Here is a 55,963-nt window from a genome sequence, read left to right on the forward strand (position 1 = left end):
GCTACCACCCGGCGCTGGCGTTGCTGGGCCGCGCCGACCCGCTCGGCCTGCCGCCCTGGGCGGGCTGGGCCGCGCCGGGCGTCGCGGTGGTCGCGGCGGCGCTGGCCGCCCTGGCCTGGCGCGTCGGGGTCCGTCACTACCGGAGTACGGGGTCATGAGCGTCATCGAGATGGACGGGCTGCGCAAGGAGTTCACGGTCCGGGTCCGGGCCGGGCGGTTGCGCCGCGAGAAGCGGACGGTGACCGCCGTCGACGGGGTCGACCTGCGGGTGGAGCGCGGCGAGATGCTCGGCTACATCGGCCCGAACGGCGCCGGGAAGTCGACCACGTTGAAGATGCTCACCGGCGTGCTGACGCCGTCGGCGGGGCGGGCCCGGGTGTGCGGGCTGCGCCCGGTGGCCGACCGGACCCGGCTGGCGCTGCGCATCGGCGTGGTGTTCGGGCAGCGCTCGCAGCTGTGGTGGGACCTGCCGCTGCGGGACTCGTTCGACCTGCTGCGGCACGTCTACCGGGTGCCGGCCGGCGAGCACGCGGCCCGGCTGGCCCGCTGCCGGGACCTGCTCGACCTGGACGGGTTCCTGGACACGCCGGTCCGGCAGCTCTCGCTGGGTCAGCGGATGCGCGGTGAGCTGACCGCGGCGCTGCTGCACGGCCCGGAGGTGCTGTTCCTGGACGAGCCGACGATCGGCCTGGACGTGGTGAGCAAGCAGGCGGTGCGCGGTTTCCTGGCCGAGCTGGGCCGGGCCGGCGACACCACGCTGGTGCTCACCACGCACGACCTGGCCGACATCGAGCGGCTGTGCCGGCGGCTCGTGGTGATCGACCACGGGCGGGTGGTGCACGACGGGTCGATCGCCGAGCTGCACCGCCGGTACGGCTCGCGCCGGATGGTGGTCGCCGAGCTGGACGCGGCGCTGCCCGAGCCGCCGGTGCTGCCCGGCGCGCCGGTGCAGCGGGTGGAGGCGGACGGGCGGCGGCTGGTCTTCGCGCTGGAACGGGCGAGCGTCGCCGAGGTGGTGGCCGGGCTGGCCGGCCTGGCCACGCTGCGGGACATCTCGATCGTGGAGCCGGACATCGAGGAGGTCGTGGCGCGGCTCTACCGGGCGCCGGCCGCGGTCACGGGTGCTCCATGACGAGTACGGCGAACGTGCCGGGGGCCAGCGCCTCGTACCGGTGCGGGGTGTCGCCGGGGAAGGTGACGTAGTCGCCGGGTCCCAGCTCGACCGGGTCGGTCTCCGGGCCGACGCGCATCCGTCCGGCGGCCACCACGACGTGCTCGACGCTGCGCGGGGTGTGCGCCTCGGCGATCCGTACCGCGCCGGGTTCCAGTTCCATCACGTAGACGTCCCGCCGGGCGTGCGGCGCTCCGGCGGCGAGCAGGGTGGCGGAGAAGTCGGCGTGCTCGGAGCGGATCCGGGGGCCCTCGCCGGCCCGGACCACCCGCACGGCGGCGGCGGGTGGTTCGACCAGGCGGCTGAACGGTACGTCCAGCGCCACGCCGAGCGCCCAGAGCGTCTCCACGCTGGGGTTGCCGGAACCGGACTCCAGCTGGGACAGGGTGGACTTGGCGATGCCGGCGCGGCGGGCCAGCTCGGTGAGCGACAGGCCGGCCCGTTCGCGTTCGCGGCGTAGCGCGGCGGCGATGGTCGCGAGTGGGGGAGCGGGGTCGATCGCCATGTGTTCGCTCCAACGGTCGGTTTGTTCGGTTTGACGAACAAGCGTTCTCGCGTTCAGGATAATGGACATGCGTACGGCATACCGAACGGGCGACGCCCGGGTGCTCCGCGACGTCGCCGCCATCGGCGCGGCGATGCTCGCCGTGGGCGCGTCGTTCGGCGCCGTGGCGGTAGCCGCCGGCCTGCCCGCCTGGGCCACGCTCGCCATGTCCGCGGTCGTCTACGCCGGTGGCGCCCAGTTCATGGCGGTGGGGCTCGTCGTGGCCGGCAGTCCGCTCGCGGCGGTCCTCGCCGGCCTGCTCCTCAACGCCCGCCACCTGCCGTTCGGCCTGGCCCTCGGCGGCGCGCTCGGCTCCCGGCGCTGGCAGCGGCTGCTGGGCAGCCACCTGATGACCGACGAGGCGACCGCGTTCGCGCTGGCCCGCCCGGCCGGTCCGGGGCGGCGCCGGGCGTTCTGGCTCGCCGGGGTGCTGCTCTTCCTGGCCTGGAACACCGGCACCGCGCTCGGCGTGCTCGCCGGCGGCGCGGCCGGCGACCCGGCCGCGCTGGGACTCGACGCCGCGTTCCCGGCCGGGCTGGCCGCGCTGCTGCTGCCCAGCCTGCGCGACCGGGAGACCCGCCGGGTGGCGCTGACCGGCGCCGGCCTGGCCGTGCTGGCCACCCGCTGCTGCCGGCCGGTTGCCGGTGCTGCTCGCGCTCGCCGCGCTGGACCTGCCGCTGCTGGCCCGCCGCCGCCCGCCCGCCGCGCCACCCCGGACCGCTGACGAGGAGGCTGATGATCGGAGCGTGCGCCCGGGGAGGTCTCGTGCTGATCGCCGTGATCCTCGCGCTGGCGCCGGCACCTACAGCTTCCGCGTCGCCGGGTGCTGCTGCGGGACCGGCTGGACCTGCCCGAATGCGCCCGCCACCTGCTGCCGGTCGGCGCCGACACGCTGCTGGCCGCGCTCGCCGCCACCGCGGCGCTGACCGAGGCCGGTGGCTTCGCAGGGTACGCCCGCCCCGCCGGGGTGCTGATCGGCCTGGTGCTGGCCTGGCGCCGGGCGCCGTTCGTGCTGGTCGTGGTCGCGGCGGCGGCCACTACAGCGGTGCTGCGCCTGCTCGGGGTGGACTGACGCCGGCCCTCGCACGAGAACGGCCCCGCACCGCCGGAGCGGGAAGGGGCCGATTTCGGAGCGGGGCCGGTCAGACCTTGTCGCCGATGTTCACCCGGGGCGCGGGAGCGCGCATCCGGCGGAACGTGATCGACCGCATGATCGCGTAGAAGTAGAGCGAGCCGAGCTTCTCGGTGCTCTTCGGGAAGCGCTCGCGGACCAGCCGCTTGATCTTCCGGGAGATCAGCACCGAGTCGATCAGCACGCCGAGCGCCAGCGCGCCCCACAGCAGGTTGGACAGCAGCCGCACGATCGGCGGCATGGCCTGGTTGGAACCGACCAGCACGATCAGCGCGCCGCCGAAGAACCAGGTGCCGACCGTACGCCGGGAGTCGACCACGTTGCGGGCCAGCAGCCGCTCGGGCCCCCGGTCACGCGGGCCGCCCTCGCGCCGGAACTCGGCGGCGGCCTCGGCGCGGGCGGCGCGGCGCTGCGCGCGGGCCTCCTCCTTGGTCAGCGGCTTGGCCGGCGCGGTCGGCCGGCGGCCGGCGACGGGGCGCTTCGGCGTGACCTGCCCGAGTTCCTTCTTGCTGGGCGTGTAGCCCCGGGGACGGGCGGCGGCGGACTCCTCGTCGGTCGTCACAGTGGTGACGGACTCCTCGACGAGGTCGGCGGACTTGCGGCGAAACAGCGACGGCACGCGGCAAGGGTAGCCAACCGGCCGCGCCCGGTGCACATCACGGGTGCACCGGGCGCGGACGGACGGTTGAACGGGACGGTCAGGGACGCTCGACGTGCGCGCCGAGGTCGGCCAGCTTGGCCTCGAAGTCCTCGTAGCCGCGGTTGATCAGGTCCACGCCGTACACCCGGGAGGTGCCCTCGGCGGCGAGCGCCGCGATGAGGTGGCTGAACCCGGCCCGCAGGTCCGGGATGACCAGGTCGGCGGCGTGCAGCTTGCTCGGCCCGGCGATCACCGCGGAGTGCTTGAAGTTGCGCCGGCCGAAGCGGCACGGGGTGCCGCCGAGGCAGTCCCGGTAGACCTGGATGTTGGCGCCCATCGTGTTCAGCGCCTCGGTGTAGCCGAGCCGCTGCTCGTAGACCGTCTCGTGGACGATCGACAGGCCGCGGGCCTGGGTGAGCGCGACCACCAGCGGCTGCTGCCAGTCGGTCATGAAACCCGGGTGTACGTCGGTCTCCAGCGCCACCGCGTTCAGCTCGCCGCCCGGGTGCCAGAAGCGGATGCCGCCCTCCTGGCCGGGGCTGCCGCCGCGCGGCGGGCGCAGGTCGGTGACCTCGTACTCGCCGCCGACCGAGCGGAAGATGTTCAGGAAGGTCATCATGTCGGCCTGCTGGGCGCCCAGCACCTCGACGTGACCGCGGGTCGCCAGCGCCGCCGCCGCCCAGCTGGCCGCCTCGATCCGGTCCGGGATCGGCCGGTGGGTGTAGCCGTGCAGCTTCTTGACGCCCTGGATCTCGATCACCCGGTCGGTGTGCACCTTGATGATCGCGCCCATCTTCTGCAGCACGCAGATGAGGTCGATGATCTCCGGCTCGACCGCCGCGTTGCGCAGCTCGGTGACGCCCTCGGCCATCACCGCGGTGAGCAGCACCTGCTCGGTGGCGCCCACGCTCGGGTACGGCAGCGCGAACTTCGTGCCGTGCAGCCCGTTGGGCGCGGACAGGTGCAGGCCCTCCGGCGTCTTGTCGACGGTGGCGCCGAACTCGCGCAGCGCCTGGAGGTGGAAGTCGATCGGACGCGGGCCGATGTGGCAGCCGCCCAGGTCGGGGATGAAGGCGTGGCCGAGCCGGTGCAGCAGCGGGCCGCAGAACAGGATCGGGATCCGGCTGGAACCGGCGTGCACGTTGATCTGGTCGGTGCTGGCGCTCTCGACGTTCGAGGGGTCGAAGACCAGCTCGCCCTCCTCGTCGCCGTCGCTGACCTTGACGCCGTGCAGGCCGAGCAGACCGCGGACCACCTCGACGTCACGGATACGCGGCACGTCGAACAGCCGGCTGGGTGTGTCGCCGAGCAGGGCGGCGACCATCGCCTTGGACACCAGGTTCTTCGCGCCGCGGACGCGGATCCGCCCTTCCAGCGGAGTGCCTCCGTGTACGACCAGGACGTCGTCGGTCAACGCAACCTCCAGCGCGTTGGGTGCTGCCGTGTCTAGTGATGGGTGCACGAAGTTCATCGCTACCCGGAACGCGGTCATGGGAAAACGGGCCGCGTGTGTCGTCGCCCCGGCAGCATAGCCCTCCGTGACGAAAATGGAATCGGTCACATCACCAGCGAGGGCACGAACCGGGGTGTCCGGTGCGTTTACGTGCCAGTGGGGTGACCGAGGGTGATCACGCTCCCGGAAGCGCGAGCATCTGGTCCAGCGCCGACCGGGCGTGTCGGGCGGTCTCCGGATCGACGGTGATCTGGTTCACCACGCGGCCGGCGACCAGCTCCTCCAGCGCCCACACCAGGTGCGGCAGGTCGATCCGGTTCATCGTCGAGCAGTAGCAGACCGCCCGGTCGAGGAACATGATCTGCTTGTCCGGGTGGGCCAGCGCGAGCCGGCGTACCAGGTTCAGCTCGGTGCCCACCGCCCACGCCGAGCCGGCCGGGGCCGCCTCGATCGTCCTGATGATGAACTCGGTCGAGCCGACCAGGTCGGCGGCGTTCACCACCTCGTGCCGGCACTCCGGGTGCACCAGCACGTTCACGCCCGGCACCCGCTCGCGTACGTCGTTGACGCTGTCGAGCGTGAACCGGCCGTGCACCGAGCAGTGGCCGCGCCACAGGATCATCTTCGCGTCCCGCAGCTGCTCGGCGGTCAGCCCGCCGCCCGGCTTGTGCGGGTCGTAGAGCACGCAGTCGTCGAGCGAGAAGCCCATCTCCAGCACCGCGGTGTTGCGGCCCAGGTGCTGGTCGGGCAGGAACAGCACCTTGCGGCCCTGCTCGAACGCCCAGTCCAGGGCCCGCTTGGCGTTCGACGAGGTGCAGACCACGCCGCCGTTGCGGCCGACGAAGCCCTTGATGTCGGCCGAGGAGTTCATGTACGTCACCGGGACGGTGTCCGCCGCGATGCCCAGGTCGGTGAGCGTGTCCCAGGCGGCCTCGACCTGCGACAGCACCGCCATGTCGGCCATCGAGCAGCCGGCCGCCAGGTCGGGCAGGATCACCTTCTGCGCGTCCGAGGTCAGGATGTCCGCGCTCTCGGCCATGAAGTGCACGCCGCAGAAGACGATGTACTCCGCATCAGGGCGCGCCGCCGCCTCCCGGGCCAGCTTGAACGAGTCGCCCGTCACGTCGGCGAACTGGATCACCTCGTCGCGCTGGTAGTGGTGGCCCAGCACGAACACCTTCGTGCCGAGCGCGGCCTTCGCGGCGGCGGCGCGGGCCACCAGGTCGGGGTCGCTCGGCGCGGGGAGATCACCCGGACACTCCACGCCACGTTCGGTGGCGGGGTCGCTGCCGCGGCCGAGGAGCAGCAGCGCCGTGGCGGTGTTGGACGGCTCAACCCAGGTCGAAGTCACGCCCCCATGGTCCCACAGCGCGACCACCGCGCAGCCGTCCCCGATGTGGCCTGCCACACTGCTGCGCATGCGCGTGCTGCTCTGCCCGGACAAGTTCGCCGGCACGTTGTCCGCCCCCGAGGTGGCCGCCGCGGTGGCCGAGGGCTGGCGGGACGTCGCCCCCGGCGACGAACTGCTGGTCCGGCCGCTGGCCGACGGCGGACCGGGGTTCGTCGAGGTGCTCGCCGACGCGCTCGGCGGACGTCGGCTGCCGGTGCCCACGGTCGACCCGCTGGGCCGCCCGGCCACCGGTGAGATCCTGCTCACCGACGACGGCACGGCGTACCTGGAGAGCGCCCAGGCGTGCGGCCTGCACCTGCTCTCCGACGCCGAACGGGACCCGAAGGCCACCACCTCGTACGGGCTGGGGCTGCTGGTCACCGCCGCGGTCGAGGCGGGCGCGCGCACCGTGGTGGTGGGGCTGGGCGGCTCGGCCACCAACGACGGCGGCGCCGGGATGCTCGTACCGCTGGGTGTCACGCCGCTCGACGACGCCGGCCGGGCGCTGCCGTACGGCGGCGCGGCGCTCACCGCGGTGGCCGCGCTCGACGGCGAGCCGCGGCTGCGCGGCGCGACGCTCGTCGCCGCCACCGACGTGGACAACCCGCTGCTCGGGCTGCACGGCGCGAGCAGCGTCTTCGGCCCGCAGAAGGGCGCCGACCGGGCCGACGTGCTGCTGTTGGACGCCGCGCTGACCCGCTGGGCGGACGTGCTTACCGAGCGGCTGCCGGGCTGCCCGCCCGGGCTGGGCGCGCTGCCCGGCGGCGGCGCCGCGGGCGGCCTCGGCGCGGCCGTGCTGGCGCTGGGCGGCCGGTGCGAATCGGGCATCGGGCTGGTCACCCGCGCGGTGAAGCTGGACGCCGCGCTCGACGCCGCCGACCTGGTGATCACCGGCGAGGGCTCGTTCGACCACCAGTCGCTGCGCGGCAAGGTGGTCGCCGGCGTGGCCGGCGCCGCCCGGGACCGGGGCGTGCCCTGCGTGGTGCTGGCGGGACGGGTGAGCACCGGGCGGCGGGAGGCCGCGGCGGCCGGCGTGACCGACGCGTACAGCCTGGTCGACCACTTCGGCGGCGAGGAGCGCGGGGGAGTGGACGCGGCGATGACCCGCCCGGCCGAGGGGCTGCGCGCGCTCGGCGCGCGGCTGGCCGGGCAGTGGAGCCGCTGACCGGTTCCGCTGGTCACGCCGCCGGGTGGTGACGCCGACGGCGGCGTACGATCGAAACGGACCACACCGGGAATCACTGGCGGACGTGCGGCGTTGGCCAGGACGTCCGGACCTATACCGCGCAGGGAGACTTCCACGTGACCACGCCAGCGCAGACCGAGTCGACCGAGGCCAAGGCCCCCAGCACCGTCGTCCTCACCGACGTCGCGGCGCAGAAGGTCAAGGCCCTGATCGAGCAGGAGGGCCGCGACGACCTGCGGCTCCGGGTCGCCGTGCAGCCGGGTGGCTGCTCCGGCCTGCGGTACCAGCTGTTCTTCGACGAGCGCTCGCTCGACGGTGACATCGTCACCGACTTCGACGGCGTCGAGGTCGTCGTCGACCGGATGAGCGCCCCCTACCTGACCGGCGCCACCATCGACTTCGCCGACCGGATCGACGCCCAGGGCTTCACCATCGACAACCCCAACGCGGGCAACTCCTGCGCCTGCGGCGACTCCTTCAGCTGAGTCGACGCACCGACCGCAAGCGGCGGGCCGTCCCGGTGGGGCGGCCCGCCGCTTCGTCGTACCCCCTGGGGGTGACGTCCGGATGTGCGCTGATCGACCGGTTGGTGACCGACCGCCGTCCGTCCGGTCCGGGGGCCGGTAGGCTGACCGCGCCGTGCTCCCGACCCCGAGGGTTGACATGAAGATCGCCGTGACCGGCTCGATCGCGACCGACCACCTGATGAGCTTCCCCGGCCGCTTCGCCGACCAGCTCATCGCCGACCAGCTCGACAAGGTCTCGCTCTCCTTCCTCGTCGACGAGCTGGTCCTGCGGCGCGGCGGCACCGCCGCCAACATCGCGTTCGGCATGGCCCAGCTCGGGCTGCGCCCGGTGCTGCTCGGCGCGGTCGGCGCCGACTTCGCCGACTACCGCTCCTGGCTGGAGCGCCACGGCGTCGACTGCGACTCGGTGCACGTCAGCGAGGTGGCGCACACCGCCCGCTTCGTCTGCACCACCGACACCGACATGTGCCAGATCGCCTCCTTCTACGCCGGGGCGATGAGCGAGGCCCGCAACATCGAGCTGCACCCGGTCGCGCAGCGCCTCGGCGGCCTCGACCTGGTGCTGGTCAGCGCCAACGACCCGGCCGCGATGATCCGCCACTCCGGCGAGTGCCGGGACCGGGGCTACGCCTTCGTCGCCGACCCGTCCCAGCAGCTCGCCCGGATGGACGGCGCGGACGTGCTCGGCCTGGTCGAGGGCGCCGACTACCTGATGACCAACGAGTACGAGAAGTCGCTGCTGCAGAGCAAGGCCGGGCTGACCGACGAGCAGCTGCTCGACCGGGTCAAGGTGCGGGTCACCACGCTGGGCAAGCAGGGCGTGGAGATCGCCGGCCGGGACGTCGGCACGATCCGGGTGCCGATCGCGCGGGAGATCCAGGCGGTCGACCCGACCGGCGTCGGCGACGGCTTCCGGGCCGGCTTCTTCGCCGCGCTCGACTGGGGCGTCGGCCTGGAGCGGGCGGCCCAGGTCGGCTGCCTGCTGGCCACGCTGGTGCTGGAGAACTTCGGCGGCCAGGAGTACGAGGTCCGCCGCGACCTGTTCGTGAAGCGACTCGCCGAGTCGTACGGTGACGCGGCCGCCGAGGGCGTCCGGCCGCACCTGCTGTGACCGGCGCGGCCGTCCCGTCGGGCGGGGTGGACCCGGAGGCGGTCCGCCCCGGCTCCGGCGGCCCGGTTCTGGTCGCCTTCGCCGGGCTGCCCGGCGTGGGCAAGACCACCCTCGCCGCCCGGGTCGGCGTCGCGCTGCGCGCCCCGGTCCTGCCGGTCGATCCGGTCGAGCGGGCCCTGCACCGCTACGGCCTCACCGGCGACGTGCCGGGCATGGCCGCGTACGGCGCGGTCGCCGGGCTGGCCGAGGTGCAGCTCGGCCTGGGGCTCAGCGTGGTGGTCGACGCGGTGAACCCGGTCGCCAGCGCCCGGGGCCTCTGGCACGACGTGGCCGAACGGGCCGGCGTGCCGCTGCGGGTGATCGAGGTGCACTGCGGCGACGAGGAGGAGCACCGGCGCCGGGTCGAGGCCCGCCCGCCCGAGGACGGCACCTGGGAGCTGACGCTGCGCCGCCGCGCCGAGTACGAGCCGCTGATCGGCCCCCGCCTGGTGGTCGACACCGCCGTGGCGGCCGACCCGCTGCCCGGCATCCTCGCGTACCTGAGCTGAACGTCGGGCGTTAAGAAGGGTCCCTTCCTCTACCCGAGGCGTTAACAAGGGGCCCTTCCTTACACCCGGACGTCGTAGGCGGGCCCGTCGTGCGCGGCGAGGAACTCGTGGCCGCGCATCCGGCACCACGCCGGGATGTCCACCGCCGCCGCCGGGTCGTCGGCCAGCACCCGCACCACCGCGCCGGCCGGCAGCCCGGGCACCAGCCGGGCGAGATTGATCACCGGCAGGGGGCAGCGCTGCCCCCGGCAGTCCAGCACCTGATCCGGCTCGCTCACAGGTCGGTCACCCCCGCCTGCGCCCGCAGGTCCGCCACGATCCCGGGCAGCTCGGCCAGGAACCGCTCCACGTCCGCCTCGGTGGTCTCCCGGTGCAGCGACACCCGCACGTTGCCGTGCGACAGCACCCCCATCGCCTCCAGCACGTGCGACGGGCGCACCGTCGACGACGTGCACGACGAGCCGGAGGACACCGCGAACCCGCGCCGGTCCAGCGCGTGCAGCAGCGCCTCGCCGTCCACGTACAGGCAGGAGAACGTCACCAGGTGCGGCAGCCGGTCGACCGGGTCGCCGACCACCTCCACGTCCGGCACCTCGGCCGCCACCCGCGCCCGGATCCGGTCCACCAGCGGGCTTAGCCGCGCCGCCTCGGCCGCCGCGTAGCATGCTGACGCGCGCGGGGTCGGCGCTGCTGCGACCCCCGCCGGCAGGTTCACCACCCCCGGGGTACGGCCGACTCCCGCTCTCGCGCGGCTATGAACATCTCCACCATGCGCCCTTGCGTGGACGCCGGGGCCGACGTCCGCGTGGTCAAGCAATTTGTGCGCGCTCAAGGCACCACTCAGTAACGCATTCTTGCCAGCACTCCAGCCCGGTCGTTAATTACTTTACTGGTTGAAGGCATAGGCACAAGAAGCTCATGTCCGCTGCCATCTTTCATGCAACAGGTAGGGCTTTAGCGGCCACCGCCGACGCCCAGGCGTCCAGGTCCACCCGGCCCAGCCGGTTCACCGGTACGGACACCGCCGCGCCGCCGGCGGCCGTGTGCCGCTGCGCGGCGTGCAGCACCGCCGAGTGCTCGACCGCCGAGTGCACAAGCGTCGCCCCGGCCCGCCGCCGCCCGGCCAGGCCACCGAGTACGGCGGCGTGCGCTGCCGCCGTACCGCTGGGGGTGAAGGACAGCTCGTCGGCGCGGACGCCGAGCGTCTGCGCGGCGGCCTCGCGCGCGGCGTCGAGGAGCTGGCGGGCCCGGCGGGCCGCCGAGTAGAGCCGGGCCGGGTCGGCCCAGCCGTCGTCCAGGGCGGCCAGCATCGCCTGCCGCGCGACCGGATGCAGCGGGGCCGCGGTGGCGGCGTCCAGGTAGACCGGGGAGGCGCTCATGACGTTCCACGCTATCGCCCGGTTACGCCCAAGATCCCCCCGATGGGGGTGGACAGCGACCCCAAGACGGCCTGGCCGGTCATGGTCGAGTAATCTGCGACCGTCGGTGACGCCTTTGCCGTCGGTGTCAAGGAGAACAACCGCCGCGGCGCGCTAGGGAGGCAGGACCAGGTGGTCGCAAGGAGTTCGGAGGTACGGCGCTCGGCCGTACGCAGCGCTTCCCCGGGGGCCGGTGGACGCCGGCGGCGTGGTGCTGGTCGAATCGCCGGGCTCGGTCTCGGCGCGGCGGCGCTGCTGGTCTCGCTCACCGGCTGTGACGTCGGCAAGGCGTTCGGCGGGTTCGGCTGGCCGCAGGGCGGCATCACGCCCGAGTCGCAGCGCATGTACGACCTGTGGATCGCGTCCTGCATCGCGGCGCTGGCCGTCGGTGTGTTCGTCTGGGGCCTGATCTTCTGGTGCGTGGTCCGCTACCGCAAGCGCGGCAACGAGCTGCCGGTGCAGACCCGCTACAACCTGCCGATGGAGTTCCTCTACACCATCGCGCCGATCCTCGTGGTCTCCGTGCTCTTCTACTACACCGCGGTCGTGCAGACCGACGTGATCAAGGAGTCGAAGAACCCGGACGTCACCGTCGAGGTCGTGGCGTTCAAGTGGAACTGGCAGTTCAACTACCGCGACGGCCAGGGCCGCGACGCCAACACCGTCGCCTCGGTGCTGGGCACCAGCGAGGTCATCCCGGTCCTGGTGCTGCCCAGCGGCCGCTCGATCCGGTTCGAGGAGACCAGCCGCGACGTCATCCACTCGTTCTGGGTGCCGGAGCTGCTGTTCAAGCGCGACGTCATGCCGGGCAACGTGCGCAACACGTTCGAGGTCTCCCGCATCGACCAGGAGGGCGCGTTCGTCGGCCGCTGCGCCGAGCTGTGCGGCAGCTACCACGCCTTCATGAACTTCGAGCTGCGGGTCGTCTCGCCGGAGAAGTACGACCAGTTCCTCGCGGCCAAGAAGGCCGGCAAGTCGACCCAGGAGGCGCTCGGCGCGATCGGTGAGCCCGAGTACGCCACCGAGACGAAGCCGTTCGACACCCGGCGCGACGTGAACAACTTCAACCCGTCCGACGCCCAGGCCGGCGCGGGAAGCTGAGAGGTCCGGCATGAAGACCGAGTGGAAGATCTTCCTCACCATCGCCACGTTCCTCCTCGGCGCGACCATCCTCTACGGCGCCTGGACGTACGCGGACAGCGACGGCCGCATCGAGTGGATCGGCACCGTGGCGCTGCTGCTCTCCTTCCTGCTCTGCGCCATGTGCGGCGGCTTCTTCTGGTTCGTCTCCCGCCGGATCGACCTGCGCCCCGAGGACCGGCCGGACGGCGAGATGGCCGACGGCGCCGGTGAGGTCGGCTTCTTCAGCCCGGGCAGCTACTGGCCGTTCGCGTTGGCGCTGGCCGCCGCGATCGCCGGCCTGGGCCTGGTGTTCTGGCAGTTCTGGCTGCTGGGACTGGGCCTGGTGACGGTCGTCTTCGCCACCTGCGGGCTGCTCTTCGAGTACTACTCCGGCACCCGCCGCACCGCCGAGCACTGACCCAACGCGCCGCGGCAGGCCCGCACCCCCTCCGGGGGAGCGGGCCTGCCGCGTTCCGCGTTCCCCCTCCGCCGTCCCCGTTGATCATGAAGTTGACGGCACCGGCGGTCCTTTTTGTCCCCGCCAACCTCATGATCACCGCCCGTACGGCGGCGCTCTGGCGCTCTCCCGTTCCGCCTCCGGTGCGCACCACCGGCTCACGCCGGACTGTTCCATCAGCCGAGAGAGCCGTTCCGGTTGGCAGGGCCACGAGAGATCTTGGAAGGAAACGGTCTCCATGACAGCCGTTTCCTTCCAAGATCTCGCCGCGCGGCTCGGCCAGGTGGGGCGAACCGCAGTCCGCTCCCCATGACGCGGTGCCGCCACCGGGTCATCGTTGACACTCACGCCCGAGCCCACCGCGCTCCCGGCGCCGCCCCGCCCCGTTGATCAAGGATTTTGTGTCCGCCTGGACAACCGTGGGGGACACAAACTCCTTGATCACGCGAGGCAGGCGGTTGGGCTGTCGGGCGTGGCGGGGAGGGAAAGGGCGCCGAAAGGGAGTGGAGGTCAGGCGGCCTGGGGGTGAGAAGGGCGGCGGGTGCGGCGGCCGGACAGGCGGGCCGCGCGGAAGGTGAACGTGGCGATCACCACTGCCGCGCCGCAGCGGGTGCAGATCAGCTCCGGGCAGTCGGCGCCGTGCCCGTCGCCGCAGGGCGGCGCCTCGAACAGCACGACGTCCTCGCAGGTGTCGCAGTGCAGCTCGCGGTCAGACACGGGTGGCTCCTCTCGCTCCGGGCCCGGGGCGAGGCGGTGTGGCGCCGGCCGGTGGACCGAAGACCGAAAACGGATAGACCGAAAACGGAAAATAACTCCCGTGTAGTTTGGCACGCGGGTACGACACCCTCGCCGTCAGGCGGCGCGTGCCACCTCCAGCCAACGCTCCAGCGCGGCCGCCGCGGCGCCCGAGTCGACGGCCTCGGCGGCCCGGTCCAGGTTGGTCCGCAGCGCCTCGTGCAGATCGCCGTCGAGCGGGCCCTGGGTGGACAGCGCCACAGCGGCGTTGACCAGCACCGCGTCCCGTACCGGGCCGGTCTCGCCGGCGAGCAGGCGGCGTACCACGTCGGCGTTGTAGGCCGCGTCTCCGCCGCGCAGGTCGGCCAGGGTGGCCCGGGGTACCCCGAGCTCCGCCGCGTCCAGCAGCGCCTCCGTGACGGTGCCCTGCTGCGCCACCCAGACCCGGGTGGGCGCGCCGGTGCTGAACTCGTCCAGGCCGTCCTCGCCGCGTACCACGATCGCGGAGTCGCCCCGGGCCGCGAACACGGCCGCCATCACCGGGGCCATCCGCTTGTCGAAGCAGCCCACCGCGCCCGCGCGGGGCCGCGCCGGGTTGGTCAGCGGGCCGAGGAAGTTGAACGCGGTGGGTACGCCGATCTCGCGCCGGACCGGGCCGGTGTGCCGCATCCCGGGGTGGAAGCGGGCGGCGAAGCAGAAGCCGATGCCGGCCTCGGTGACGCAGCGGGCCACCTGCTCGGGCTCCAGGTCCAGCGGTACGCCGAGTTCCTCCAGCACGTCCGCGGTGCCGCACGAGGAGGAGGCGGCCCGGTTGCCGTGCTTGACCACGCGGACGCCGGCCCCGGCGACCACGAGCGCCGCCATGGTGGAGATGTTCACCGTGTGCGCGAGGTCACCGCCGGTGCCGACCACGTCCAGCGCGGTGTCGCGTACCTCGTCGGGCAGGAGCACCGGCACCGCGCGGGTCAGCATGGTCTCGACCAGGCCGCCCAGCTCGGCGGGGGTCTCGCCCTTGGTGCGCAGCGCCACGGCGAACCCGGCGATCTGCGCCGGTGTCGCCGAGCCGGCCATGATCTCGCCCATCGCCCACGCCGTGTCGGCGGTGGAGAGCTCCTCGCCGCGCAGCAGCGCGTTGAGCAGAAGCGGCCAGGTCCGTTCGCCCATGACGGGCCTCCCGAGCGGCGTGAGGAAAGCGGTTGGGGCTTGCCACGGCCGCGTCGCCGTGGCGCGCGAGGGCCGGGGGATCAGGCCGCGGCGTGGGTGCGGCGCAGCAGCTCCGCGACGGTGCTGCCGGCGACCACCGGGTCCAGCGGGTGGGTCAGCGTGGCGTCGACCTCGGCGTACGCGGCCAGCCAGCGGTCGGCGGCGCGGGCCAGCACCACGCAGGTCGGCGGCGCGTCGTCCCGGTCGTCCTTGATCTGGCGGGCGATGCCGATGCCACCGCCCGGGCTCGCCTCGCCGTCGAGCAGCAGCAGGTCGATCTCGTAGTCGTCGACCAGCCGGACGCAGGCGGCGTACTCGTCGGCCTCGACGAACTCGATCTCGATGCCGGGCGCCGGGCGGGTGCCCACGGCCAGCCGCATCCGGTCGCGGACCTTCGGGTCGTCGCTGTAGAGCAGGACGGTGCAAAGACGATCGCTCATCGTGACGTGGCTCCCACCTCGTAGCTGCCCGCTGATCGTAGCGGGCGTCACGTTCGGCCTGTCCTCCGCCCGGGCGGGGGAGGGCGTACCCCGTCAGGGGCCTCAGGCGCTGGCTTCCGCGGCGCGCTCGCGGGCCTCCTGGCGGTCCAGCTCGCGGTCGAGCCGGCGGGCCTCGCGCTCGGACTGTTTGACCCACTGGACGACCAGGACGGCGAGCATGGTGACGCTGACGAACTCGCCGCCGGCCCAGAGGACGCCTCCGGCCACCACCTGGTCGTTCCAGGGGTCGGACCAGGACAGGTTGAGCGACGGGTACCAGTCGCCGCCGAACAGCGTGGTGCTCTGCATGATGGTGAGCCCGAGCACGGTGTGGAACGGCACCGAGAGCAGCATCAGCAGCGCGCGCGCCGGGTACGGCCAGCGGCCGGGCAGCGGGTCGAGGCCGAGCAGCGGCCAGAAGAAGACGCAGCCGGTGGCGATGAAGTGCGCGTGGACCAGTTCGTGCGCCCACTCGTGGCGCAGGGTGAACTCGTAGAGGTCGGTGAAGTAGAGCGCGAACGGGTTCACCACGAAGATGGTGAACGCCACGAGCGGGAAGCTGTAGATCCGCGCGATCCGGCTGTGCACGATCGCGAGCAGGCGCTTGCGCGGGCGTACCGGCAGCGTGCGCAGCGCCAGCGTGACCGGCGCGCCGAGCGCCAGGAAGATCGGCGCGATCATCGACAGCACCATGTGCTGGACCATGTGCACCGAAAGCAGGGCGGTGTCGTACGCGCCGAGCCCGGTGAGCGTGACCAGCGCGATGCCGCCGAGGCCGGGGCCGAGGAACGACACGGTACGGATGACCGGCCAGCGGTCGCCGCGCAGCCGCAGCCGGTGCACCCCGTAGAGGTACAGGCCGGCGGCGAGCACGATGCCCAGCGTGAGCCAGCTGTCCAGCCGGGTCTCGGTGAACACCCGGGCCACGGTGAACGGCGGCGGGGCGCTCTCGCCTCCCGCCGCCAGCGTCGCCGGAACGGCCGAGGTGACGGCGAGGATCTGATCGACGTGCAGCACGCTTTTCAGGGTAGGTCAGGCGAAGCGGACCACCACGATCGGGCCACGGACGGGCCGGGTTTGGCACCCCGCTGATCGTCGGTCCCGGTCAGGGGCAATAATGACCGCGTGACTGCGGCCCCAGCCATTGACAAGAGCCGGATCCACTCCCTGACGCGACCCAACATGGTCAGCGTCGGGACGATCGTGTGGCTCTCCAGCGAACTCATGTTCTTCGCGGCGCTGTTCGCGATGTACTTCTCCATCCGCGCGGCTGCGCCGGAGCAGTGGGAGAAGCACACCGAGGTGCTGAACATCCCGTACGCGACCACGTTCACGGTGATCCTGGTGCTCTCCTCGATCACCTGTCAGATCGGCGTGTTCGCGGCCGAGCGCGGCGACGTCCACGCCCTGCGCCGGTGGTTCACGATCACGTTCATCATGGGTCTGATCTTCGTACTCGGTCAGCTGAACGAGTACCGGACCCTGGTGCACGAGGGCGTGAAGATCAACGAAGACGGCTACGGGTCGATGTTCTACCTCACCACCGGATTCCACGGTCTGCACGTGACCGGCGGTCTGGTCGCCTTCATCATCTTCATGATCCGCACCACCATGGGTCGGTTCACCCCAGCCCAGGCGACCTCGGCGATCGTCGTGTCCTACTACTGGCACTTCGTGGACGTCGTGTGGATCGCGCTCTACGCCATGATCTACTGGCTCCAGTGATCTTGGCGCGTCACGAACCGCGCCGCTGCTCCGTCCCCTGAGACAAGGTCCAACCGGTTAAGGACACAGGTCATGACTTCTGACAACGACCGCCGACGCGGTCTGCTCGCGCGGCTGCGCGGGCGGCCCGTAGCGCGCAGCAGGGGCCGCCGCCGGCTGGGCGCCGCGGTCCGGCTGTTCGCCGCGCTGATGCTGGCCGGCGGTGCCTACACCGTCTTCGCCCCCGGCGTGCAGGCGCAGGACAACCCGCCGTTGACCGCCGCAGGCAACGAGGGTAAGGCGCTGTTCGACGTGAGCTGTGTGACCTGTCACGGTCGCAATGCCCAGGGCGTCGAGGGCCGTGGTCCGAGCCTGATCGGCGTCGGGTCCGCCTCGGTGGAGTTCCAGGTGAGCAGCGGTCGCATGCCGATGGCCCGGCAGGAGGCCCAGGCCATGCGCAAGCCGCCGCAGTTCACCGACGAGCAGGTGCGCCAGCTCGGGCAGTACATCCAGGAGCTCGGTGGCGGTCCGGAGGTGCCCAACGGCGACCTGCGTGAGGGCGCCAACCTGGCCACCGGTGGCGAGCTGTTCCGGATCAACTGCTCGCAGTGCCACGCCTTCGGCGGTGGCGGCGGTGCGCTGTCCTCCGGCAAGTACGCGCCGAGCCTCGCGCCGGCCAGCGACCGGCAGATCTACGCCGCGATGCTGAGCGGTCCGCAGAACATGCCGGTGTTCGGTGACAACCAGATCACGCCGCAGGAGAAGGCGGACATCATCGCCTACATCCAGGACACGCTGAAGAACGACGGCGACCCGGGCGGGTTCAACCTGGGCCGGTACGGCCCGTCGACCGAGGGCATCGCGATCTTCCTGGTCGGCATCGTCGCGCTGGTCTTCGCGAGCCTGTGGATTGCGGGCAAGTCGTGACCGGACGGATCAATGGTTCCAGTGCTGTGGCGCCGACCCCCGGCGTCACCCGTAGCGAGGTGACGGCATGAGCACCCACACCGAGCACCAGGCCCAGCGGGGCCCGGAGCCGCTCGACGTGAACGACCCCCGGCTCTCCCGGTTCGAGGTCGTTCAGGAGGGCGCCCGGCGGGACGACATCGAGATCGTCCACTACGAGCCGCAGGTGGTCCCGGGCAGCAAGGCCGAGCGCCGGCTGACCCGTACCGTCGCCCTGATGTTCCTGCTGACCGGCGTCTTCGCGACCGCCTTCCTGGTGGTCTACATCTGGTGGCCGTGGCAGTGGGAGCCGGGTCGCGGCGGCGACAAGCTCTACACGCCGCTGCTCGGCGTGACGCTGGGCCTGGCGCTGCTGGGCATCGGTTTCGGCATCCTGACCTGGGGCAAGAAGCTGCTGCCCAAGGAGGTGTCGATCCAGGACCGGCACGACCAGGTCGACGACCCGGAGGGTCGCAAGATCACCGGTGAGACGATGCTCTACCTGGCCGACGAGATGGGCGTACGCCGCCGGCCGCTGCTGGGCATCTCGCTGCTCGCCGGCCTGGCGCCGGTGGGCGCGGTGGCCGCCGCGCCGCTGATCGGTGGCCTGATCGAGCAGCCGCACAAGAACAACCAGATGTTCACCACCGGCTTCCAGCCGGGCGAGGGCGGCAAGAAGATCCGGCTGATCCGTGAGGACGGCCGTCCGATCCGCCCGGCCGACGTCAGCGTCGGCGGCCAGCTCACCGTGTTCCCGGGCATCGACGGCGGCGTCAGCAACAAGCACGCCGACTCGCCCACCCTGCTCATCCACCTGCGGGAGGACGACGCGCAGAAGTCGCGCGCCGCGAACGAGCGCAAGGGCCACGGCGACTACATGTGGGGCAACTACGTCGCGTACTCCAAGATCTGTACGCACGCCGGCTGCCCGGCCAGCCTCTACGAGCAGCAGACCAACCGCCTGCTCTGCCCCTGCCACCAGTCCCAGTTCCTCATCACCGACAACGCCAAGCCGATCTTCGGCCCGGCGAACCGGCCGCTGCCGCAGCTGCCGATCGAGGTGGACGAGGAGGGCTTCTTCGTGGCGAAGTCCGACTACACCGAGACCATCGGTCCCGACTTCTGGGAGCGGCCATGAAGCGCCGAAAGTTTGATGCCGCCGCGCTGCCGGCCAAGAGCGCGCGGGCGGTGGACGACCGCTTCCAGGTGGCCACGCCCCTGCGCAAGCTGCTGAACAAGGTCTTCCCCGACCACTGGTCGTTCCTGCTGGGCGAGATCGCGCTGTTCTCGTTCATCGTCCTGCTGCTGACCGGCGTCTTCCTGACGTTCTTCTTCGAGCCGACGATGACCGAGGTCATCTACAACGGCAGCTACGCGCCGCTGCGGGGCACCCCCATGTCGGCCGCGTACGCCTCCAGCCTGGACATCTCGTTCGATGTCCGGGGTGGCCTGATCATGCGGCAGATGCACCACTGGGCGGCCCTGCTGTTCATGGCCGCGATCGTGGTGCACATGCTGCGGGTGTTCTTCACCGGCGCGTTCCGCAAGCCGCGTGAGACCAACTGGATCATCGGTTCGCTGCTGTTCTGGGTCGGCTTCCTGGCCGGCTTCACCGGCTACTCGCTGCCGGACGACGGCCTGTCCGGCACCGGTCTGCGCATCGCCTCCGCGATCATCCTGTCGATCCCGGTGATCGGTTCCTGGGTCAGCTCGTCGATCTTCGGCGGGGAGTTCCCCGGCACCATCATCATCAGCCGCTTCTTCATCGCCCACGTGCTGCTCGTCCCGGGTCTGCTGGTGGCGCTGATCAGCGTGCACCTCGGCCTGGTGTTCAAGCAGAAGCACACCCAGTGGCCCGGCCCCGGCCGGACCAACTCCAACGTGGTCGGCGAGCGGATGTTCCCGCGCTACGCGCTCAAGCAGGGCGGCTTCTTCATGGTCGTCTTCGGCGTGATCGCGCTGATGGGCGGCCTGTTCCAGATCAACCCGATCTGGCTGTTCGGCCCGTACGAGGCGTGGGTGGTCTCGGCGGCCAGCCAGCCCGACTGGTACGTCATGTTCCTCGACGGCTCGACCCGGCTCATGCCGGGCTGGGAGATCCACATCCCGATCGGCAACGGGTACGTCATCCCACCGCTGTTCTGGCCGACGGTGGTCCTACCCGGAATCCTGGTGGGCCTGTCGACGATGTACCCGTTCCTGGAGGCGCGCCGCCTCAAGGACTACAAGCACCACAACCTGCTCCAGCGGCCCCGGGACGTTCCGGCCCGGACCGCCGTGGGCGCCATGGCGCTGGCCTTCTACATCGTGCTGACGCTCTCCGGCGCCAACGACGTCATCGCCGACAAGTTCCACATCAGCCTGAACGCGATGACCTGGGCGGGCCGGATCGGCCTGCTGATCCTGCCGCCGATCGCGTACTACATCACGTACCGGATCTGCCTGGGTCTGCAGCAGCACGACCGGGAGGTGCTGGCCCACGGCGTGGAGACCGGCATCATCAAGCGGCTGCCCGACGGCCGGTTCGTCGAGGTCCACCAGCCGCTCACCTCGGCCGAAGGGCACGACGGCCACCCGCCGGCGCTGGACTACGTCGGCTGGGTGGTGCCGAAGAAGATGAACCGGCTCGGTGCCCTCGGCCCGGCGATCCGGGGCTTCTTCTACCCGATCGAGAAGCCGGCCGAGGCGCCGGTCTCGCCGGGGCACCCGCCGGTCGAGGACCGGCCGGAGCGGGAGGAGATCGGCAGCGGCGAGAGCCGTCGCTGACCTTCCCGGTACGACTGACAGTGGCGCCCGCCGGATCATCCGGCGGGCGCCACTGCCGCTTTACGTACCTGTCGTCCGGTTGTGCCCGCCCGGCGCCCGACGTGCGGTGCACCGGTCCCCGCCGCCCCCCGACACGGACGGGTGGAATCGCAGGAATAACCCCGGTCAGCCGGGTATCCGTGCGGTCCGACGTCTCATGGGGGAGGAAAGATGCTGGGAATCAAACGCCTGGGCCTGATGGCCGCGCTGGTGGTCGTGGGGCTGGCGCCCGCCGCCGCGGCACAGGCCGCGGCGCAGCCGTCGACGCAGGACACGCAGTACCTGCAGGCGGTGCACCAGGTCAACCTGTTCGAGATCACCGCCGGTAACCTGGCCCAGCAGAAGGGTCAGAACCAGCAGGTCAAGGACCTGGGCAAGATGTTCGTCACGGACCACACCCAGCTGGACCAGACGGTGCAGTCGACCGCCCAGCAGCTCAACGTGCAGCTGCCGGCCGACCCGACCGCCGACCAGCAGAAGGTCCTCGACAAGCTGAACAACCTCAACGGGGCCGAGTTCGACAAGGCCTGGGTGACCGCGCAGCTCGCCGGCCACGTCCAGGCCATCCAGGCCACCCAGACCGAGATCTCGCAGGGCTCGGAGCAGTCGGTGGTGCAGATCGCGCAGGACGCGCTGCCGGTCCTGCAGGCGCACTACGACGCGCTGGTGGCCCTGGCCCAGACGCTGGGTGTCCCGGTTCCGCAGACCAGTGCCAGCGGCACGCCCAGCCCGGGCGGCACCACCTCGCCGGGTGGCACCGAGTCGCCGGCTCCGGGCGGCACCGAGACCGAGGAGCCCGCTCCGGGCACCACGGAGACCCCGGTGCCCAGCCAGAGCTGACGTACCGCACGGTCGACGGTGGCCGGTCCGCCCACGGGGCGGGCCGGCCACCGGCTCGTGTCAGTCGGCGCTCGCGAGCCCGATCGCGAACGCCTCCTCCAGGTCGTGCTGGGAGTACGCGCGGAACGCGATGTGCGACTCGGTGTTCAGCACGCCCGGCACCTTCGAGATGCTGCCGGCGATGACCTGCGCGATCTGCTCGAACTCCCGGACGCGGACCATGGCGATCAGGTCGACGTGCCCGGCCACCGAGTAGACCTCGCTGACGCCGGGCAGGTTGGCCAGGGTCTCGGCCACCTCGGGGATGGAGTCGGTGGCGCAGTCGATCAGCACGATCGCGGTGATCACGGGACGGTTCTCCGTTCGTCGGCGACGAGGCCCATGCTAGATCCCGCGGCCCTCACCGCGCCGCCGGGACGGTCAGGTCGTCCCCGGCCCGGATCACCCGGTGGAGGCTCTCCCCGGCCGCGACGGTCGCGCCCGGCCACACCACGGACCGGTCCACGTCACCGTCCACCCGCGCGCCCGCGCCCACCACCGAGCCGGTGACCCGGCCGGTCACCGTCGCCGCCGGGTCCACCAGCCCGTCCGGGCCGGCGGCGTGCAGGTTGGCGCCCAGGTAGTCGGCCGGGGTGCCGGTGTCGTAGAACGTGCCCCGGTAGGGCACCACGGTGAGCGCGCCGGCCGCCTCCGCGGGCCGCCACACCGCCCGGACCAGGTCGCCGAACGTGGCCGGCAGGTCGCGGACCAGCCGCCAGGGCAGCAGCGAGAAACCCACGAACTCGTGACCGTCGAACGTCCCGGGGGCGTCCGGGTCGTCGGCGGGCCGGCCGAGCAGGCGTACGCCGTGCCCGTCCCAGCCGTCCAGCAGCGCGGCGATGTCCGGCCCGGGCGGGGCCGCCGGATCGGCCAGGTACGCGTCGGCGTTGCCCACCAGCACGCCCCGGCCGGCGATCCAGTCCCGCAGCCGGCCGACGCCTCCGGCGGTGCCCAGCGGGGCGTCCGGCTCGACCGACAGGTGGGCCCGGCCGCCGACCCGCGCGACCACCTGGTCACCCAGGTAGCAGGCGTTCACCGCGACCCGTTCCGGACCGGCCAGGCCGAGCCCGGCCAGCCGGGCCAGCGCCCGGTCCAGCAGCGGGACGTTGCCGACCGGGCAGAGCGCCTTCGGCACCCGCTCGGTGAGCGGGCGCAGCCGGGTGCCCTCACCGGCGGCCAGCACCACCGCGCACACCTCGCCCCCCGGCGCCGGAGCGCCCGCGTACGGGGTGCTCACGCGGCCGGTGGGCGCTCGCCGGCGCGCGGGCCGATGCCGTAGAAGCCCAGCAGGTTCGCGGTGGCGCGGCTGAGCCGGGGCAGGTCGTCCAGCGGATGGAAGGCGGCCTCGAAGACCTCGGCCCCGTCCACCTTCAGCTCGGTGGTCGACGCCGGCACCTCCGCCTCGAAGACCACGTCCACCCAGCCCTTGGCGTGCACCACCGCGTTCGGCACCGCCGGGCGCAGCGCGTCGGGGGGCAGGCGGACACCTGATTCCTCGTACAGCTCCCGGGCGGCGCCGACCACCGGGGCCTCGCCGCGTTGCAGCAGCCCGGCGGGCAGCGTCCAGCTGTAGCCGGGCGGCTGGCGCAGCAGCAGGATGCGGCCCGCGCCGGTGGCCTCCGCGTCCTTGACCAGCGTGACCGCGCCGACGACGTACTTCGGCACGGCCAGCCGCACCAGCCGCCGCCGCAGCGGGACCGGAAGCCGGTAGAAGATCTGGTAGCCGAGGGCCCGTCCGGTGGCACGCGCGCGGGGGATCATGCCGTCCAGGCTAGTGGTCCCGGCGCGGACCGGCTTCGTCTACTGCCTGTGGTCGACCAGATCGATCAACTGCTGGACCACGGTGTCCGGCTCGACGGTGCGGTCGAAGACCGCCACCAGCATCGTCTCCAGGTCGGGGTAGCCCAGTTCCTCGGACAGCCGCAGCAGCGGCAGGTCGCTGGCCAGACCCCGGTTGTGCTTGCGCAGCGCCAGCCCGATGGAGGCCCGGCCGAGGCGTACCTTGTCGGCGATCGAGATGCCCGGCTCGGTGTGCTCGGCGAACCAGCGGTTGATCTGCATCTGGGCGTGCGGCGACTTGACGAAGCCCAGCCACTCCCGGCGCGGGCCGCGCGGGGCCACGTCGGCCTCGAAGCCGCTCTCCGCGTCGCGCTCGGTGTAGATCTCCACCACGTCGCCCTCCTCCAGTTCGGAGGAGAGCGGGGCGAGCCGGCCGTTGATCCGGGCCGCCAGGCAGTGGTCGCCGCGCTCGGTGCCCAGCTCGTACGCGAGGTCGACCGGCGTGGCCCCGGCCGGCAGCACCACCTGCCGCCCGTCGGCGACGACCTGGATCTGCGCCTCCGACAGGTCGCAGCGCAGCGACTCCATGAACTGGGTCGGGTCGACGGTCTCCTGCTCCCAGTCGAGCACCCGGCGCAGCCAGGCCAGCTCGTCCGCCCGGTCGACGGCCCGGCCCGCGGCGCGGGGGAAGCGGTAGTGGGCGGCTACGCCGTACTCCGCGGAGCGATGCATCTCGGTGGTGCGGATCAGCACCTCGACGGTGCGGTCCTGCGGGCCGCAGACGCTCGTGTGCAGGGAGCGGTAGAGGTTGTTCTTCGGGGAGGCGATGAAGTCCTTGAAGCGGCCCGGCACCGGCCGCCAGAGCCCGTGCACGGCGCCCAGCGCGGCGTAACAGTCGGTCGCCGGACCGTCCACCACGATCGCGATACGCGGCAGGTCGTACGGGGCCGTGTGACCGCCGGCGACGGTGTCCTTCCAGATCGAGTAGAGGTGGCGGGGGCGGGGGGAGACGTCGGCGTCGACCCGGTTGCGGCGCAGCGCCACCCGGGTGCGGGCCACCACGTCGGCGAGGTAGGCGTCCCAGCCGGGCCGGTCGTGCACGAAGCGGGCGAGCCGGGCGTGCTCCTCCGGCCGCAGGTGCAGCAGGACCACGTCGTCCAGCTCGCGTTTGAGCGTCTGGATACCGAGCCGGTCGCAGAGCGGGACCAGCACCTCCTGGGTCTTGCGGGCGATCCGCTCCCGGGACGCGGCCGAGCGGACGCCGAGCGTACGCATGTTGTGCAGCCGGTCGGCCAGCTTGATCACCAGCACCCGGACGTCCTTGCCGGCCGCCACGATCATCTTGCGGACGGTCTCCGCCTCGGCGGCCTTGCCGTAGAACGCCTTGTCGAACTTCGTCACGCCGTCGACCAGGTGGGCGACCTCGCGGCCGAAGTCCTCCTGGAGCGCCTGGAGCGTGTAGCGGGTGTCCTCCACCGTGTCGTGCAGCAGCGCGGCGACCAGCGTGATGGTGTCCATGCCGAGGTCGGCGCAGATCTGCGCCACCGCCAGCGGATGGGTGATGTACGGCTCGCCGCTCTTGCGGAACTGGCCGCGGTGCATGTTCTCGGCGATCGTGTAGGCGCGGCGCAACACCGAGGCGTCGGCGCTCGCGTGGATGCCGCGATGGGCCCGGACCAGCGCGGTGACCGGGTCGCCGTCGGAGGTCGGCCAGGTGAGCAGGGAACGCAGGCGGCGGGTGAGTGGCAGTTCGCCCTGGGCTGGAAGCGCGCCACCCAGGGCGGCGCCGTGTCCGGCGTCGACGTCCACCTGGGACACCTCCTCACCCCGGCCCTCGGCCGCCGGGAACCGGCGACCGGGAGCAGAGCCCGCGAATCGGGCAGGTCTGCACTCCTTTAACAGACTAAGGGAGTCGAGGTAGTCCGATCGGTCAGTTGGTCATGAGCGTTCGGTCGAGACTTTGTGGGTTCCGCCGCTCTCCGCCTTCGTCAGGAGGTCGCGGAAACGCCCCGCGCCGGCCACCGGCGAGGCCCATCCGGCGCTCGCCTCGACCAGGCGGGTCTCCGGTCGCTCCAACCAGGACAGGATCCGTTCGGTCTCCTCGGCGGTCGCGGCCGGCACCGGCCCGTGCCCGGGCAGCACCGTCTCGGCGGTGGCCCGGATCGCGTCGATCGTCGGTCGCGGATGGACACCCGGCGGGGACACCCCGGCCCCCGCCAGTCGCCCGTGCCGCACCAGCGCCAGCTCCCAGCCGCCCCGGGCCGCCGGCCGGGCGGCGGCCAGCTCGGCGATGCCGGTCAGCGCGGCCAGCCGCTGCATCCGGACCGCCGCGCGCAGCACCGCGACCAGCCGCCCGCGCACCACAGCCGCCTCCTCGTAGCGCTGGGCGGCCGACAGCACCTCGATGCGGGCGAGCAGCGCGTCCACCACCACGCCGGGATCGTCGCTGGTGGCGGTGCGGAACGGCGTCGCCGCCCGGTCGTCGTACTCCTCGGGGGTGATCCGGTGCTCGCAGGGCGCCGGGCAGCGACCCAGCTCGGCCAGCGCGCAGGCCGGCATGGTGGTGCGCCGGGACAGCCGGTGCGTGCACTGCCGCAGCGGCACCGCGTCGTGGAAGCCGGCGGCGGCCAGCTCCGCCGCCTGCCGGGACCGGAACGGCCCCAGGTAGGCCGTGTCGGTGGGCGCGATGTCGCGCACGATCGACAACCGGGGGTACGCCTCGTCGGTGAGCTTCAGCCACACCTGGCGCTCCGGATACTTCGACCTGCGGTTGTACGGCGGCGCGTGCGCCGCGATCAGCCGCAGCTCGCGGACCTCCGCCTCCAGCGAGTGGGCGCACTCCACCGCCTCCACCCGCTCGGCGGCGGCGAGCATCTCGGAGATCCGGGCCCGCTTCTCCGCGGCGGTGAAGTAGCTGCGCACCCGGGTGGCGATGTCGCCGGACGTGCCGACGTAGAGCGGCCGGTCGTCGGCGGCCCGGAAGATGTAGACGCCCGGTACCTTCGGCAGCCCGTCGGCGAGGTGCCGCTTGCGGCGCTGGGTGGGTGTGACCGCGCGGGCGAACTCGATCGCCTCGCCGACCGTGTCGACGCGGTGCCCGCCGAGCCGGCCGATCAGCCCGTGCAGCACGTCGACGGTGGCCTTGGCGTCGTCCAGCGCCCGGTGGGTGGGCTGGGTCGCGGTGCGGAAGTAGGCGGCGAGCGTGCCCAGCTTGCGGTTGGGCACCTCGTCGCGGGTCAGCACCCGCCGGGCCAGCGCGGCCGTGTCCAGCACCCGCGGGTTGGGCCAGCGGTAGCCGTGCTTCGCGCAGGCCGCCTTGAGGAACCCCACGTCGTACGGCGCGTTGTGGGCGACCAGCACGGCGTCGCCGACGAACTCCAGGAAGCTCGGCAGCACCTGCTCGATCGGCGGGGCGGGCAGCAGCATGGCCTGCGTGATGCCGGTGAGCACGGTGATGAACGGCGGGATCGGCACGCCCGGGTTGACCAGCGTGGCGAGCACGCCCAGCTCCTCGCCGCCGCGCACCTTCACCGCGCCGATCTCGGTGATCCCGCCGCCGTCGGGCGCGCCGCCCGTGGTCTCCAGGTCGACCACCACGAAGGTGGTCGCGTAGAGCGGCAGCGCCGGGTCCACGCCGCTGCCCGCCGCAGTGTCCAGGCCGGCCAGCGACTCCTGGACGTACTCCGCTCGTGTCACCCGCGGGACGCTAGCGGCACGGTCCGACACTTGCGTCACTGCGGCCCCAGGAGATACCACGGGGGTACGATGAGAGATCGGCTCACTCACCGGGCGGTGGGCCCGTTCGGGGTGGGAGACTTGCCTCATGCCCCTCACCGAGCCGCACGACGACCACTCCTCCGCGGAGGAGCCGGTCCTCGGCGTGCCCGGCGCCGGTGAGGACGCGCCGACCCCGGTCGAGCCCGAGCCCACCCTGCCCGAACCGGTCCGGCAGCGGATCGTGACGCTCACCGCGGCCGTGCTGCCCGGCCTGCCCGCCGACGAGGTGCCGGTGCCGTTGCGGCGGGTCGCCAAGTTCGCCCCGAACCGCCGCGCCCGGCTCGGCGCGCCCGCGATCGCCGCCCAGCTCACCGCCGACCCGCTGTTCCGGCAGCGGGTCACCGCCCGGGTGCTCGCCGACGCCGGCGACCTCGGCGCGGCGGTGGTGGAGGGCACCGCGCCGGCCGCCGCCGACCCGGTCGAGGTGGCCGCGCTGGCCTACCTGGCCCGGCCCCGGGGCTGGCGGGAACTGATCGAGGCCAGCGGCGAGGCGGTACGCGCCGAGGCCGACAGCGCTGTGGTGGCCGAACTGGTCCGCGAGGCCGAGCAGCGGGCCGCCCGCGCCGAGCACGACCGGGCGGTGGCCCGGGTGGAGGCGGAGAAGCTGCGCGACGAGCTGGCCCGGGTCCGCGAGGAGCTGGGTCAGCTCCGCGAGGAGGCGCGCCAGCTCGCCCGTACCCTGCGGGAGACCCAGGCCCGCGAGCGCAAGGCCACCGAACTGCTCGCCACCGAGCGGGGCCGGGCGGCCCGCCGGGCGGCCGACGCGGACGCCGAGCTGCGCCGCGCCCGGGCCCGGCTGGCCGAGGCGGAGGCCGCCGCCGGCGTGGCCCGGGCCAGCGCCAAGGAGGCCCGGTCGGTCGACGACGCCCGGCTGTGGCTGCTGCTGGAGACGATCGGCCAGGCCGCGGTCGGGCTGCGCCGCGAGCTGGCGCTCGACCCGGTGGACAAGCTCCCGGCCGACTTCGTCGCCGACGCGTTCGCCGAGCAGCCGGGCGCCGCGCAGGCCGGCCCGTCGACGCGGGCCCGCGACACCGACGACCCGGCCCGCCTCGACCAGTTGCTCGCGCTGCCCCGGGCACACCTGGTGGTGGACGGTTACAACGTGACGAAGCGGGGCTTCGGCGAGATGTCGCTGGAGCAGCAGCGCAAACGGCTGATCACCGGGCTGGGCGGGATCGCCGCGCAGACCGGGGACGAGGTCACAGTCGTCTTCGACGGCGCCGAGCGGATCCACGGCCTGCCCCCGGCGCCGCGCGGCGTGCGGGTGCTGTTCTCCCGTAAGGGCGAGACCGCGGACGAGCTGATCCGCCGGCTGGTCCGCGCCGAGCCGGCCGGGCGGCCGGTGGTCGTGGTCTCCTCCGACCGCGAGGTCGCCGACGGGGTACGCCGGCACGGCGCGTACCCGCTGGGCGCCGACTCGCTGCTGCGGCGCCTGGCCCGCTCCTGAGCCTTCTCTCTCCCCCTTGATCGACTCCAGATCGGGGGAGTGGTGGGGTCGGGCGCGTGCTGATCGCGCCACTTCGGCGTACTGGTTCTGGTTCGCGGCGGGTGCTGCCTCGTTGTCCGGTTCTGTCGTACCGGGGCGTTAGCGTTCTGGTGACCGACGGTGGTGGTCCCTTCCCCGAGCGCCACCGGCGACCCGTCAGGAGGCGTTGATGCTGATCGACTGCGACACCTGCGGCAACCGTGGCGCCGGCTGCTCCGGCTGCCTGGTGACCGCACTGCTCGACTCCGACCCGGCCGACCTGGGCCCGGCCGAGCACCGGGCGATCGAGGTGTTCGCGCGGGCCGGGTTCGAGGTCGAGGTGCTACCACCCCCCGCGCCCGCGGAGGCGCTGGCGCCGATGCCCCGCCGCCCCGGCCGTCGCCGCCGGGTCGCCTGACGCCGCTCGCCGCTCGCCGCTCGCCGCTCGCCGCCCGCCGCTCGCCGCCCGCCGCCCGCCGCCCGCCGCCCGCCGGCTTCCGCCTGCCACTAAAGGAGGGCTGCCCCCGGGGTGCTCAGGGCGGCCGTCGGGATCACCCCGGCCACTGCTTGCCGATCGGGCCCGTGCCGCCGTCTGCCGCATCGGCCCACCCTGGCATGTGCTGCTCCTCGGTCTCCCGAGTCTGGATTCCAGCCACATCTGACGCTCCTTTTCGTCCCTGCCCCGGCAAGGGCCATCGATCTTGGAGTTGTGGTGCCCAGGATGTCCGAGTAGCCACGTTTGCCAGCCGCCATAACTCCAAGATCGGCGCGCGGGCGGGCTGGGGCCGCGCGCGGGCGGGGCGGGGCCGGGCGCGGGCGGGGCCGGGGCAGGCGGGGGCGGGGCGGGCGGGGCTGCGGGGCGGGCACGGCGGTCTCGCTTGCGCGGCCGGGCAATAGGATGAGCGGTCACGGCGGGAGGGGGCGGGATGACGCGGACCGGGCACGACGGCGGGGTGGAGCGGTGACCCCGCGCGCGTGGGCCCTGCTGACCCTGGCCGGCCTGGCGGTGGCGCTGCTCGTGGCGGTGGCGCTTCTGGTGCCGTGGAGCCGGCCGCCCGCGCCGCGAGCCGACCAGCTCGCGGCGCTGCGTGACCTTCCGGCCGAACAGGTGACCCGGGGCCGCGCGTTTCACGGCGCGCTGCGCCCGGCGGCCTGGTCGGCGCTGGCGGTCGGGCTGGTGGTGGCGTTGCTGCTCGGCCTGACCCCGCTGGGCGGGGCGCCTGGTCGAACTGGCGGGCCGGCCCTTCGGCGGGCACTGGATCGCGCAGGCGGTGCTCGGCGGGCTGGCCGTCATGTTCCTCGCCGACCTGCTCACCCTGCCGTTCGCGGCCTGGCGGCGCACCGTGCTGGTCCGCTACGGGCTGAGCACCCAGAGCTGGGGCGGCTGGGCGGTCGACCTGCTCAAGTCGTACGCGGTCAGCGCCGTGATCGGCGCGCTGGTGCTGCTCGGCTTCTACACCGTGGTCCGCCTGGCCCCGCGCTGGTGGTGGGCGTTCGGCGCGGCCGGCGCGGCGGCGCTGGTGGTGGTGCTGTCGTTCGTGCTGCCGGTGCTCGTCGAGCCGGTGTTCAACCGGTTCACGCCGATGGAGCCGGGCCCGCTGCGCAGCGAGCTGACCGCGATGGCGGCCCGGGACGGCGTACCGGTGCGCGACGTGCTCGTCGCCGACGCGTCGCGGCGCACCCGGGCGGTGAACGCGTACGTCTCCGGGCTCGGGCCGACGCGGCGGGTGGTGGTCTACGACACGCTGCTGCGCGAGGCGGAGCCGGCCGAGGTGACGAGCGTGGTCGCCCACGAGCTGGGGCACGCCAAGGACCGGGACGTGTGGACCGGCACGCTGCTCGGCGCGCTCGGCGCCGCCGCCGCGGTGGTGGCGCTCTACCTGATCGGCTCCTGGACGCCGCTGCTGCGGCTCGCCGGCGTCGACTCGATCGCCCAGCCGCGGGCGTTCCCGTTGCTGATCGCGCTGGTCACGGTCGCCGGCCTGCTCACCACGCCGGTGCAGGCGCTGGTCTCCCGCCGGATCGAGGCCCGCGCCGACGCCCACGCGCTGGCGCTCACCGGCGACCCGGCGACGTTCGAGGCGATGCAGCGCCGGCTGGCCGGGGTGAACCTGGCCGACCCCGACCCGCCGCGCTGGGAGCACCTCTGGTCGGCGACCCACCCGTCCACCGTGGAGCGGATGGCCGCCGCCCGCGCCTATGCCAGGGAGTCCGGCCGATGAGCCGCACCTTGCTGATCACCAACGACTTCCCGCCGCGCCCCGGTGGCATCCAGTCCTTCGTGCACAACCTCGCGGTGCGACAGCAGCCCGGCTCGGTGGTGGTCTACGCGTCGAGCTGGCGCGGGGCGGAGAAGTTCGACGCCGACCAGCCGTTCGAGGTGGTGCGGGAACGTACCCGGGTGCTGCTGCCCACGCCGCTGATCGCGCGGCGGGCGGCGCGGCTGGCCCGCGCGTACGACTGCGACACGGTCTGGTTCGGCGCGGCGGCCCCGCTGGGGCTGCTCGCGGCGGGCCTGCGGCGGCGGTCCGGGATCCGCCGGGCGGTGGCGTTGACCCACGGGCACGAGGTGGGATGGGCGGCGCTGCCCGGCGCCCGCTCTGCCCTGCGCCGCATCGGCCGGGGCGTGGAGGTGACCACCTACCTCGGCGAGTACACCCGGACGCGGCTGGCGCGCGTGCTGGACGGGCTGACCGAGCTGCGACGGCTCGCGCCCGGCGTGGACGTGGACACCTACCACCCGGACGTCGACGGCACGAAGGTCCGCGAACGGCTCGGGCTGGCCGACCGGCCGGTGGTGGTGTGCGTGTCGCGGCTGGTGCCCCGCAAGGGCCAGGACATGCTGATCCGCGCGCTGCCGGAGATCCGCCGCCGGGTGCCCGGCGCCGCGCTGCTGGTGGTCGGCGGCGGACCGTACCGCTCGACGCTGGAGAAGCTGGCCCGGCAGAGCGGGCTGGAACGCGACGTGGTGTTCACCGGTTCGGTGCCGTCGGCCGACCTGCCCGCCCACTACGCGGCCGGTGACGTGTACGCGATGCCCTGCCGCACCCGTAACCGGGGCCTGGACGTGGAGGGCCTCGGGATCGTCTACCTGGAGGCGGGCGCCACCGGGCTGCCGGTGGTGGCCGGCGACTCCGGGGGCGCGCCGGACGCGGTCCGCGACGGCGAGACCGGGTACGTGGTCGGCGGCCGGGACGTGGCCCAGCTCGCCGACCGGGTGGCCACGCTGCTCGCCGACCGGGACCTGGCCGGCAGTTTCGGCGCCGCCGCCGGGCCTGGGTGGAACGGGAGTGGCGCTGGAAGACGCAGGCGCAGCGGATGGCCGCGCTGCTGGCCGGCTGACCACCGCCCCCGAACCCGCAAGCGGCTCCGGCACGACGGCGAGCCGCCTCAGGAGACGGCTTCGACGTGCACGGGCACCCGGCCCAGGTGCGGTGCCGCCGGGCCGGGGCGGCCGAAGTGCCAGCCCTGCCCGGCGTCGCAGCCGATCGCGCGCAGCCGGTCCGCCTGGTCGGCCGTCTCCACGCCCTCGGCGGTGACGGTCAGGTCCAGCGCGTGCGCCAGCGACACGAGCGAGGCGAGGATCCGCTCGTCGGTGCCGCTGTCCGGCGCGCGCAGGCCGGTGACGAACTCACCGGCCACCTTCAGCTCGTCGACCGGCAGGTCCCGCAGGTACGCGAGGTTGCAGTAGCCGGTGCCGAAGTCGTCGATGGCGACCCGGACCCCCAGGTCACCGAGCACCCGCAGCGCCCGCACCGGCTCGACCACGGTGCTCATCATGGTGCTCTCGGTGATCTCCAGTTGCAGCCGGCGCGGCGGCAGGCCGGTGCGGCCGAGCACGCCGCGTACCTCGGGCACCAGGTCGGCCCGGTGCAACTGGCGTACGGCGAGGTTGACGCTGACGAACGGCGCGTCGCCGTCGACCGCCGACCAGGTGCCCGCCTCGCGGCACGCCTCGGCCAGCACCCAGCTGCCGAGCGGGACGATCAGCCCGGTCTCCTCGGCCAGCGGGATGAAGCTGTCCGGCCGCAGCACGCCCAGTTCGGGGTGGCGCCAGCGGACCAGCGCCTCCATGCCGAGGACCCGCCCGTCGCGCAGGGACGTCAGCGGCTGGTAGTCGAGGTAGAACTCGCCCCGGTCCAGGGCGGCGGGGATGGCCGCGGACAGCGCGTACCGGGCCAGGTCGCGGCGGTTGCGGTCGGCGTCGAACAGCGACCAGCGGGCCCCGCCCGCGGCCTTGGCCCAGTGCAGCGTGCTGTCGGCCGCGCGCATCAGCTCCATCGGGGAGGTGCCCGCGACCGGGCGCTCCACGATGCCGATGCTCGCCGAGACGGTCAGCTCGTGGCCGTCGACCAGCGCCGGCTCGCGTACCGCGGCCAGCGCCGCCTCGGCGACCTGCACCGCGTCGTCGGTGCCGGTCGTGCGCTCGATCAGGATCACGAACTCGTCGCCGCCGAGCCGGGCCACCAGATGCTCGCCGAGCGCCTCGTGCAGCCGCTGCGCCACCGCGACCAGCAACGAGTCGCCGACCTGGTGGCCGAGGGAGTCGTTGACGACCTTGAACCGGTCCAGGTCCAGGAAGCAGACGCCGACCCGGTCGGCGCCCCGGTTGATCGCGGCGGCCAGCCGCTCGGTGAACAGCGTGCGGTTGGGCAGGCCGGTGAGCGGGTCGTGGGTGGCCTGGTGCCGGAACCGGGCCTCGCTGTCGCGCAGCGCCCGTTCCGCCTGCGCACGGGCCATCATGGCGGCCCGGCGGATGGACTCCTGCTCGTCGAGCGTGCGGTCGCGCAGCGCGCGGGCGTACCCGGTGGCGACGGTGGCGAGCAGCCGGGCCATCCGGTCCTCGACATCGTCGACGACCAGGTCGAGGTCGCGGACCAGGCGCAGCTGGATCACCTCGACGGTGCGGCCCAGCCCTTCGGCGGAGGCGATGTGCGCCTGCACCAGCTCCGCGCCGACCTGCTGGCCGATCCGCAGGTCGAACGGCTCGGCACGCAGCGCCTGGGCCAGCCGTTCGGTGAGCCGTTGCAGCATCTCCTCCAGCTGCGACTGGGTCATCGGCAGGTAGCTGGTGCCGGACACCGCCTTGGCCCAGGCCCGGGCGAACACGCCGGGCCTGCTGCGGGCCGCGTCGTCACCCACCGAGCCGCCCGACCCCGCCCATGAACACGGCCCGCTCGGCGTTCTCGGCCTGGTCGGGGGAGTCCGGCCGCCACTGCGGCACCCACACCACACCCGGGTCGACCAGTTCGAAGCCGTCGAACAGCGCGGTCAGTTCGGCCCGGCTGCGGATCCAGAGCTGGCTGTCGGTGCGCCGGTAGACCCGCTCCGCCTCGGCCCGCTCGCCGGTGCCGTCGCGGCCCTCCTCGCTGGCCTGGGAGAGCACCAGGTGGCTGCCGGGCGCCAGTGCTCCGCGCAGCGTCCGCAGGATCTCCTCGGGGCGGTCGCTGTCCGGGATGAAGTGCAGCACCGCCACGATCATCACCGCGACCGGACGGCTGAAGTCCAGCAGCCGGGTGACCTCCGGATGGGTCAGGATCGCCTCCGGGCGGCGCAGGTCCTCCTGGAGCACGGTGGCGTGCTCGTTGCCGGCCAGGATCTCCTGGCTGTGCGCCACCGCCACCGGGTCCACGTCGACGTAGACGACGCGCGACTGCCCGTCGATCCGCTGGGCGATCTCGTGCACGTTGCCGACGGTGGGGATGCCGGAGCCGATGTCGAGGAACTGGCGGACGCCGGCCTGGGCGAGGTACTGCACGGCCCGGCGCAGGAACGCGCGGTTGGCCTGGGCCATCAGTGGCGCCTCCGGCACCGCCTCCACCATCGCGCGGGCGGCCGCCCGATCGGCGGCGAAGTTGTGCGAGCCGCCGAGGTAGTAGTCGTACATGCGGGCGACGCTGGGGCGTTCGATGTCGATCGTCTCGGGTGCCCAGTCCGGCCGCTGCATGTCCTGCCCCTCGGGTGTCGACGGCGCGCGGTGGTCACCGCCGCGCGGATCACCCGGGTATTCTGCCCCTCCGCCGTCGTGGTGCAAAGACCGTCGTCGCTATGCGTCCGGCCGTTCACCGTACGCGGTCAGCCGCACCCACGACGCCGGAGAGGCCCGCGTCCGCGGTGGACGGGGCCTCTTCCGGCGGTGTGCCTCAGAACTTGGGCGCGTCCGGTGCCTCGAGCAGGCCCAGCCGCAGCGCGGTCATCAGCGCCTGGGCCCGGTTGGCGGCGCCCAGCTTCTCGTAGAGCTTGGAGATGTGGGTCTTGGCGGTCGACTCGCTGACGAACAGCTGCTTGGCGATGCCCGCCACGCTCATGCCGTCGGCGAGCAGCCGCAGCACCTGGCCCTCACGGGGGGACAGCTGCGGGCCGGACGGGGCCAGCCGGCGCTTCATCGCCTCGGCCAGGTCGGCGGCGGTGAACGCGCTGGGGGAGGAGGCGGCGTGCCGGGCGGCGGCGACCACCTCGTCGGCCGGCGCGGTCTTCGGCACGAACGCGCTCGCGCCGGCTTCCAGGGCGCCGAAGAGCTGGTCGTCGCCGGCGTACATGGTCAGCACGACGATGCCCATCGACGCGCTGGACTTGCGCAGGGCGCGGGTGGCCTCCAGGCCGCTGCCGTCGGGCAGGCGAAGGTCCATGATCACCACGTCGGGCTGGAGCGCGCCGGCCTGGCGCACGCCCTCCGCGGCGGTGGCGGCCTCGCCCACGACCTCGAACTGGCGGTCACGCTCGAACGCGTGACGAAGACCCTTACGGATGAGGTCGTGGTCGTCGACTAGGAGAACCTTGGTACGGGTGGCCGGTGTCGGACTGCTGGTCATCCTCGGGTTACTCCCCTTCTGCTGCTGCGGCGCTGCCGCGCACCTTATCGCGCCGGGGCGACGAGCCGAGCACCACGGCCACTGTCGTCCCACTGGGTCGACGTGGCCTGATCTCCAACCGGCCTCGGATACGTTCCGCCCTCTCGGCCATGATCGCAAGGCCATAGTGCCCGTCCGGGCGCTGGTCACCGATGCCGTGACCGTCATCCGACACTTCGATTCGGGTGTACGGGGGATCCACCTCGCACGTGACCCACAGATTCGACGCGCCGGCGTGCTTACGGGCGTTCGTCACCGCCTCCTGCGCGATGCGCAGCAACTCGGCCTCCGTGGCGGCCGGCAGCCGGGCGGTGGACTCGTCGAGTGACAGGTGCACCCGCAGGCCGCCGGAGGCGCCGACGGTGCGGGCGTACTCGGCGATGGCGGCGGCCAGGCCACCGTGCCGGTCCACCTCGCTGCGCAGCTCGAACAGGCTCAGCCGCAGCTCGGTGATCACCCGGGTCACCTCCTGGCGCAGCGTGCGCAGCGAGTCGGCGGTCTCGTCGGCGTCCTCGTGCACGGTGGCCAGGGCGTTGTCGATGCCGTACCCGACCATGACCAGTTCCTGGGCGACCCCGTCGTGGATCTCCCGGGCCAGCCGCTGCCGCTCCTCGTTGGTCGCCAGCGAGCGCACCTCGTCGAAGAGCAGCGCCGCCTCCAGCCGCAGCGCCGCCGGGCCGGTCAGCGCCGTCACCCGGGACACCACCGGCGGCGGGTACGCGGCGGCGGTGTCCGCCTCGATCACCACCAGGCCGACCGTGCGTACGCCCGCCACCAGCGGCACGATCAGCGCGGAGACCTCGCCGGAGTGCCGGGACCGGGCCTGCGACCGGGACGAGACGGTCGGCTGCTGGCTGGCCCAGGCGTCGGCGATGGCCGAGTCGGCGTCGAGCGTGGTCTCCCAGTCGACCCGGTCCGCGCCGATCTGGGCCAGCACCACCAGCCGGCCGCCGCCGCTGGCGGAGAGCACCGCGCCCCGGTCGGTCTTCGCCACCACCCGCAGCTCCTCCAGCAGGTGCTCGGAGATGCCGCCCGGGTCGAGCGTGGCGCCGGGCAGCTGGCGGGCGACCGTACGCAGCTGGGTGAGCAGCCGGGTCGCCTCGGCGTACGGCTGGGGTTTGCCCTCGCCGCGGACCCGCATCACGCGCTGGAGCGTGCCGGCGGTGTAGAGGCCGAGACCGGCCAGGATCAGCCACTGGGCGCAGACCGCCAGGTAGCCGACCTGACCGAGCTGCGCGCCGCCGTCGACCCGGGTGAACGCGGCGCTCGCCACGAGCGTCGCCGCCGCCACCGCGAGCAGCGCGGCGCCCTCGCGGAACCGGCGGCTCAGCGCGGTCACGGTGACCGGCACCGCGAGGTACGGCAGCACCGCCGAGGCGCCAACGCCCCCGGTGACACCGGTGAGGTGAGTGTCGGCGGCGACCTGGCTGGCGGCCAGCCCGAGCACCACCACCTCGGCGAACCTGCTGATCGGGGTGAGCAGCCGGTGCTGTGGGGCGAGCACGGCGGGCAGCCCCGCGACGCCCAGCAGGGCGATCCACCAGAGCTGGGCGGCGTCGCGGGTGGCGAACAGGGTCAGGGCGGCGACCAGCGCGAGGAGGACCGCGCGGGCCGCGACCGCGAGGGGCTGCGTCTGCGGCTGGCCGGATGTGGAGGCGGGCACGTGACGGATCGTAGTCAGCGTTGGTAGATCTCCGCGATCTCCGAGGCGTACGTCTTGTGCACGACCTGCCGCTTGACCTTCAGCGACGGGGTCAGCTCACCGGTGGTCTCGGTGAAGTCCTGCGGCAGGATCCGGAACACCTTGATCGCCTCGGCCTTGGAGACCGCCTGGTTGGCCTGGTCGATCGCGCCCTGCACCTCGGCGCGCAGCGTCGCGTCCTCGCGCAGCTCGGCGATGCTCGTGGTGTCCGGGCGGCCCTGCGCGGCGAGCCACTTCGGCAGCGCCTCCTCGTCGATGGTGACGAGCGCGGCGATGAACGGCTGCCGGTCGCCGACCACTACGCACTGGCTGATCAGCGGGTGCGCCCGGACCTGGTCCTCCAGCACCGCCGGGGCGACGTTCTTGCCGCCGGCGGTCACGATGATCTCCTTCTTGCGGCCGGTGATGCTCAGGTAGCCGTCCTCGTCGAGGTGCCCGAGGTCGCCGGTGCGGAACCAGCCGTCGGCGCTGATCGCCTCGGCGGTGGCCGCCTCGTTGTGCCAGTAGCCCTGGAAGACGATGTCGCCGGCGATGAGGACCTCGCCGTCGTCCTCGATCCGGATGGTGACGCCGGGCAGCGGGCGGCCGACGGTGCCGATCCGGGTGCCGGTGGGCAGGTTCGCGGCGGCGGCCGGGGAGGTCTCGGTCAGGCCGTACCCCTCGCAGATGGTCACCCCGATGCCGCGGAAGAAGTGCCCGAGGCGCGCGCCCAGCGGCGCGCCGCCGGAGATGGCGTCGCGGCACCGGCCGCCCATCGCCGCCCGCAGCTTGCGGTAGACCAGCTTGTCGAAGAGGGCGTGCTGCGCGCGCAGGCCCAGGCCGGGACCGCCGGGCAGCTCCTGCGCCTCGCTCCAGGCGATGGCGACCTTCTCCGCCCGGTCGAAGATCTTGCCCTTCCCCTCGGACTCGGCCTTCTGCCGCGCGCCGTTGTAGACCTTCTCGAAGACCCGGGGTACGGAGAGCACGAACGTCGGCTTGACGTCCTGCAGCTCGGCGACCAGGTTCTTGGTGTCCGCGCAGTGCGCCATGGTGGCCCGGGCGTGCACCACGCCGACCTGGATGAGCCGGGCGAAGGCGTGCGCGAGCGGCAGGAACAGCAGCGTCGAGGCGCCCGGGCGGAACAGGTTCGGCAGCACCGGCACCGCGTTGGCGATGTCGGTGTAGATGTTGCGGTGGGTCAGCACGCAGCCCTTCGGCCGGCCGGTGGTGCCGCTGGTGTAGATGATCGTGGCGACGTCGCCGGCCTTGAGCATGGAGCGGCGCGTCTCGACCTCGGCCGGGTCCACCGCCTCGCCGGCGGTGACCAGGTCGTCCACCGCGCCCAGCTCGATCTGCCAGACCTCGCGCAGCTCGGGCAGCCGGTCCCGGACGCCGGCGACCAGGGTGGCGTGCGCGGTGCTCTCCACCACCACGGCGACGGCGCCGGAGTCGCCGAGGATCCAGGCGGCCTGCTCGGCGCTGGAGGTCTCGTAGATCGGCACGGTGACCGCGCCGGCGGCCCAGATCGCGTAGTCGAACAGGGTCCACTCGTAGCGGGTGCGGCTCATCAGGCCGACCCGGTCGCCGGGGGAGACGCCCGCCGCGATCAGGCCCCGGGCCACCGCGACCACCTCGTCGCGGAACTGCCGGCAGGTCACCTCCTCGCGCGCCGTCCCCGCGCCGGGACGGACGAACTGCACGGTGTCCGGGGCGACCTCGGCGTTTTCCCAGACCGGGTCGGTCAGGTTGGCCGCGTCGCCGACGGTGACGATCGGCGGGACGGAGAACTCGCGCACCTGCACTCCCTCGTGCTCTACCGGCGGGGGCCGGCCTGGTCGGCTCTGTCGAAACCTACCCGCACACCCCGGGGGGTCGGCCAGGGAGGTTGGCCGACCGGCTGGTGGGAGGCCCGTCGGCGGGTGGAGCGGCGCCGGGCGGGACGCGGCCGGGTAGCCTCCCCCCATGGCGGACTCCTCCACCCAGTCGATCATCATCGGCGCGTCACCGGATCGGGTGGCGGCCGTCATCTGCGACTTCCCCAGTTACCCCGAGTGGACCGAGGCGGTACGCGAGGCCGAGGTGATCGAGGAGTACGAGGACGGCTATGCCAGCCAGGTCCGGTTCACCCTCGACGCGGGCGTGCTGGCCGACGAGTACGTGCTGGCCTACGAGTACGCCGAGGACATCTCCCGGATCGAGTGGCGCCTGGTCGCCCCGTCGAAGATGCAGCGGTCCCAGCGCGGGTCGTACGACCTGGTGGGCAACCCGGACGGGACGACCACGGTGACCTACACGCTGGAGGTGGAGCTGTCCGTGGCGATGCTCGGCATGTTCCGCCGCAAGGCCGAGAAAATGATCATGGATACGGCGTTGAAGCAGCTCAAGCGCCGGGTAGAAGCACCCGGTGCGGCGCACTGACCCGACCGTCCCGGTAGTCACGCTGGAGGAGCCGAACCATGGGCACCACTGATCCGGGTTCGGCCCGGGAAGAGGCCGAGCGCCTCGTCGCCACCCTGCTCGCCGGCGCGAAGATGGCCGCCGCGGCGCCCGGCTCCGGCGCCTGGGGTCCGCTCGGTGGGATCCTCTCCGGTGTCCTCGGTCACACCCCGCCCGGCGCCGGGCCCGCTCCGGAGACGCCCGCGCCCGCCGGTTTCGCCACCGGCTCGCCGGAATGCTGTGTCTGCCCCGTCTGTCGCGGTATCGCCGCGTTGCGCGACCCGAGTCCGGAATTCGCCGAGCGGCTCGCCACCGGCGCCGGGGACCTGGCGGCCGGCGTGGCGAGCCTGCTGCGCGCGTTCACCCCCGCCGAGCCGGAGCGAACCGCCGACGACGGCACCGCCGCGGCGGACGGATCCGGGGACCACGTGTGGCGCGAGGCGACCCGTACCGGGCATGATTCTCAGCCGGCACCCGAGCAGGACGTGTGGTCCGCCGCCACCCGGGGGGAGGGCGCGGCCGATTCGGGTGCCGCCGCCGACGCCGCCGGGCCGCCGGAGCCGGCGACGAGCCGGCCACCGGCCGGCCGTCCCGTGGTGCCCGCCTCGCGGGCGTCCGGAGAGGTGGGCGCGGACGCACCAGGCGACGGGGCCTGACCACCGGACATCCCGGGACCGTACGGCTGGTTCGGCCGGTCCCCGGGCAGCACAGCAGAGGGGAGTGGCAGCGGTGACGCTGACCATCGGAGTCGACGTCGGTGGCACGAAGGTGGCCGGCGGTGTCGTGGACGACGCCGGCACGGTACTCGTGCAGACGCGACGGGACACCCCCGCCGACGACGTGGCCAAGACCCGCGACGTCATCATCGAGGTGGTCACCGAACTGGCCGCCGGGCACGCCGTCGAGGCGGTCGGCATCGGCGCCGCCGGCTGGATCGACGCCTCCCGCTCCACCGTGCTGTTCGCCCCGAACCTGGCCTGGCGGGACGAGCCGCTGCGCACGTACGTCGGGGACGCCACCGGCCTGCCGGTGATCGTGGAGAACGACGGGAACGTGGCCGCGTGGGCGGAGTTCCGCTACGGTGCGGCCCGCGACGCCGACGACTCGATGGTCATGTTCACCATCGGCACCGGCGTCGGCGGCGGCATCGTGCTCGGCGGCGGCCTGGTCCGCGGCGCCAACGGCATCGCCGCCGAGCTGGGGCACATGCTCACCGTGCCGGACGGCCACCAGTGCGGCTGCGGCCGGCTGGGCTGCATCGAGCAGTACGCCAGCGGCAGCGCCCTGGTCCGCTTCGCCCGCGCCGCCGCCCGGCAGGAGCCGCACCGGGCCACCGCGCTGCTGGAGCTGGCCGACGGCGAGGCCGAGTCGATCACCGGCCCGATGGTGACCGCCGCGGCCAAGGGCGGCGACCCGGTCTCCACCGAGGCGTTCGCCCAGGTCGGCCGCTGGCTCGGCACCAGCCTCGCGGACATGGCGCAGATCCTCGACCCGCAGGTGCTGGTGGTGGGCGGCGGCGTGATCGACGCCGGTGACCTGCTGCTCGGCCCGACCCGCCGGTCGTTCGCCGAGGCGCTGGCCCAGCGCAGCCGCCTGCCCGTCGCCGAGGTACGCCCGGCCGAGCTGGGCAACACCGCAGGTGTGATCGGCGCCGCCGACCTGGCCCGGCGGATCTGACATGACGGACTCGGGTGTGCCGCTGCGGGTGCTGTCGTACAACGTCCACGGCCAGCGGGACGACACCGCCGCGCTGGCCGAGGTGGTCCGGGGCGCGGAGCCGGACGTGGTGATCGTCCAGGAGGGACCGCGCCGGTTTCGGTGGCGGCAGAAGTGCGCCGCGCTCGCCGAGTCGTTCGGCATGGTGGTGGCGGCCGGTGGCCTGCCGTCGCTGGGCAACGTGCTGCTGACCAGCCTGCGGGTGCGGGTCACCGAAACCAGCTGCCAGCGGTATCCGCTGACGCCGGGGCGGCACATGCGCGGCGCCGCGTACGCGCGCTGCCGGGTCGGCGGCGTCGACGTGCTGCTGGCCGGCTCGCACCTGTCCACCGACCCGGCCGAGCGGCCCGCGCAGGCGGCCGCGTTCAAGCGGGAGCTGGCCGCGTCCACGCTGCCCGTGGTGGCCGGCGCGGACCTCAACGAGGGCCCGGACGGGCCGGCCTGGCGGACGGTCGCCGAGGGGCTCACCGACGCGGCGCTGGCCGCCGACCGGGCCGACCGGCACACGTTCTCCTGCGCCGACCCGCGCCGCCGCATCGACGCGCTGTTCGTCGACCCCCGGATCACAGTGGTCGACTACGACGTGGTGGACACGCCGCTGACCCGTCGCGCCAGCGACCACTTCCCGGTCCTGGTGGACCTGCTGCTGCCCACCGCCTGACGGCCGCGGACCCGCCGGCCGTGACGCACGGTCACGGACCCGGCGGCCGGCAGGACAACCGCTTCGCCGCCTTTGCTCTGCCGCCACATGCGCATCAGTTACCCGTCGTGATCGGCGGCCGCCTCCCGGCCGGCCGGCCGAGAGGCGTCAGGCCAGTTCCCGCCGGTGCCGCGTCCGTGGCGGCAGAGCAAAGGGCGCACGAGGTACGCCTCCGGCGCGGCCGGTCCATTCACGCTCGGTGACCGGGCCCGTGGTGACGCTGTGTCAAGCGAGTCGAGCGGGTGGGCGGCGGCGAAATCGGTGGCTGGACAACCGCTGGCATTCTCGGCAGGATTTCGCGGTGTCCTCCTCCACCGACCCCGGCCACCCCGATCCGGACTCCACGGTCGCATCGAGCCGTGCCGAACGCCCGGTCTCCGACCGGGGTGACACGGTCTGCGTCATCGGCGCCGGCGCCAGCGGCCTGACCGCCGTCAAGAACCTCCGCGAGGCCGGCTTCGGCGTGGACTGCTACGAGCGGGAGACAGGCGTCGGCGGCGCCTGGAACTGGCGGCACGACCGCAGCCCGGTGTACGCCAGCACGCACCTGATCTCGTCCCGGCCGTTCACCCAGTTCCCCGACTTCCCGATGCCGGACGACTGGCCGGACTACCCGCACCACAGCCAGCTGCTGTCCTACTTCGAGCGGTACGCCGACCACTTCGACCTGCGCCAGCACGTCTGGTTCGGCACCGAGGTGGTCCGGGTCGAGCCGGTCGAGGGGGACCGGTGGGACGTGACCACGCGCAGCACCGGCGGCTACGGCCCCGAACGCACCTCCCGGTACGCCGCCGTGGTGCTCGCCAACGGGCACAACTGGTCGCCGAAGCTGCCCCGCTACGAAGGGCTGGAGCAGTTCCGGGGCGAGGTCATGCACGCCTCGTCCTACAAGGACCCGGCGCAGCTGCGCGGCAAGCGGGTGCTGGTGGTGGGCGCCGGCAACACCGGCTGCGACATCGCGGTCGAGGCGGCCCAGCAGGCGTCGCACTGCTGGCACTCCACCCGGCGCGGCTACTGGTACGCCCCGAAGTACGTCCTCGGCCGCCCCGCCGACCAGGTGAACGACACGCTGCTGGCGCTGCGGGTGCCGCTGCGGGTCCGGCAGTGGCTCTACCACTGGACGCTGCGGCTGACCGTCGGCGACCTGACCCGGTTCGGCATGCCCGAGCCCGACCACCGCGTCTACGAGACGCACCCGATCGCCAACAGCCAGCTCGTCTACTACGTCGGGCACGGCGAGGTCACGCCGGTGCCGGACGTGGCCCGGTTCGACGACCGTGCGGTCGAGCTGACCGACGGCCGGCGCATCGACCCGGAGCTGGTCGTCTTCGCCACCGGCTACCTGCCGCGCTTCGAGTTCCTCAAGGGACAGGTGCTCGGCGACGAGGACGGGTCCGGGCGGCCCCGGCTGTGGCTCAACGCGTTCACCGCCGGGTATCCCACGCTCGCCGTGGTCGGCCTGGTGCAGCCGGACTCCGGCATCTTCCCCATCTCGCACTGGCAGAGCGTGCTGTTCGCCCGGCTGCTCACGCTGCGCGCCACCCGGCCGGAGCGGGCCGCCGCGTTCGAACGCAAGGTCCGCGCGGGCCTCGGCGAGCGGTACTCGGCCAAGGTCAAGGACAGCACCCGGCACTGGTTCGAGGTCGGGCACGCCGACTACCTGCGTGCGCTCCAGCGGGCGCTGCACGAGCTGGAGGGTGTCAAATGACGGTTGAGCGTGTGCGGGTGGTCCGGTCCTGGGAGTGGGCCCGGCCGGAGCGGCCCGCCCGCCGGGAGGTGCTCGCCGCCGTACCCGAGCGGGAGGAGGCGAAGCCGCCGCTGCTGTTCGTGCCCGGCTTCGGCCACGGCGCGTGGGCGTTCGCCGAGCTCTGGCTGGGGCACGCCGCCGGTCTTTTTAACCCGGTTTACGCGCTTTACCCTGCTCTGTTTTTGTGGGCAGCGAGCCGGCGCCGGAGGCGACGCTGCGCTCGTACACCCATGACGTGACGCAGGTGGCGGCGAGCCTGCCGCGGCAGGCGGTGCTGGTGGGGCACGGCGCCGGCGCCCGGGTCGTGGCGCACGCGCTGGCCCGCTACCCGGCGCGGGCCGCGGTGCTGGTGGCGCCGGTGCTCGCCGGCTGGGCGACGTTCGGCACGGCGTTGCGGCGCAATCCGGCCGGGACCCTGCCGGCGGTCTTCGGCGCCGGGCTGCGGCTGCACCGGCGGCAGCTGTTCAGCCGGGAGATGCCCGACGCCGACGCTCGGCGGCACCTGGCCCGGCTGGGCCGGGCCGGGCGGCGGGCGCAGTGGCAGCTGCTGACCGGCCGGGGGCCGGAGCCGGCGGTGGGCCGGCCACCTGTGCTGGTGCTGGGCAGCCCGGACGACCGGGTCGTGCCGGCGTCCGCGCTGATCCGGGCCGCCCAGCGGTACGCCTCCGCGCCGCTGCTCTTCCCCGGCATGGGGCACGACCTGATGCTCGACGCCCGCTGGCGGGAGCCGATCGACGCGATCCTGGACTGGCTGGACAAGGACCCGGCGTCCGCGGCGGGGTGAGCGCCGGGGCGCCGGCTCAGCGGGTTGCGGCGCGGCGGCCGGCGAGCGACCCGCTCTCCTCCAGCGCGCTCAGGTAGGACGCCGCCCAGGCGTGGATGTCGTTGCGCGCCAGATGGTCGCGCATCGCGCGCATCCGCGCCGACACGTCCTCCGGGCCGGCCCGCAGCGCGGCCAGCAGCCCCTGCTTGAGGCCGTCGAGGTCGTGCGGGTTGACCAGGTACGCCTGCTCCAGCTCGGAGGCGGCGCCGGCGAACTCGCTGAGCAGCAGCGCGCCGGTGCCGTCGACCCGGGCCGCCACGTACTCCTTCGCGACCAGGTTCATCCCGTCGCGCAGCGGCGTCACCGCCATCACGTCCGCGACGCGGTAGAGCGCGACCAGCTCGGCCCGGTCGAACGGCTGGGAGAGGTAGTGGATCGCCGGCTCGCCGACCCGGCCGAACTCGCCGTTGATCCGCCCGACCTGGTGCTCGACCCGGTCCCGCAGGATCTGGTACTGCGCCACCCGGTCGCGGCTGGGCACCGCCACCTGCACCAGCACGGTGTCGCGGACCTTGATGTCGCCGCTGGCGAGCAGCTCGCGGTACGCCTTGAGCCGCTGCTCGATGCCCTTCGTGTAGTCCATCCGGTCGACGCTGAGGATCACCTGCTCCGGCTGGCCCAGGTCCTGCCGCAGGCGGCGGGCCCGCTCGGCGACCTCCGGGCGGGCCGCGAGCGCGGACATCTCGGCGGTGTCGATGGCGACCGGGAAGGCGCCGATGCGCACCACCCGGCCGTCGACGCCGATCCGCCGGTCGGTGGCGGGCAGGCCGAGCACCTTGGTGGCGAGCTGGGCGAAGTTGTGCGCGGCCTGGGCCCGCTGGAAGCCGATCAGGTCGGCGCCGAGCATGCCGCGCAGCAGCTCGGCGCGGCGCGGCAACTGCATGAACAGCTCCGGCGGCGGGAACGGCACGTGCAGGAAGAAGCCGATCCGCAGGTCCGGTCGCAGGTCGCGGAGCAGGCCGGGCACCAGCTGGAGGTGGTAGTCCTGCACCCAGACCAGGCCGCCGGGCTCGGCCGTCTCGGCCGCGGCCTCGGCGAAGCGCTGGTTGACCCGCTGGTACGCCTCCCACCACCGGCGGTGGTACTCCGGCTGCTCGACGGCGTCGTGGTAGAGCGGCCAGAGGGTGGCGTTGGCGAAGCCCTCGTAGTGGTCGCGGAAGTCCTCGGCGCTCAACGGGACGGTGTGCATCCGGACGCCGTCCACGTCCGGCAGCGCGGGGGCGGGACCGGTGCCGCCGGCCCAGCCGACCCAGGTGGCGGGCGTCTGCCGCAGCAGCGGGTGCAGGGCGCTCACCAGGCCGCCGGGGCTGCGGCGCCACTCGAAGGCGCCGTCGGGCGCCACACTGTCGTCGATGGGGAGGCGGTTGGCCACCACCACCAGGGGGCTCTGTCGCATCGGGCATTCCGCTCAGCAGGGGACCGGCGACCCGGAAGAGACGCAAGCCGGACAGCCGGTGCGGGACGTGACGTTCAGCCTATTCCTACTGACTGTAAGTTACACGCTTGTTACGTCCCGGCCCAGGGGCGAGCGGCGTCCCGCCATCCGGGCAGAGCCGGGCGGCGACCTCAGACGACCGCGCCGTCGTCCGGGTCGTGGTCGTCCCGGTCGCCGGGGCGCAGCCGCCAGATCAGCATCACGAAACCGGCCAGGATGCCGGAGAAGCCGAGCAGCGTCACCACCGACGGGTCGACCAGCGACACCACGGTGGGGGACAGGAACAGCAGGAAGCCGAGCACGATGCAGGCCACGCCGAGCACCGCGTACTTGGAGAAGCGGGGCAGCGGCGGCGGCGGGGGCGGGGTGTAGTGCTCCTCGTCCGACGCCTCGTCGGGCAGGTTGGCGCCGAACGTGTCCAGGCCGTCCAGCAGCGAGGGCTCGTCGTGCCGGTCCCGGCTCAGCGAGACGCCGGAGATGTCGGCCGCGTACGGCAGCCGGCGCACGTCGGTGGCGGTCGGCCCGGCCGGCTCCTCGGGGCGGCTGCCGGCGGCGGCGCCCGGCGGGGGTGGGTCGTCCACGTCCTCTGCCGCGGGCCAGGGGTGGCTGCCGGCGCTCGGCGCGGTGTGGAACCCGGCGACGATCTTCGCCCACTCGGCCTCGATGTCCGGCTCGTCGGCGCGCGGCTGCTCGCCGCCGCCCTCGTCGGCGAGCTGGGTGAGGTAGTCCCGGGCGGTGGTCAGGTGCGACCTGTCGACGTAGAGCCGGTCGACCGGGCGGGCCGGGACGGTGGTGGTGCGGGTCACCGGGTTCAGGTCGGCCGAGGGCTGGAGGTAGGCCGCGATGCCACCGGCGGCGAGCACGTCGAGCAGGTGCTCGCCGACGCGTGGATCGACGTCGCCCGCGACCGCGTACTCGGCCGCGTCGAGCCCGTTGTCCCGCCGTCCCCGACGGGGCCCGCCCCCTGACACCGGACACCCCCTTCGCCGATCCCTGCCCGTGCCCTGAATCGTGACACGTCGGCACCCGGTTCCGGGAGTGCGTTGTGGCGTGCCGCTCGTCGTTCGTACCCTCTTCCCGGACTCCTCCGGGCGCCGACGGCGCCTCCGGGGCCACGCGGCGACCCGCCCGCCGCCACCGACACGGGAAGGACGCCGGTGCTGTACTGGCTGCTGAAGTACATCATCCTCGGCCCGCTGCTGAGGCTGATCTTCCGCCCGCAGGTCGAGGGACTGGAGCACGTGCCGGACACCGGGCCGGTGATCCTCGCCAGCAACCACCTCTCCTTCTCGGATTCGATCTTCACTCCGTTGATCGTCAAGCGAAAAGTCACATTCATCGCCAAAGCCGAATACTTCACGGGTAGGGGCCTCAAGGGCTGGCTCACCAAGATGTTCTTCGTCGGCTCCGGCACCATCCCGGTCGACCGCTCCGGCGGCCGGGCCGCCCGTGCCGCCCTCGACACCCAGCTGTCGGTGCTGCGGGCCGGCGGCATCGCCGGCATCTACCCGGAGGGCACCCGGTCGCCGGACGGCCGGCTCTACCGGGGCAAGACCGGGGTGGCGCGGCTGGCGCTGGAGAGCGGCGCCCCGGTGGTCCCGATGGCCATGCTCAACTCCGACGCCATCCAGCCGACCGGCCAGATCATCCCCAACTTGGGCCGGGTGCGGATCCGGTTCGGGCCGCCGCTGGACTTCTCCCGCTACGCCGGGATGGCCGGTGACCGGTTCGTCGAACGGGCCGTCACCGACGAGATCATGTACGAGCTGATGGAGCTGTCCGGCCGCGAGTACGTCGACACGTACGCGCAGAAGGCCAAGGGCGCCGGGGCGCGCCAGCCGGTACCGGCCTGACCCTCAGCCCGCCCCGGCGATCCGCAGCAGCCCACCGGCGGCGTGCCGGCCGGCGAACGCGCGTACCCGGGCCAGCGTCGCCGCCGCGGCCGGCGGGTCCGCCTCGGTCAACGGCCCGACCGCCAGCGCGGACGCGATCATCTGGTCGGTCACGTCGGTCATCTCCGCGTACCCCTCGGCGGCGGTGGTGAGCAGCCGGCCCGCCCGCGCGGCGTCCCCGGCCCGCCGGGCCAGCGCCGCCTCGGCCGACCCCCCGGCCGCCCGCGCCCAGCGGGTCACCCGTGGCGCGTGGGCCAGCAGGTCGCGCACCAGCTCCGCGGCGTCGCCGCCGAGCAGCGCGGCGACGTGACCGACCGCCGGCACCCACTCGGCGAACGGGATCATCTTGGTCTGCCGCCAGTCCTCGTCCAGCTCGGTGAGCAGCGCCATCGCCTCGTCCCGGCGGCCCTGCACGGCGCGGCAGAGCGCGGCGTGCGCCAGCGTGGAGCGCAGCACGCGCTGGAAGCCGCTGCGCCGGGCCGCGACGAGCGCCTGGTCCACCAGGTCCTCGCCGGCGCCCGGGCCGGCCGGGTCGTCGCCGAGCGCCCGGATCCAGCCGGACACTGCCACGATGTGCAGGTCCCACTCGTCGGTCGGGCGTCGCGTCGACCCCTCGGCCATCCGCAGCGCCGCCGTCCAGTCCCCGCTGTAGTACGAGTGGGCCCACTGGTCGCTGAAGCTCACCGTCAGCGCGTGCTCGCCGGCCAGGTCCAGTGACCGCTGCTCGTCGACCAGCCGGGCCGAGCCGGTCAGGTCGCCCTCCTCCTGCAGCACCCAGGCCAGGTTGTGCACCGCGCGGCGGCGGCTGGTCAGCCGCTCCACCCGGCACTCCTCGGTCACCTCGGCCAGCTCCGCGTACGCCTCCTCGGCGCCGGCCTGGTAGCGGACCACGGCGAGCGTGATGCGCGCGTTCGCCCGCGCCTCGGGCAGCCCCAGCCGCTCGGCCAGCTCGGCGGCGCTGCGCGCGGCCACGCACGCCGGCTCGGTCTCCGCGTCCAGCATGTGCGCCCGGGCCAGCTCCAGCAGCACGCCCACCTTGTCCTCGCTGTCCGGCAGCGTGGCGTGCAGCCCGATCGCCTGATCCAGGCAGCGCATCAGCTCCGAGCGGTCGGCCCGGGCGAAGGCCGCCGTGGCCAGCAGCCGCCACGCCTTCGCCGCGCCGGGCCGGTCACCGGCGTCGGCCAGCCGGCCGGCCAGCGTGGTGAGCAGCGCGGTCCCGCCGCCGTCGAGGAACCCGTCGCGGTCCCGGTAGAACGCCAGCTCGGCCTGGAACAGCTCCAGCGCCGGGTCCGGTCCGCACTCCACGCTCAGCGCGCGCTCCACGAGCGTGGCAGCGGTCTCCAGCGCGTGCAGCTCGTACGCCCGGCGGGCGGCCCGGTGCAGCGCGGACCGGGTCGCGGCGGCGTGCGGGGCCTGGTCCAGCCCGACGGTACGGGCGATCTCGTGCGCCGCCCACCTGTGGTTGGCCAGCACCTCGGCCCGGTCGTGCTGCCGGCCGTCGGCGAGCTGCTCCAGCCAGTCGGCGGTGCGCTGGTGCCGGGCGACCCGCTCGGCCCGGGGCAGCCGCTGGTAGCAGACGTCCCGGACCAGCACGTGCCGGAACCGGTACTCGGCCTGGCCGGGCATGGTCGAGACGGGCAGCTCGTAGACCAGGTCCCGGCGCTGGAGGTGGTGCAGCGCGCGCTCGACCCACTCCGTCGGGCGGCCGAGCGCCAGCGCCACCGGCGCCGCCCAGAACTGCACGCCCACCACCGAGGCGGCCTGGAGCACCGCGCGGTCGGCCGGGTCGAGCAGGTCCAGCCGGTTGGCGATGACCGCCTGCACGGTACGCGGCATCCCGGCGACCCCGGCCGGGTCGACGAGCGCGAGCCCGGCGGTCCGCTCGGCGAGCCCGCCGTCGAGCAGCATCCGCGCGTACTCCTGGGCGTAGAGCGGGTTGCCGTCGGCGAACTCGATCAGCGGCGCCCGCGCGTCCTGCGGCAGCGTGGCCTGGCCGAGCAGCAGCGAGTAGAGCGTGTCGATGTCCCCGTCGTGCATCGGCGGCACCGAGATGGACATCGCCCCGCTGATCGTGCCGGTCCAGGCCGGGTGCCGCTCGCGCAGCTCCGGCCGGGCGGTCGCGACGACGAGCAGCGGCACGTTGCGCGCCGCCGCGCCGAGCTGCTCGACGAAGGACAGCATCGCCTCGTCGGCCCAGTGCATGTCCTCGAAGACGAGCACCGTGGGGCCGGTCGCGGCCAGGGCGAGCAGGAAGCGCCGCCACGCCGCCTCGGTCTCGGCCGAGGTGAGCCGTTCGCCGGAGACGCCGACGAGCGGGCCCAGCGCCTCGGCCAGCCGTACCGCGTGCGGCTCGGCGAGGCGGCCCAGCCGCTCGCGCAGCCGGTCCCGGACGGTGGCCGGGTCGTCGGCGCCGGTCAGCCCGGCCCAGCTGCGGACGATGTCGGCGAGCGCGGCGTAGGTGACGTTCTCGCCGAACGGCGGGCACTGGCCGGTCAGCCAGGTGACCCGGGCGCCGGGCAGGCTGGCGGCGTGCCGGGCCAGCTCGCGCAGCAGCCGGCTCTTGCCCACCCCGGCCGGGCCGAAGACGGTGAGCAACTGCGAGGTGCGCTCGGTCAGCGTGCGGTGCAACGCGCTGACCAGCAGGCCCCGCTCGTGGTCCCGGTCGACCATCGGGGTCAGCTCGGCGGTCTGCCCGTCGCGCCGGGGCCGTGCCCGCACGGCCAGCCAGATCCGGCTCACCGTGGACCGGCCGCGCAACGTCACCGGCGGCTGGTCCGCGTACTCCATCTCGCGCCGGGTGGCCGCCCACGTGCTCTCGTCGACCACCACGCCGCCGACCGGGGCGAGCGCCTGCAACCGGCTGGCGGTGTTCACCACGTCGCCGGTGACGAACGCCTGGCCGCCGTCGCGCGCCGCGGCCAGGTCGACGAGGGCCTCGCCGGTGGCGATGCCGACCCGGAAACCCAGCGGCGGGTGCGGCCCGGCCGGCTGGCGGGCCAGGCTGCGCTGCAGCTCCAGCCCGGCGCGTACGCAGCGCAGCGCGTCGTTGTCGGTGGCCACCGGCGCGCCGAACAGCGCCATGACGGCGTCGCCGATGTACTTCTCCACCACGCCGCCGTACTGGTGCACCAGCCGGCGCACCGTGGCGAAGTAGACCTGTTGCAGGCTGCGTGCCTGCTCCGGATCGGCCCGCTCGGCGTACGTGGTGAAGTCGACGATGTCGATGAAGAGCACGCTGACCTGCCGGCGGTCCTCCTGTACCGCCACCGCGTGGTCGCGCAGCGGCTGACCGCAGTTGGTGCAGAAGTTCGCGCCGGTGTCGTTGGCGTGCCCGCAGCCCGGGCAGGACGCCGCCAGCGGACGGCCGCACCCGCCGCAGAAACGGTCGTCCGGCCCGGCGGTCCGGGCGCAGTGTCCACAGGTGAGGTCGATGTCCGGCTCCGTACGCGTGAGGTCCCCAGTGTCCCGCGCGGCCGCCGCAGTCGGGTACCCGACGGGTCGGCGGGACGTCACGGCTGTTCGGCCGGGTCTAGTCTCCCCTAGCAGGAAGTCCCGTCGACAGGGAGATTGCCGTGCACGTCCGGCTGTCCGCCTCATGGACCGATCCACGGGGGACGGTGTGGGCCGTCGGCGACACGGTCGACGTGGACGCCGTAACCCTCGCCGAACTGGAGGAAAAAGGAATGGTGGAGCAGCCCGCGGGTAGCGGATCGACCGAGACCACGACCACCACGACGACCCCGCCGAAGAAGACCGACCCCTCGAAGATCGGCCCGGGCCCGAGCGCGCCCCCGGCCGACAGCGACAAGGACTGACGGTCCGACCACGACGACGCGGGGGCCGGCGGGACGACCGCCGGCCCCCGCGTCGTCGTGGCTCAGCGGTCGTTCATGCCGGCCCGGCGGCGCAGCGCGGCCACGTCGGTGACCACGATGCGGCGCCCTTCGGTACGCAGCCAGCCCCGGCTGGCGAACGAGCCGATGGCCTGGTTGACGCTCTGCCGCGAGCCGCCGGCCATCTCGGCGAGCTGGCTCTGGTTCAGCTCGATGGTGATCATCGGGGCCTGGCTCTCGCCGGCCAGCCGGACCAGCGTCTTGGCCACTCGGCCGGGCAGGTCGAGGAAGACGTGGTCGGCGTTCTGCTCGGTGAGCCGGCGGATCAGCTGGCCGAGCGAGCGCATCACCGCGTCCAGGATGCGCGGGTTGGAGTGCACCAGCTCCATGAAGGCGGGCCGGGACAGCGCCAGCGCGGCGCAGTCCTCGATCGCCTCGGCCGAGGCGGACCGGGTGGAGGCGTCCAACAGGGACACCTCGCCGAGCACGTCCGGGGGTCGGATCACCGACAGCACCGCGCGCTCGCCGGTCGGCGCGGTACGGAACACCGCGACCGCGCCGCGGCGCAGGACGATCAGCGACTCGCCGGGGTCGTTCTCGACGAAGAGCAGCTGCCCCTTGCGGTAGGTGCGCGGTACGGCCGCGGCGATGACCCGCTGCCGCACCTCCGGCTCGAGCCCGGCGAACATCTCCACGCCCGTGAGCGCGTCACCCGGCTCCGGCAGGCGAGACTCCACGGCTCAACCCCTCCCCGGTCAGAAGTCACGACTCGCACACCGGGTGAAGCTGTCAGTCCCGGTACGAAGGCAGCTCAACCGGTTCGGCGCCCGACGGCGGTACACATCAGATCATGACGGTCCCGTCGCGTGCTGTACACCCCCGGAGACACTTCCGTGACCATGGCCCGGCCGTGTCCGGCACGCCGCCGACCTCGGCGGACGCCCCGGCGGGCGGTCCCCGGCGGTGATGGGCGAGGATGAGGGCGATGGTCTACCGCTATTTCTACGACTGCGAATTCATCGAGGACGGCCGGATCGTCGACCTGGTGTCGATCGGCGTCGTCGACGAGTACGGCCGCGAGTTCTACGCGGTCTCCACCGAGTTCGACGACTCCCGGGCGGTGCCCTGGGTGCGGCGCAACGTGCTGGACAAGCTCCCCTCGCCGGCCGACCGGGCCTGGCGCTCGCGCGCGCGCATCCGTGACGACCTGCACGACTTCCTGCTGGAGCCGGTGCGGGACCGGCCGGGCGAGCAGCTGGAGCTGTGGGCCTGGTACGCCGCGTACGACCACGTCGTGCTGGCCCAGCTCTGGGGCGCGATGCCGGCGCTGCCCCGGGAGATCCCCCGGTTCACCAAGGAGCTGCGCCAGCTCTGGGACGACCGGGGGCGTCCCAGGCTGCCGGACGCCGAGGCGGACCGGCACGACGCGCTCGTCGACGCCCGGCACAACCTGGCACGGTGGCGGGCGATGACGGCGCGGGAGGTTTGACCGGTTCCGCCCAGGGCACGGGAGCGGCATCTACGCCGATCCGAGACAGGAGTGCCCCATGAGCCATGAGCCGACAAGCGCCGCGGACGCCCGCCGCCGGGTCACCGAGCTGATCCGGGACGCCCGGATCTGCCTGCTCACCACCACCGGCGTGGACGGTCGTCTGGTCAGCCGCCCGATGGGGCTGCAGGAGGCGGAGTTCGACGGGGACCTGTGGTTCTTCGCATACGCCGACTCGGCGAAGGTGCGGCAGATCCGGGTCAACCCCCAGGTGAACGTCGGTTTCTCCGACCAGCGCCACCACGCCTGGGTGTCGGTGGCCGGCACCGCCACCGAGGAGTGGGACCCCGAGCGGGCGAAGGAGCTGTGGAACCCGCTGCTCAAGGTGTGGTTCCCGGACGGTCTGGACACGCCGGGGATCACGTTGATCAAGGTGCACGCCGGCTCGGCGGAGTACTGGGACTCGCCCGGCAGCACAGTGGTGAACCTGCTCGGGTTCGCCAGGGCGGCGGTGACCGGCAAGCCGCCGAAGGCGGGGGAGAACCACGAGGTCAGCTACTGACGGGTAGGGCCGTCCGTCGTCCGGAACGGCCCGGGGTGCGGTGTCGGCGTACACCTGTGGCGACTACAGTGCGCACTGACGGCCCGCCCCGGGCCGGCAACGGCGCCGATGGTCTGATCTGACACATATCCTGGGGCTTATCCGGGCTTCACCTGATGCTCCAGGAGGATGAGCAGATCATGCGTATCGGCGTGCTCACCGGCGGCGGCGACTGCCCAGGTCTCAACGCGGTGATTCGGGCGGTGGTCCGCAAGGGCGTCGCCACCTACGGTCACGAGTTCGTGGGCTTCCGGGACGGCTGGAAGGGCCCGCTCGAGGGCCTGACCAAGCCGCTGGGCATCCCCGAGGTGCGCGGCATCCTGCCCCGCGGCGGCACCATCCTCGGCTCGTCCCGCACCAACCCGTTCAAGATCGAGAACGGCGTGGAGCGGATCAAGGAGAACCTGGCCGCCCAGGGCGTGGACGCGCTGATCGCGATCGGCGGCGAGGACACGCTCGGCGTCGCCACCAAGCTGCACGAGCTGGGCGTCCACGTCATCGGCGTGCCGAAGACGATCGACAACGACCTGGGCGCCACCGACTACACGTTCGGCTTCGACACCGCGGTGAACATCGCGATGGAGGCGATCGACCGGCTGCACACCACCGCGGAGAGCCACCACCGCACGCTCGTGGTCGAGGTCATGGGCCGGCACGCCGGCTGGATCGCGCTGCACGCCGGCCTCGCCGGTGGCGCCAACGTGATCCTGCTGCCGGAGCGGCAGTTCGACGTCGAGCAGGTCGCCGGCTACGTCGAGAAGCGCTTCCAGCACCAGTACGCCCCGATCGTCGTGGTCGCCGAGGGCGCCCAGCCGCTGGACGGCCAGATGGTGCTGCACAACCAGGAGCTGGACGCGTTCGGCCACGTCCGCCTGGGCGGCATCGGCCAGTGGCTCGCCGAGCAGCTGGAGGCGAAGACCGGCAAGGAGGCCCGCACCGTGGTGCTCGGCCACATCCAGCGCGGCGGCACGCCGACCGCGTTCGACCGGGTGCTCGCCACCCGGCTCGGCCTCCACGCGATCGACGCCGCGAACGAGGGCGACTGGGGCAAGATGGTCGCGATGCAGAGCACTGACATCGTCCGGGTCCCGCTGGCCGACGCCACCCGCGAGCTGAAGACCGTGCCGCTGGAGCGGTACGCCGAGGCCGAGGTCTTCTTCGGCAGCTGATCGACGGCGCACGGCGTGGCGGGCCGGTGATCCGGCCCGCCACGCCACGCCCACGTGACCCGGGAAGGGGTACGGCTGATGGCACGCGAGGTGCACACGGTCGCGGTGATCGGCGCCGGCAAGATCGGTGAGCTGATGCTGTCCGGGCTGCTGCGCTCCGGCTGGCCGGTGGAGCGGCTGCTCGCCACCGCGCGCCGCCCGGCCCGGGCGAAGGAGCTGGCCGACCGCTACGGCGTACGGGTGGTGGACAACCTCACCGCGGTGACCGAGGCCGAGGTGCTCGCGGTGTCGGTCAAGCCGCAGGACGCCGCCGCGCTGCTGGACGAGATCGGCCCGAAGGTGCCGGCGGACAAGCTGGTCATCTCGCTCTGCGCCGGCCTGCCGACGGCGTTCTTCAACCGACGGCTGCCAGAGGGCACCCCTGTGGTCCGGGTGATGACCAACACCCCGGCGCTCGTCGACCAGGCGATGAGCGCCATCTCGGCGGGCGCGTACGCCACCGGCGAGCACCTGGCCCTGGCGGAGGAGATGTTCTCCCCGCTCGGCTCGACCGTGCGGGTGCCCGAGTCGCAGCAGGACGCGGTCACCGCGCTCTCCGGCTCCGGCCCCGCCTACTTCTACCTGCTGGTCGAGGCCATGATCGACGCGGGGATCCTGCTCGGCCTGCCGCGTCAGGTGGCGCACGAGCTGATCGTGCAGACCGCGATCGGTTCGGCGGTGATGTTGCGCGACTCCGGCGAGCACCCGGTGAAGCTGCGCGAGGCGGTCACCTCGCCGGCCGGCACCACCATCTCCGCGGTCCGCGAGCTGGAGAACCACGGCGTACGCGCGGCCATGCTGGCGGCGCTGGAGGCGGCCCGGGACCGGGCCCGGGAACTCGCCGCGCAGGCGGACTGACGCTCAGCCGCGACGCGACGCCGGCCGCGGATGCCGCCGGAGCAGCAGGATCAGCACGGCCAGGGCGAGCGTCCCCCACAGTGGCACCCAGCGGGGCCGGTGCTGGGCGAGCGTGCCGACCGCGCCACCGACGCTGTAACTGACCAGGGCGAGCAGCCCGAGCAGGGTGCCCCGCCGGGCCCGGGCCCGGCCGGCGGCGGGGCCGAGCAGCCAGCGGGCGGCC

51 protein-coding genes and 6 pseudogenes (1 of these 57 only partly in view) are annotated in these 55,963 nt (G+C 73.4%); 31 read left to right on the forward strand and 26 right to left on the reverse strand.

Annotated elements, in window-relative coordinates; genetic code table 11:
• Together MCBG_RS28165 and MCBG_RS28170 are read left to right on the forward strand one after the other, a co-directional pair.
• On the forward strand, window positions 1-158 hold a 158-nt coding region (locus MCBG_RS28165), incomplete at its 5' end, for an ABC-2 family transporter protein (RefSeq protein WP_043329351.1).
• Window positions 155-1,132, forward strand: a complete 978-nt coding sequence (locus MCBG_RS28170; protein WP_043329352.1) for an ABC transporter ATP-binding protein — start codon at window positions 155-157, stop codon at window positions 1,130-1,132. The genes MCBG_RS28165 and MCBG_RS28170, both read left to right, overlap by 4 nt.
• Here MCBG_RS28170 and MCBG_RS28175 read toward each other — a convergent pair.
• A complete protein-coding gene (locus tag MCBG_RS28175) occupies window positions 1,116-1,676 on the reverse strand; it encodes a helix-turn-helix domain-containing protein (protein WP_043329354.1) in 561 nt (186 codons plus the stop codon). The two genes, MCBG_RS28170 and MCBG_RS28175, sit on opposite strands and share 17 nt — an antisense overlap.
• 67 nt (window positions 1,677-1,743) lie before the next feature.
• Between MCBG_RS28175 and MCBG_RS28180 the strand changes: the two genes are divergently transcribed.
• Together MCBG_RS28180 and MCBG_RS28185 are read left to right on the forward strand one after the other, a co-directional pair.
• Window positions 1,744-2,439 (forward strand): AzlC family ABC transporter permease, encoded by a 696-nt coding sequence (locus MCBG_RS28180; RefSeq protein ID WP_223201359.1) that lies wholly within the window; start codon window positions 1,744-1,746, stop codon window positions 2,437-2,439.
• A 41-nt stretch (window positions 2,440-2,480) separates the two neighbouring features.
• A pseudogene (locus MCBG_RS28185) lies at window positions 2,481-2,787 on the forward strand (AzlD domain-containing protein).
• Between the two features lie 70 nt (window positions 2,788-2,857).
• Here the strand turns inward: MCBG_RS28185 and MCBG_RS28190 are convergent.
• The 3 genes from MCBG_RS28190 to nadA form a co-directional block, all read right to left on the reverse strand.
• Window positions 2,858-3,466: a DUF3043 domain-containing protein gene (locus MCBG_RS28190; protein ID WP_043329355.1), complete on the reverse strand. Its 609-nt coding sequence runs from the start codon at window positions 3,464-3,466 to the stop codon at window positions 2,858-2,860.
• A 79-nt stretch (window positions 3,467-3,545) separates the two neighbouring features.
• A complete protein-coding gene (gene murA, locus MCBG_RS28195) occupies window positions 3,546-4,901 on the reverse strand; it encodes a UDP-N-acetylglucosamine 1-carboxyvinyltransferase (protein ID WP_030500128.1) in 1,356 nt (451 codons plus the stop codon).
• Between the two features lie 214 nt (window positions 4,902-5,115).
• A complete protein-coding gene (nadA, locus tag MCBG_RS28200) occupies window positions 5,116-6,291 on the reverse strand; it encodes a quinolinate synthase NadA (RefSeq protein WP_043331070.1) in 1,176 nt (391 codons plus the stop codon).
• 43 nt (window positions 6,292-6,334) lie between these two features.
• Here nadA and MCBG_RS28205 point away from each other — a divergent pair, with 43 nt between their 5' ends.
• The 4 genes from MCBG_RS28205 (at window position 6,335) to MCBG_RS28220 (ending at window position 9,702) form a co-directional block, all read left to right on the forward strand.
• Window positions 6,335-7,495: a glycerate kinase family protein gene (locus tag MCBG_RS28205; RefSeq protein WP_181373812.1), complete on the forward strand. Its 1,161-nt coding sequence runs from the start codon at window positions 6,335-6,337 to the stop codon at window positions 7,493-7,495.
• A 137-nt stretch (window positions 7,496-7,632) separates the two neighbouring features.
• On the forward strand, window positions 7,633-8,001 hold the full coding sequence (erpA, locus tag MCBG_RS28210; protein WP_043329360.1) for an iron-sulfur cluster insertion protein ErpA: 369 nt from the start codon (window positions 7,633-7,635) through the stop codon (window positions 7,999-8,001).
• Between the two features lie 178 nt (window positions 8,002-8,179).
• Window positions 8,180-9,154, forward strand: coding sequence for a carbohydrate kinase family protein (locus tag MCBG_RS28215; RefSeq protein WP_043329363.1), 975 nt, complete (start codon window positions 8,180-8,182; stop codon window positions 9,152-9,154).
• Complete coding sequence (locus MCBG_RS28220; protein ID WP_043329365.1) at window positions 9,151-9,702, forward strand: P-loop nucleotide/nucleoside kinase family protein; 552 nt, start codon at window positions 9,151-9,153, stop codon at window positions 9,700-9,702. Before MCBG_RS28215 ends, MCBG_RS28220 begins: the two co-directional genes overlap by 4 nt.
• Before the next feature lie 59 nt (window positions 9,703-9,761).
• Here MCBG_RS28220 and MCBG_RS28225 read toward each other — a convergent pair whose 3' ends face one another.
• The 3 genes and pseudogenes from MCBG_RS28225 to MCBG_RS28235 form a co-directional block, all read right to left on the reverse strand.
• Complete coding sequence (locus MCBG_RS28225) at window positions 9,762-9,980, reverse strand: sulfurtransferase TusA family protein (protein ID WP_043329366.1); 219 nt, start codon at window positions 9,978-9,980, stop codon at window positions 9,762-9,764.
• Window positions 9,977-10,435: pseudogene (locus MCBG_RS28230) on the reverse strand (aminotransferase class V-fold PLP-dependent enzyme); the annotation flags it as partial. The gene MCBG_RS28225 and the pseudogene MCBG_RS28230, both read right to left, overlap by 4 nt.
• A 222-nt stretch (window positions 10,436-10,657) precedes the next feature.
• A pseudogene (locus tag MCBG_RS28235) lies at window positions 10,658-11,081 on the reverse strand (aminotransferase class V-fold PLP-dependent enzyme); the annotation flags it as partial.
• A 171-nt stretch (window positions 11,082-11,252) separates the two neighbouring features.
• On the opposite strand from MCBG_RS28235, the gene coxB reads away from it, so the two are divergent.
• Together coxB and MCBG_RS28245 are read left to right on the forward strand one after the other, a co-directional pair.
• Window positions 11,253-12,221, forward strand: coding sequence for an aa3-type cytochrome oxidase subunit II (coxB, locus tag MCBG_RS28240; protein ID WP_043329368.1), 969 nt, complete (start codon window positions 11,253-11,255; stop codon window positions 12,219-12,221).
• Window positions 12,222-12,231: 10 nt separating this feature from the next.
• On the forward strand, window positions 12,232-12,660 hold the full coding sequence (locus tag MCBG_RS28245; protein WP_043329369.1) for a cytochrome c oxidase subunit 4: 429 nt from the start codon (window positions 12,232-12,234) through the stop codon (window positions 12,658-12,660).
• Window positions 12,661-13,209: 549 nt separating this feature from the next.
• On the opposite strand, the gene MCBG_RS28250 is transcribed toward MCBG_RS28245, so the two are convergent.
• From MCBG_RS28250 to MCBG_RS28265, 4 genes are all read right to left on the reverse strand, one after another.
• Window positions 13,210-13,416, reverse strand: a complete 207-nt coding sequence (locus MCBG_RS28250) for a hypothetical protein (RefSeq protein ID WP_043329371.1) — start codon at window positions 13,414-13,416, stop codon at window positions 13,210-13,212.
• Window positions 13,417-13,551: 135 nt separating this feature from the next.
• Window positions 13,552-14,598, reverse strand: a complete 1,047-nt coding sequence (gene trpD, locus MCBG_RS28255) for an anthranilate phosphoribosyltransferase (protein ID WP_043329373.1) — start codon at window positions 14,596-14,598, stop codon at window positions 13,552-13,554.
• A gap of 80 nt (window positions 14,599-14,678) precedes the next feature.
• Window positions 14,679-15,077 (reverse strand): response regulator, encoded by a 399-nt coding sequence (locus MCBG_RS28260; RefSeq protein WP_030500140.1) that lies wholly within the window; start codon window positions 15,075-15,077, stop codon window positions 14,679-14,681.
• Window positions 15,078-15,179: 102 nt separating this feature from the next.
• On the reverse strand, window positions 15,180-16,133 hold the full coding sequence (locus tag MCBG_RS28265) for a cytochrome c oxidase assembly protein (protein ID WP_043329374.1): 954 nt from the start codon (window positions 16,131-16,133) through the stop codon (window positions 15,180-15,182).
• 108 nt (window positions 16,134-16,241) lie between these two features.
• Here MCBG_RS28265 and MCBG_RS28270 point away from each other — a divergent pair, with 108 nt between their 5' ends.
• The 5 genes from MCBG_RS28270 to MCBG_RS28290 all read left to right on the forward strand — a co-directional run bounded on the left by MCBG_RS28270 (window position 16,242) and on the right by MCBG_RS28290 (window position 21,410).
• Window positions 16,242-16,841, forward strand: a complete 600-nt coding sequence (locus MCBG_RS28270) for an aa3-type cytochrome oxidase subunit III (protein WP_043329376.1) — start codon at window positions 16,242-16,244, stop codon at window positions 16,839-16,841.
• Between the two features lie 72 nt (window positions 16,842-16,913).
• The gene (locus tag MCBG_RS28275) at window positions 16,914-17,747 is read left to right on the forward strand and encodes a cytochrome bc1 complex diheme cytochrome c subunit (RefSeq protein WP_030500143.1); all 834 of its coding nucleotides are present in this window, start codon (window positions 16,914-16,916) and stop codon (window positions 17,745-17,747) included.
• Window positions 17,748-17,814: 67 nt separating this feature from the next.
• The gene (locus tag MCBG_RS28280; protein WP_030500144.1) at window positions 17,815-18,903 is read left to right on the forward strand and encodes a cytochrome bc1 complex Rieske iron-sulfur subunit; all 1,089 of its coding nucleotides are present in this window, start codon (window positions 17,815-17,817) and stop codon (window positions 18,901-18,903) included.
• The gene (locus tag MCBG_RS28285) at window positions 18,900-20,531 is read left to right on the forward strand and encodes a cytochrome bc1 complex cytochrome b subunit (protein WP_030500145.1); all 1,632 of its coding nucleotides are present in this window, start codon (window positions 18,900-18,902) and stop codon (window positions 20,529-20,531) included. The genes MCBG_RS28280 and MCBG_RS28285 overlap by 4 nt, the downstream gene beginning before the upstream one ends.
• A 210-nt stretch (window positions 20,532-20,741) precedes the next feature.
• Window positions 20,742-21,410, forward strand: a complete 669-nt coding sequence (locus MCBG_RS28290) for a DUF4142 domain-containing protein (RefSeq protein ID WP_030500146.1) — start codon at window positions 20,742-20,744, stop codon at window positions 21,408-21,410.
• A gap of 60 nt (window positions 21,411-21,470) precedes the next feature.
• Here the strand turns inward: MCBG_RS28290 and MCBG_RS28295 are convergent, their stop codons facing one another.
• From MCBG_RS28295 to MCBG_RS28315, 5 genes are all read right to left on the reverse strand, one after another.
• Window positions 21,471-21,758: an Lrp/AsnC family transcriptional regulator gene (locus MCBG_RS28295; protein ID WP_043329379.1), complete on the reverse strand. Its 288-nt coding sequence runs from the start codon at window positions 21,756-21,758 to the stop codon at window positions 21,471-21,473.
• Between the two features lie 52 nt (window positions 21,759-21,810).
• Complete coding sequence (locus MCBG_RS28300) at window positions 21,811-22,686, reverse strand: nucleotidyltransferase family protein (protein ID WP_051611416.1); 876 nt, start codon at window positions 22,684-22,686, stop codon at window positions 21,811-21,813.
• Window positions 22,683-23,210: an NUDIX hydrolase gene (locus MCBG_RS28305; protein ID WP_043329381.1), complete on the reverse strand. Its 528-nt coding sequence runs from the start codon at window positions 23,208-23,210 to the stop codon at window positions 22,683-22,685. Before MCBG_RS28305 ends, MCBG_RS28300 begins: the two co-directional genes overlap by 4 nt.
• A 39-nt stretch (window positions 23,211-23,249) precedes the next feature.
• On the reverse strand, window positions 23,250-25,037 hold the full coding sequence (locus tag MCBG_RS28310) for a RelA/SpoT family protein (protein ID WP_030500149.1): 1,788 nt from the start codon (window positions 25,035-25,037) through the stop codon (window positions 23,250-23,252).
• Window positions 25,038-25,166: 129 nt separating this feature from the next.
• A complete protein-coding gene (locus MCBG_RS28315; RefSeq protein WP_043329382.1) occupies window positions 25,167-26,924 on the reverse strand; it encodes a DEDD exonuclease domain-containing protein in 1,758 nt (585 codons plus the stop codon).
• 127 nt (window positions 26,925-27,051) lie between these two features.
• On the opposite strand from MCBG_RS28315, the gene MCBG_RS28320 reads away from it, so the two are divergent.
• The 4 genes and pseudogenes from MCBG_RS28320 to MCBG_RS32120 all read left to right on the forward strand — a co-directional run bounded on the left by MCBG_RS28320 (window position 27,052) and on the right by MCBG_RS32120 (window position 31,812).
• Entirely contained in the window at window positions 27,052-28,452 is a 1,401-nt protein-coding gene (locus MCBG_RS28320; protein ID WP_043329384.1) for an NYN domain-containing protein, read from the forward strand.
• 208 nt (window positions 28,453-28,660) lie between these two features.
• Window positions 28,661-28,888, forward strand: coding sequence for a hypothetical protein (locus MCBG_RS28325; protein WP_043329386.1), 228 nt, complete (start codon window positions 28,661-28,663; stop codon window positions 28,886-28,888).
• 543 nt (window positions 28,889-29,431) lie between these two features.
• Window positions 29,432-30,692, forward strand: a pseudogene (locus MCBG_RS28330) (M48 family metallopeptidase).
• Window positions 30,689-31,812: pseudogene (locus MCBG_RS32120) on the forward strand (glycosyltransferase family 4 protein). Before MCBG_RS28330 ends, MCBG_RS32120 begins: the two co-directional pseudogenes overlap by 4 nt.
• 48 nt (window positions 31,813-31,860) lie before the next feature.
• On the opposite strand, the gene MCBG_RS28335 reads toward MCBG_RS32120, so the two are convergent.
• The 5 genes from MCBG_RS28335 to MCBG_RS28355 form a co-directional block, all read right to left on the reverse strand.
• Window positions 31,861-33,528, reverse strand: coding sequence for a putative bifunctional diguanylate cyclase/phosphodiesterase (locus MCBG_RS28335; protein ID WP_205797365.1), 1,668 nt, complete (start codon window positions 33,526-33,528; stop codon window positions 31,861-31,863).
• 76 nt (window positions 33,529-33,604) lie between these two features.
• Window positions 33,605-34,417 (reverse strand): SAM-dependent methyltransferase, encoded by an 813-nt coding sequence (locus tag MCBG_RS28340; protein ID WP_043329389.1) that lies wholly within the window; start codon window positions 34,415-34,417, stop codon window positions 33,605-33,607.
• 196 nt (window positions 34,418-34,613) lie between these two features.
• Window positions 34,614-35,282 carry a response regulator transcription factor gene (locus MCBG_RS28345; RefSeq protein WP_013287678.1) on the reverse strand — a complete coding sequence of 223 codons (669 nt, stop codon included), beginning with the start codon at window positions 35,280-35,282 and terminating at the stop codon, window positions 34,614-34,616.
• Window positions 35,283-35,289: 7 nt separating this feature from the next.
• Complete coding sequence (locus MCBG_RS28350; RefSeq protein WP_043329391.1) at window positions 35,290-36,984, reverse strand: sensor histidine kinase; 1,695 nt, start codon at window positions 36,982-36,984, stop codon at window positions 35,290-35,292.
• 14 nt (window positions 36,985-36,998) lie between these two features.
• Window positions 36,999-38,798: an AMP-dependent synthetase/ligase gene (locus MCBG_RS28355; protein ID WP_043331076.1), complete on the reverse strand. Its 1,800-nt coding sequence runs from the start codon at window positions 38,796-38,798 to the stop codon at window positions 36,999-37,001.
• Window positions 38,799-38,964: 166 nt separating this feature from the next.
• Here MCBG_RS28355 and MCBG_RS28360 point away from each other — a divergent pair, with 166 nt between their 5' ends.
• The 6 genes and pseudogenes from MCBG_RS28360 (at window position 38,965) to MCBG_RS28385 (ending at window position 44,385) form a co-directional block, all read left to right on the forward strand.
• A complete protein-coding gene (locus MCBG_RS28360) occupies window positions 38,965-39,420 on the forward strand; it encodes an SRPBCC family protein (RefSeq protein ID WP_043329393.1) in 456 nt (151 codons plus the stop codon).
• Window positions 39,421-39,458: 38 nt separating this feature from the next.
• Window positions 39,459-40,094, forward strand: coding sequence for a hypothetical protein (locus tag MCBG_RS28365; RefSeq protein ID WP_043329396.1), 636 nt, complete (start codon window positions 39,459-39,461; stop codon window positions 40,092-40,094).
• Window positions 40,095-40,167: 73 nt separating this feature from the next.
• Entirely contained in the window at window positions 40,168-41,115 is a 948-nt protein-coding gene (locus MCBG_RS28370) for an ROK family glucokinase (RefSeq protein ID WP_030500161.1), read from the forward strand.
• A 1-nt stretch (window position 41,116) separates the two neighbouring features.
• A complete protein-coding gene (locus tag MCBG_RS28375) occupies window positions 41,117-41,815 on the forward strand; it encodes an endonuclease/exonuclease/phosphatase family protein (RefSeq protein ID WP_043329399.1) in 699 nt (232 codons plus the stop codon).
• Window positions 41,816-42,155: 340 nt separating this feature from the next.
• On the forward strand, window positions 42,156-43,562 hold the full coding sequence (locus MCBG_RS28380) for a flavin-containing monooxygenase (protein WP_043329402.1): 1,407 nt from the start codon (window positions 42,156-42,158) through the stop codon (window positions 43,560-43,562).
• Window positions 43,559-44,385 (forward strand): annotated as a pseudogene (locus tag MCBG_RS28385) (alpha/beta hydrolase). Before MCBG_RS28380 ends, MCBG_RS28385 begins: the two are co-directional and overlap by 4 nt.
• 16 nt (window positions 44,386-44,401) lie before the next feature.
• Here the strand turns inward: MCBG_RS28385 and MCBG_RS28390 are convergent.
• Both MCBG_RS28390 and MCBG_RS28395 read right to left on the reverse strand, forming a co-directional pair.
• Window positions 44,402-45,820: an alpha,alpha-trehalose-phosphate synthase (UDP-forming) gene (locus MCBG_RS28390; protein WP_043329406.1), complete on the reverse strand. Its 1,419-nt coding sequence runs from the start codon at window positions 45,818-45,820 to the stop codon at window positions 44,402-44,404.
• A gap of 170 nt (window positions 45,821-45,990) precedes the next feature.
• Window positions 45,991-46,830: a DUF308 domain-containing protein gene (locus MCBG_RS28395; RefSeq protein WP_043329408.1), complete on the reverse strand. Its 840-nt coding sequence runs from the start codon at window positions 46,828-46,830 to the stop codon at window positions 45,991-45,993.
• Between the two features lie 186 nt (window positions 46,831-47,016).
• On the opposite strand from MCBG_RS28395, the gene MCBG_RS28400 reads away from it, so the two are divergent.
• Window positions 47,017-47,712, forward strand: coding sequence for a lysophospholipid acyltransferase family protein (locus tag MCBG_RS28400; RefSeq protein WP_043329411.1), 696 nt, complete (start codon window positions 47,017-47,019; stop codon window positions 47,710-47,712).
• 3 nt (window positions 47,713-47,715) lie between these two features.
• Here MCBG_RS28400 and MCBG_RS28405 read toward each other — a convergent pair whose 3' ends face one another.
• Window positions 47,716-51,264, reverse strand: coding sequence for an ATP-binding protein (locus tag MCBG_RS28405; RefSeq protein WP_222948927.1), 3,549 nt, complete (start codon window positions 51,262-51,264; stop codon window positions 47,716-47,718).
• A 59-nt stretch (window positions 51,265-51,323) separates the two neighbouring features.
• Between MCBG_RS28405 and MCBG_RS28410 the strand changes: the two genes are divergently transcribed.
• The gene (locus tag MCBG_RS28410) at window positions 51,324-51,566 is read left to right on the forward strand and encodes a hypothetical protein (RefSeq protein WP_043329413.1); all 243 of its coding nucleotides are present in this window, start codon (window positions 51,324-51,326) and stop codon (window positions 51,564-51,566) included.
• 62 nt (window positions 51,567-51,628) lie between these two features.
• Here MCBG_RS28410 and MCBG_RS28415 read toward each other — a convergent pair whose 3' ends face one another.
• Window positions 51,629-52,321: a Crp/Fnr family transcriptional regulator gene (locus MCBG_RS28415; RefSeq protein WP_013287664.1), complete on the reverse strand. Its 693-nt coding sequence runs from the start codon at window positions 52,319-52,321 to the stop codon at window positions 51,629-51,631.
• A gap of 248 nt (window positions 52,322-52,569) precedes the next feature.
• Between MCBG_RS28415 and MCBG_RS28420 the strand changes: the two genes are divergently transcribed.
• From MCBG_RS28420 to proC, 4 genes are all read left to right on the forward strand, one after another.
• A complete protein-coding gene (locus MCBG_RS28420) occupies window positions 52,570-53,073 on the forward strand; it encodes a polyadenylate-specific 3'-exoribonuclease AS (protein ID WP_043329415.1) in 504 nt (167 codons plus the stop codon).
• Window positions 53,074-53,131: 58 nt separating this feature from the next.
• A complete protein-coding gene (locus tag MCBG_RS28425) occupies window positions 53,132-53,635 on the forward strand; it encodes a pyridoxamine 5'-phosphate oxidase family protein (protein WP_043329417.1) in 504 nt (167 codons plus the stop codon).
• 179 nt (window positions 53,636-53,814) lie between these two features.
• Window positions 53,815-54,843: a 6-phosphofructokinase gene (locus MCBG_RS28430; protein WP_043331080.1), complete on the forward strand. Its 1,029-nt coding sequence runs from the start codon at window positions 53,815-53,817 to the stop codon at window positions 54,841-54,843.
• A 78-nt stretch (window positions 54,844-54,921) separates the two neighbouring features.
• Complete coding sequence (proC, locus tag MCBG_RS28435) at window positions 54,922-55,740, forward strand: pyrroline-5-carboxylate reductase (RefSeq protein ID WP_043331082.1); 819 nt, start codon at window positions 54,922-54,924, stop codon at window positions 55,738-55,740.
• 3 nt (window positions 55,741-55,743) lie between these two features.
• On the opposite strand, the gene MCBG_RS28440 is transcribed toward proC, so the two are convergent.
• On the reverse strand, window positions 55,744-55,963 hold the 3' portion of the coding sequence (locus MCBG_RS28440; protein WP_223201362.1) for a YoaK family protein. It continues 503 nt past the right edge of the window; 220 of the gene's 723 nt are visible here — the last part of the coding sequence; its start codon lies off the right edge, out of view — the gene reads right to left on this strand; the stop codon is at window positions 55,744-55,746.

Origin of the sequence: Micromonospora sp. M42 (assembly GCF_000568915.1) — a bacterium.
Taxonomy (GTDB): Bacteria; Actinomycetota; Actinomycetes; order Mycobacteriales; family Micromonosporaceae; genus Micromonospora; species Micromonospora chalcea.

What these genes read in the sequence shown, in the direction of transcription:
- MCBG_RS28390 (WP_043329406.1), bottom strand. Translation starts at nt 45,820, where the DNA reads ATGCGACAGAGCCCCCTGGTGGTGGTGGCCAACCGCCTCCCCATCGAC.
- MCBG_RS28335 (WP_205797365.1), bottom strand. Translation starts at nt 33,528, where the DNA reads ATGACCCAGTCGCAGCTGGAGGAGATGCTGCAACGGCTCACCGAACGG.
- MCBG_RS28365 (WP_043329396.1), top strand. Translation starts at nt 39,459, where the DNA reads ATGGGCACCACTGATCCGGGTTCGGCCCGGGAAGAGGCCGAGCGCCTC.
- MCBG_RS28285 (WP_030500145.1), top strand. Translation starts at nt 18,900, where the DNA reads ATGAAGCGCCGAAAGTTTGATGCCGCCGCGCTGCCGGCCAAGAGCGCG.
- MCBG_RS28430 (WP_043331080.1), top strand. Translation starts at nt 53,815, where the DNA reads ATGCGTATCGGCGTGCTCACCGGCGGCGGCGACTGCCCAGGTCTCAAC.
- MCBG_RS28275 (WP_030500143.1), top strand. Translation starts at nt 16,914, where the DNA reads ATGACTTCTGACAACGACCGCCGACGCGGTCTGCTCGCGCGGCTGCGC.
- MCBG_RS28375 (WP_043329399.1), top strand. Translation starts at nt 41,117, where the DNA reads ATGACGGACTCGGGTGTGCCGCTGCGGGTGCTGTCGTACAACGTCCAC.
- MCBG_RS28325 (WP_043329386.1), top strand. Translation starts at nt 28,661, where the DNA reads ATGCTGATCGACTGCGACACCTGCGGCAACCGTGGCGCCGGCTGCTCC.
- trpD (WP_043329373.1), bottom strand. Translation starts at nt 14,598, where the DNA reads ATGGGCGAACGGACCTGGCCGCTTCTGCTCAACGCGCTGCTGCGCGGC.
- MCBG_RS28305 (WP_043329381.1), bottom strand. Translation starts at nt 23,210, where the DNA reads ATGATCCCCCGCGCGCGTGCCACCGGACGGGCCCTCGGCTACCAGATC.
- MCBG_RS28420 (WP_043329415.1), top strand. Translation starts at nt 52,570, where the DNA reads ATGGTCTACCGCTATTTCTACGACTGCGAATTCATCGAGGACGGCCGG.
- MCBG_RS28170 (WP_043329352.1), top strand. Translation starts at nt 155, where the DNA reads ATGAGCGTCATCGAGATGGACGGGCTGCGCAAGGAGTTCACGGTCCGG.
- MCBG_RS28360 (WP_043329393.1), top strand. Translation starts at nt 38,965, where the DNA reads ATGGCGGACTCCTCCACCCAGTCGATCATCATCGGCGCGTCACCGGAT.
- MCBG_RS28280 (WP_030500144.1), top strand. Translation starts at nt 17,815, where the DNA reads ATGAGCACCCACACCGAGCACCAGGCCCAGCGGGGCCCGGAGCCGCTC.
- MCBG_RS28260 (WP_030500140.1), bottom strand. Translation starts at nt 15,077, where the DNA reads ATGAGCGATCGTCTTTGCACCGTCCTGCTCTACAGCGACGACCCGAAG.
- MCBG_RS28205 (WP_181373812.1), top strand. Translation starts at nt 6,335, where the DNA reads ATGTGGCCTGCCACACTGCTGCGCATGCGCGTGCTGCTCTGCCCGGAC.
- MCBG_RS28320 (WP_043329384.1), top strand. Translation starts at nt 27,052, where the DNA reads ATGCCCCTCACCGAGCCGCACGACGACCACTCCTCCGCGGAGGAGCCG.
- MCBG_RS28175 (WP_043329354.1), bottom strand. Translation starts at nt 1,676, where the DNA reads ATGGCGATCGACCCCGCTCCCCCACTCGCGACCATCGCCGCCGCGCTA.
- MCBG_RS28180 (WP_223201359.1), top strand. Translation starts at nt 1,744, where the DNA reads ATGCGTACGGCATACCGAACGGGCGACGCCCGGGTGCTCCGCGACGTC.
- MCBG_RS28340 (WP_043329389.1), bottom strand. Translation starts at nt 34,417, where the DNA reads ATGCAGCGGCCGGACTGGGCACCCGAGACGATCGACATCGAACGCCCC.
- proC (WP_043331082.1), top strand. Translation starts at nt 54,922, where the DNA reads ATGGCACGCGAGGTGCACACGGTCGCGGTGATCGGCGCCGGCAAGATC.
- MCBG_RS28345 (WP_013287678.1), bottom strand. Translation starts at nt 35,282, where the DNA reads ATGACCAGCAGTCCGACACCGGCCACCCGTACCAAGGTTCTCCTAGTC.
- MCBG_RS28245 (WP_043329369.1), top strand. Translation starts at nt 12,232, where the DNA reads ATGAAGACCGAGTGGAAGATCTTCCTCACCATCGCCACGTTCCTCCTC.
- MCBG_RS28425 (WP_043329417.1), top strand. Translation starts at nt 53,132, where the DNA reads ATGAGCCATGAGCCGACAAGCGCCGCGGACGCCCGCCGCCGGGTCACC.
- MCBG_RS28290 (WP_030500146.1), top strand. Translation starts at nt 20,742, where the DNA reads ATGCTGGGAATCAAACGCCTGGGCCTGATGGCCGCGCTGGTGGTCGTG.
- MCBG_RS28215 (WP_043329363.1), top strand. Translation starts at nt 8,180, where the DNA reads ATGAAGATCGCCGTGACCGGCTCGATCGCGACCGACCACCTGATGAGC.